The sequence below is a fragment of the Bradyrhizobium tropiciagri genome (assembly GCF_018130505.1).
GTDB classification, from domain to species: domain Bacteria; phylum Pseudomonadota; class Alphaproteobacteria; order Rhizobiales; family Xanthobacteraceae; genus Bradyrhizobium; species Bradyrhizobium tropiciagri_B.
Genome location: NZ_JAFCKH010000002.1, coordinates 172446 through 227386 on the forward strand (window position 1 = coordinate 172446; position 54941 = coordinate 227386).

The 54941-nt window shown below is 66.0% G+C and carries 55 protein-coding genes, 1 other RNA gene and 1 riboswitch (2 of these 57 cut by a window edge); of the genes, 25 read left to right on the top strand and 31 right to left on the bottom strand.

Annotated elements, in window-relative coordinates; all coding sequences use genetic code 11:
* Positions 1-157 carry the 5' portion of a hypothetical protein gene (locus tag JQ633_RS35140; protein WP_249158835.1) on the bottom strand. 332 nt of this gene lie to the left of the window's left edge, so 157 of the gene's 489 nt are visible here — the first part of the coding sequence; the start codon lies at positions 155-157; the stop codon falls past the left edge of the window.
* 604 nt (positions 158-761) lie between these two features.
* On the opposite strand from JQ633_RS35140, the gene JQ633_RS05080 reads away from it, so the two are divergent.
* Complete coding sequence (locus tag JQ633_RS05080; protein WP_211983088.1) at positions 762-1202, top strand: hypothetical protein; 441 nt, start codon at positions 762-764, stop codon at positions 1200-1202.
* 52 nt (positions 1203-1254) lie between these two features.
* Here JQ633_RS05080 and JQ633_RS05085 read toward each other — a convergent pair whose 3' ends face one another.
* On the bottom strand, positions 1255-2997 hold the full coding sequence (locus JQ633_RS05085; protein ID WP_211983090.1) for an N-acyl-D-amino-acid deacylase family protein: 1743 nt from the start codon (positions 2995-2997) through the stop codon (positions 1255-1257).
* A gap of 235 nt (positions 2998-3232) precedes the next feature.
* Positions 3233-4453 (bottom strand): MFS transporter, encoded by a 1221-nt coding sequence (locus JQ633_RS05090; RefSeq protein ID WP_211983091.1) that lies wholly within the window; start codon positions 4451-4453, stop codon positions 3233-3235.
* A 191-nt stretch (positions 4454-4644) separates the two neighbouring features.
* Between JQ633_RS05090 and JQ633_RS05095 the strand changes: the two genes are divergently transcribed.
* Entirely contained in the window at positions 4645-5901 is a 1257-nt protein-coding gene (locus JQ633_RS05095; protein WP_249158837.1) for a hypothetical protein, read from the top strand.
* 141 nt (positions 5902-6042) lie between these two features.
* On the opposite strand, the gene JQ633_RS05100 is transcribed toward JQ633_RS05095, so the two are convergent.
* Together JQ633_RS05100 and JQ633_RS05105 are read right to left on the bottom strand one after the other, a co-directional pair.
* Positions 6043-6201: a hypothetical protein gene (locus JQ633_RS05100; RefSeq protein WP_211983095.1), complete on the bottom strand. Its 159-nt coding sequence runs from the start codon at positions 6199-6201 to the stop codon at positions 6043-6045.
* Between the two features lie 108 nt (positions 6202-6309).
* Positions 6310-8580, bottom strand: coding sequence for a TonB-dependent receptor (locus JQ633_RS05105; protein WP_211983097.1), 2271 nt, complete (start codon positions 8578-8580; stop codon positions 6310-6312).
* A 114-nt stretch (positions 8581-8694) separates the two neighbouring features.
* Positions 8695-8895: riboswitch (cobalamin riboswitch) on the bottom strand.
* Positions 8896-9007: 112 nt separating this feature from the next.
* On the opposite strand from JQ633_RS05105, the gene JQ633_RS05110 reads away from it, so the two are divergent.
* From JQ633_RS05110 to JQ633_RS05120, 3 genes are read left to right on the top strand one after another with little or no spacing between them, the layout of a single operon-like run.
* A complete protein-coding gene (locus JQ633_RS05110; RefSeq protein WP_211983099.1) occupies positions 9008-10051 on the top strand; it encodes a FecCD family ABC transporter permease in 1044 nt (347 codons plus the stop codon).
* Positions 10048-10821 (top strand): ABC transporter ATP-binding protein, encoded by a 774-nt coding sequence (locus tag JQ633_RS05115; RefSeq protein WP_211983100.1) that lies wholly within the window; start codon positions 10048-10050, stop codon positions 10819-10821. Before JQ633_RS05110 ends, JQ633_RS05115 begins: the two co-directional genes overlap by 4 nt.
* A 41-nt stretch (positions 10822-10862) precedes the next feature.
* Positions 10863-11654 carry an ABC transporter substrate-binding protein gene (locus JQ633_RS05120; RefSeq protein WP_249158839.1) on the top strand — a complete coding sequence of 264 codons (792 nt, stop codon included), beginning with the start codon at positions 10863-10865 and terminating at the stop codon, positions 11652-11654.
* 218 nt (positions 11655-11872) lie between these two features.
* Here JQ633_RS05120 and JQ633_RS05125 read toward each other — a convergent pair whose 3' ends face one another.
* The 8 genes from JQ633_RS05125 to soxX form a co-directional block, all read right to left on the bottom strand.
* Positions 11873-12913, bottom strand: coding sequence for an MBL fold metallo-hydrolase (locus JQ633_RS05125; protein ID WP_211983104.1), 1041 nt, complete (start codon positions 12911-12913; stop codon positions 11873-11875).
* A gap of 139 nt (positions 12914-13052) precedes the next feature.
* Entirely contained in the window at positions 13053-13496 is a 444-nt protein-coding gene (locus tag JQ633_RS05130) for a DsrE family protein (RefSeq protein ID WP_211983106.1), read from the bottom strand.
* Between the two features lie 156 nt (positions 13497-13652).
* Complete coding sequence (soxB, locus tag JQ633_RS05135; protein ID WP_211983108.1) at positions 13653-15401, bottom strand: thiosulfohydrolase SoxB; 1749 nt, start codon at positions 15399-15401, stop codon at positions 13653-13655.
* A gap of 93 nt (positions 15402-15494) precedes the next feature.
* Positions 15495-15797, bottom strand: coding sequence for a hypothetical protein (locus tag JQ633_RS05140; RefSeq protein ID WP_211984110.1), 303 nt, complete (start codon positions 15795-15797; stop codon positions 15495-15497).
* 14 nt (positions 15798-15811) lie between these two features.
* On the bottom strand, positions 15812-16660 hold the full coding sequence (gene soxA / locus JQ633_RS05145; protein WP_211984111.1) for a sulfur oxidation c-type cytochrome SoxA: 849 nt from the start codon (positions 16658-16660) through the stop codon (positions 15812-15814).
* Complete coding sequence (gene soxZ, locus JQ633_RS05150; protein ID WP_211983110.1) at positions 16660-16971, bottom strand: thiosulfate oxidation carrier complex protein SoxZ; 312 nt, start codon at positions 16969-16971, stop codon at positions 16660-16662. Before soxZ ends, soxA begins: the two co-directional genes overlap by 1 nt.
* Positions 16972-17004: 33 nt before the next feature.
* Positions 17005-17499, bottom strand: a complete 495-nt coding sequence (soxY, locus tag JQ633_RS05155; protein WP_211983112.1) for a thiosulfate oxidation carrier protein SoxY — start codon at positions 17497-17499, stop codon at positions 17005-17007.
* Between the two features lie 36 nt (positions 17500-17535).
* Positions 17536-17826: a sulfur oxidation c-type cytochrome SoxX gene (gene soxX / locus JQ633_RS05160; protein ID WP_211984113.1), complete on the bottom strand. Its 291-nt coding sequence runs from the start codon at positions 17824-17826 to the stop codon at positions 17536-17538.
* Between the two features lie 409 nt (positions 17827-18235).
* On the opposite strand from soxX, the gene JQ633_RS05165 reads away from it, so the two are divergent.
* Positions 18236-18925, top strand: a complete 690-nt coding sequence (locus JQ633_RS05165) for a DUF938 domain-containing protein (RefSeq protein ID WP_211983114.1) — start codon at positions 18236-18238, stop codon at positions 18923-18925.
* On the opposite strand, the gene JQ633_RS05170 is transcribed toward JQ633_RS05165, so the two are convergent.
* Positions 18916-19788 carry a protein-L-isoaspartate O-methyltransferase family protein gene (locus JQ633_RS05170; protein WP_211983122.1) on the bottom strand — a complete coding sequence of 291 codons (873 nt, stop codon included), beginning with the start codon at positions 19786-19788 and terminating at the stop codon, positions 18916-18918. The genes JQ633_RS05165 and JQ633_RS05170 overlap by 10 nt on opposite strands.
* 87 nt (positions 19789-19875) lie before the next feature.
* Here JQ633_RS05170 and JQ633_RS05175 point away from each other — a divergent pair, with 87 nt between their 5' ends.
* The 3 genes from JQ633_RS05175 to JQ633_RS05185 all read left to right on the top strand — a co-directional run bounded on the left by JQ633_RS05175 (position 19876) and on the right by JQ633_RS05185 (position 23323).
* Positions 19876-20370, top strand: coding sequence for a type II toxin-antitoxin system HicB family antitoxin (locus JQ633_RS05175; RefSeq protein WP_211983124.1), 495 nt, complete (start codon positions 19876-19878; stop codon positions 20368-20370).
* 297 nt (positions 20371-20667) lie between these two features.
* The gene (locus JQ633_RS05180) at positions 20668-21912 is read left to right on the top strand and encodes an MFS transporter (protein WP_211983126.1); all 1245 of its coding nucleotides are present in this window, start codon (positions 20668-20670) and stop codon (positions 21910-21912) included.
* Positions 21913-22105: 193 nt separating this feature from the next.
* Complete coding sequence (locus tag JQ633_RS05185) at positions 22106-23323, top strand: MFS transporter (protein WP_211983128.1); 1218 nt, start codon at positions 22106-22108, stop codon at positions 23321-23323.
* Between the two features lie 102 nt (positions 23324-23425).
* Here the strand turns inward: JQ633_RS05185 and JQ633_RS05190 are convergent, their stop codons facing one another.
* Together JQ633_RS05190 and JQ633_RS05195 are read right to left on the bottom strand one after the other, a co-directional pair.
* Complete coding sequence (locus tag JQ633_RS05190; protein ID WP_211983130.1) at positions 23426-23917, bottom strand: VOC family protein; 492 nt, start codon at positions 23915-23917, stop codon at positions 23426-23428.
* A 117-nt stretch (positions 23918-24034) separates the two neighbouring features.
* Complete coding sequence (locus JQ633_RS05195; protein ID WP_211983132.1) at positions 24035-24580, bottom strand: carboxymuconolactone decarboxylase family protein; 546 nt, start codon at positions 24578-24580, stop codon at positions 24035-24037.
* Between the two features lie 164 nt (positions 24581-24744).
* Here JQ633_RS05195 and JQ633_RS05200 point away from each other — a divergent pair, with 164 nt between their 5' ends.
* Positions 24745-25929, top strand: coding sequence for an acyl-CoA dehydrogenase family protein (locus tag JQ633_RS05200; RefSeq protein WP_211983134.1), 1185 nt, complete (start codon positions 24745-24747; stop codon positions 25927-25929).
* A 92-nt stretch (positions 25930-26021) separates the two neighbouring features.
* Positions 26022-27161, top strand: coding sequence for an acyl-CoA dehydrogenase family protein (locus JQ633_RS05205; RefSeq protein WP_211983136.1), 1140 nt, complete (start codon positions 26022-26024; stop codon positions 27159-27161).
* Between the two features lie 181 nt (positions 27162-27342).
* On the opposite strand, the gene JQ633_RS05210 is transcribed toward JQ633_RS05205, so the two are convergent.
* The 9 genes from JQ633_RS05210 to JQ633_RS05250 all read right to left on the bottom strand — a co-directional run bounded on the left by JQ633_RS05210 (position 27343) and on the right by JQ633_RS05250 (position 35476).
* Complete coding sequence (locus tag JQ633_RS05210) at positions 27343-28380, bottom strand: amino acid ABC transporter substrate-binding protein (protein WP_211983138.1); 1038 nt, start codon at positions 28378-28380, stop codon at positions 27343-27345.
* 57 nt (positions 28381-28437) lie between these two features.
* Complete coding sequence (locus JQ633_RS05215) at positions 28438-29031, bottom strand: L,D-transpeptidase (protein ID WP_211983146.1); 594 nt, start codon at positions 29029-29031, stop codon at positions 28438-28440.
* 169 nt (positions 29032-29200) lie between these two features.
* Entirely contained in the window at positions 29201-29329 is a 129-nt protein-coding gene (locus tag JQ633_RS05220; protein ID WP_211983148.1) for a DUF2474 domain-containing protein, read from the bottom strand.
* Positions 29329-30333 (bottom strand): cytochrome d ubiquinol oxidase subunit II, encoded by a 1005-nt coding sequence (cydB, locus tag JQ633_RS05225; RefSeq protein ID WP_211983150.1) that lies wholly within the window; start codon positions 30331-30333, stop codon positions 29329-29331. The genes JQ633_RS05220 and cydB overlap by 1 nt, the downstream gene beginning before the upstream one ends.
* Positions 30330-31739, bottom strand: coding sequence for a cytochrome ubiquinol oxidase subunit I (locus JQ633_RS05230; RefSeq protein WP_211983152.1), 1410 nt, complete (start codon positions 31737-31739; stop codon positions 30330-30332). The genes cydB and JQ633_RS05230 overlap by 4 nt, the downstream gene beginning before the upstream one ends.
* 169 nt (positions 31740-31908) lie before the next feature.
* Complete coding sequence (locus JQ633_RS05235; RefSeq protein ID WP_211983154.1) at positions 31909-32487, bottom strand: thioredoxin family protein; 579 nt, start codon at positions 32485-32487, stop codon at positions 31909-31911.
* Between the two features lie 17 nt (positions 32488-32504).
* On the bottom strand, positions 32505-33200 hold the full coding sequence (locus tag JQ633_RS05240) for a cytochrome c biogenesis CcdA family protein (protein WP_211983156.1): 696 nt from the start codon (positions 33198-33200) through the stop codon (positions 32505-32507).
* A gap of 352 nt (positions 33201-33552) precedes the next feature.
* The gene (locus tag JQ633_RS05245; protein ID WP_211983158.1) at positions 33553-34164 is read right to left on the bottom strand and encodes a sigma-70 family RNA polymerase sigma factor; all 612 of its coding nucleotides are present in this window, start codon (positions 34162-34164) and stop codon (positions 33553-33555) included.
* A gap of 247 nt (positions 34165-34411) precedes the next feature.
* Positions 34412-35476, bottom strand: coding sequence for an acyltransferase family protein (locus tag JQ633_RS05250; RefSeq protein ID WP_211983160.1), 1065 nt, complete (start codon positions 35474-35476; stop codon positions 34412-34414).
* Positions 35477-35641: 165 nt separating this feature from the next.
* On the opposite strand from JQ633_RS05250, the gene JQ633_RS05255 reads away from it, so the two are divergent.
* The 6 genes from JQ633_RS05255 (at position 35642) to JQ633_RS05280 (ending at position 42856) form a co-directional block, all read left to right on the top strand.
* The gene (locus tag JQ633_RS05255) at positions 35642-36961 is read left to right on the top strand and encodes a UDP-glucose dehydrogenase family protein (protein WP_211983162.1); all 1320 of its coding nucleotides are present in this window, start codon (positions 35642-35644) and stop codon (positions 36959-36961) included.
* A gap of 153 nt (positions 36962-37114) precedes the next feature.
* Positions 37115-39583 (top strand): ATP-dependent helicase HrpB, encoded by a 2469-nt coding sequence (gene hrpB / locus JQ633_RS05260; RefSeq protein WP_211983164.1) that lies wholly within the window; start codon positions 37115-37117, stop codon positions 39581-39583.
* 425 nt (positions 39584-40008) lie between these two features.
* Complete coding sequence (locus JQ633_RS05265) at positions 40009-40521, top strand: TIGR02281 family clan AA aspartic protease (RefSeq protein ID WP_249158841.1); 513 nt, start codon at positions 40009-40011, stop codon at positions 40519-40521.
* A gap of 65 nt (positions 40522-40586) precedes the next feature.
* Positions 40587-40883: a nucleotidyltransferase family protein gene (locus JQ633_RS05270; protein ID WP_211983166.1), complete on the top strand. Its 297-nt coding sequence runs from the start codon at positions 40587-40589 to the stop codon at positions 40881-40883.
* Entirely contained in the window at positions 40873-41211 is a 339-nt protein-coding gene (locus tag JQ633_RS05275) for a HepT-like ribonuclease domain-containing protein (RefSeq protein WP_211983167.1), read from the top strand. The genes JQ633_RS05270 and JQ633_RS05275 overlap by 11 nt, the downstream gene beginning before the upstream one ends.
* A 145-nt stretch (positions 41212-41356) precedes the next feature.
* Complete coding sequence (locus tag JQ633_RS05280) at positions 41357-42856, top strand: phosphomannomutase/phosphoglucomutase (RefSeq protein WP_211983169.1); 1500 nt, start codon at positions 41357-41359, stop codon at positions 42854-42856.
* Between the two features lie 163 nt (positions 42857-43019).
* Here JQ633_RS05280 and JQ633_RS05285 read toward each other — a convergent pair whose 3' ends face one another.
* The 4 genes from JQ633_RS05285 to JQ633_RS05300 form a co-directional block, all read right to left on the bottom strand.
* Positions 43020-43517: an Lrp/AsnC family transcriptional regulator gene (locus JQ633_RS05285; protein ID WP_211983171.1), complete on the bottom strand. Its 498-nt coding sequence runs from the start codon at positions 43515-43517 to the stop codon at positions 43020-43022.
* A gap of 76 nt (positions 43518-43593) precedes the next feature.
* Positions 43594-44541: a sugar kinase gene (locus JQ633_RS05290; protein ID WP_211983173.1), complete on the bottom strand. Its 948-nt coding sequence runs from the start codon at positions 44539-44541 to the stop codon at positions 43594-43596.
* An 80-nt stretch (positions 44542-44621) separates the two neighbouring features.
* Positions 44622-45572, bottom strand: coding sequence for an NAD(+) diphosphatase (gene nudC / locus JQ633_RS05295; protein WP_211983174.1), 951 nt, complete (start codon positions 45570-45572; stop codon positions 44622-44624).
* A 6-nt stretch (positions 45573-45578) separates the two neighbouring features.
* The gene (locus JQ633_RS05300; protein WP_211983176.1) at positions 45579-45998 is read right to left on the bottom strand and encodes an HIT domain-containing protein; all 420 of its coding nucleotides are present in this window, start codon (positions 45996-45998) and stop codon (positions 45579-45581) included.
* 109 nt (positions 45999-46107) lie between these two features.
* Here JQ633_RS05300 and ffs point away from each other — a divergent pair.
* From ffs to JQ633_RS05325, 5 genes are all read left to right on the top strand, one after another.
* Positions 46108-46204: signal recognition particle sRNA small type (gene ffs / locus JQ633_RS05305), an RNA gene on the top strand.
* Positions 46205-46313: 109 nt separating this feature from the next.
* Complete coding sequence (locus JQ633_RS05310; RefSeq protein ID WP_211983178.1) at positions 46314-48167, top strand: DNA polymerase III subunit gamma/tau; 1854 nt, start codon at positions 46314-46316, stop codon at positions 48165-48167.
* A gap of 21 nt (positions 48168-48188) precedes the next feature.
* Positions 48189-48509 carry a YbaB/EbfC family nucleoid-associated protein gene (locus tag JQ633_RS05315; RefSeq protein WP_211983180.1) on the top strand — a complete coding sequence of 107 codons (321 nt, stop codon included), beginning with the start codon at positions 48189-48191 and terminating at the stop codon, positions 48507-48509.
* Positions 48510-49115, top strand: coding sequence for a recombination mediator RecR (gene recR, locus JQ633_RS05320; RefSeq protein ID WP_028335942.1), 606 nt, complete (start codon positions 48510-48512; stop codon positions 49113-49115).
* Between the two features lie 151 nt (positions 49116-49266).
* On the top strand, positions 49267-49692 hold the full coding sequence (locus JQ633_RS05325; protein WP_211983182.1) for a hypothetical protein: 426 nt from the start codon (positions 49267-49269) through the stop codon (positions 49690-49692).
* A gap of 194 nt (positions 49693-49886) precedes the next feature.
* Here JQ633_RS05325 and JQ633_RS05330 read toward each other — a convergent pair whose 3' ends face one another.
* Positions 49887-51266, bottom strand: a complete 1380-nt coding sequence (locus tag JQ633_RS05330; RefSeq protein ID WP_211983185.1) for an AmpG family muropeptide MFS transporter — start codon at positions 51264-51266, stop codon at positions 49887-49889.
* 243 nt (positions 51267-51509) lie between these two features.
* Positions 51510-52718, bottom strand: coding sequence for a DNA recombination protein RmuC (locus JQ633_RS05335; RefSeq protein WP_211983186.1), 1209 nt, complete (start codon positions 52716-52718; stop codon positions 51510-51512).
* 172 nt (positions 52719-52890) lie between these two features.
* Between JQ633_RS05335 and def the strand changes: the two genes are divergently transcribed.
* The 3 genes from def to truA form a co-directional block, all read left to right on the top strand.
* Positions 52891-53418 carry a peptide deformylase gene (def, locus tag JQ633_RS05340; RefSeq protein WP_211983188.1) on the top strand — a complete coding sequence of 176 codons (528 nt, stop codon included), beginning with the start codon at positions 52891-52893 and terminating at the stop codon, positions 53416-53418.
* A gap of 69 nt (positions 53419-53487) precedes the next feature.
* Positions 53488-54423, top strand: coding sequence for a methionyl-tRNA formyltransferase (fmt, locus tag JQ633_RS05345; RefSeq protein WP_211983190.1), 936 nt, complete (start codon positions 53488-53490; stop codon positions 54421-54423).
* A protein-coding gene (gene truA, locus JQ633_RS05350) for a tRNA pseudouridine(38-40) synthase TruA (RefSeq protein ID WP_211983192.1) crosses the window boundary here: on the top strand, positions 54423-54941 show its 5' portion. Its footprint extends 222 nt past the window's final position; 519 of the gene's 741 nt are visible here — the first part of the coding sequence; it begins with the start codon at positions 54423-54425; the stop codon falls past the right edge of the window. The genes fmt and truA overlap by 1 nt, the downstream gene beginning before the upstream one ends.

Sequence of the window (54941 nt, forward strand, 5' to 3'; positions counted from 1 at the left end):
CGACACTGACGGGTGTCAATGGCCGGCCGACCCGGGCTTGAGCGCCTTCGACCGAAGCAGAAACGCCGCCCTGCTCAGACCACGTGACTGAGAACAGCACCGCACAGGCCACCGTCGAGATCGCGATGGCAGAATTCCTGAGAATTCTCTGCGTCATGTCTAATCTCCAGAGTTGATCGCCCCATTGGTTCATGTCAAAAAAAATCAAAGCGACAAGCAAAGTACGCGTCAGCAAAGCCGTTGGAAGAAATCCGTCGGCCATTACAACTGATAGGGTGGAGACGTGTAGAGCATCAGGACCGCCGGGTCGTTGCCGGGCGTCCCGTTCAACCGGCACCCTATGATGGCTACCGATGTCCGCATAGCGATGCTCCGCGCGCATTATGCGCCTACGACGGGAAGCTCGCCAGCAAATTTGCGATGGCACAGAATGCATAGGCCCGGACAAGGTCGTCGACCTGATCAATCATTGGCGTTCTGTTCGAAGCGCGCGACATCGCTGCGAAGGCTTGACCCATGTCAAAGGCGACGTGCTCTCCGCGTGAGACTTTGATGCCAACCAGCGCATGTCGGGGCGGTCTCGCAGATTGATAGCTGCTTGACCCCACGCGGATTTGCGCTGCGCTTCAGCAGAAAGCAACGCAAGAAAATCGGGCCCATGCATCGCGCGATGCTTGAGCCTCGTCTTGGCGGCGGATCGGGAAATGCCTGCTCATCGCCGGCCTGGCCGGCGGTGAGCAGAATGGCTGATGGAGCGATCCATGCCACTGGCGCGATACTTCATGTATGTCGGCGGCGCGCTGCTCGCGCTCCTGTTTCTCCTTGACGCCAATCTACCGAAATTGTCAGTCGCGGAGCGTCCGAGTGCCGTTCGTCCAGCCATCCGCATCCTCTCGCTCGAGAAACTGCCTGACTTGATTGTCTACGACACCACCCTTCCGACGATCATTCCGGAACGCGTGGCCGAGTTGCCTGTGACCGTCCTCACTGAGAACAATGAAATCTCGTCCGCAACTCGCAACCGAGATGCCTTCGCCCAAATGCAGGTCGACGTCGAGCGGCGAAGGCCGCCCGGCCCCAGGATGAGAGAAGCGAGGCAGCCTCGAAAGCACGCACGCCATCGGCGATACGCGGCGACACCTTACGCATTCTTTGCGGAGCGCCGACCACGATTTGCGTGGTTCGAAAACCGTATCTGGTGAGCCGGTAGCCCGGACGAAGCGAAGCGCTATCCGGGCGCCGTTGCTACGGTGGCTAGCTCGCTGCCGCGCCGAACGTCGACTGCAGGCCCTGCGCGCCGCGCACGAGGCGGCCCGGCCGCGAGCCGGTGGCCTTGCCGCCGCGCTGCGTCACCACGCCGGAGACGATCGTCGCGTCGTAGCCGTCGACCTGCTGCAGCAGGCGACGGCCGCCGACCGGGAGATCGTAATGCACCTTCGGCGGATGCAGGTGCAGGCGGTCGTAGTCGATCACGTTGACGTCGGCCTTGAAGCCCGGCGCGATCACGCCGCGATCAGTCAGGCCGACCGACAGCGCGGTCTTGCGCGACTGCGCCGCGATCACGAACGGGATCGACAGCTTGTCGCCGCGGGTGCGGTCGCGCGTCCAGTGCGTCAGCAGGTAGGTCGGGAAGCTGGCATCGCAGATGATGCCGCAATGCGCGCCGCCATCCGAGAGGCCCGGCACGGCACTCGGCTCGCGCAGCATCTCATGCACGGCATCGAGATTGCCGTCGGCGTAATTCAGGAACGGCACATAGAGCATGCCGCGGCCCTCGTCGGTCAGCATCGCGTCATAGGCGAGCTCTTCCGGCTGCCGGCCCTGGCGGAGCGCCTGCGGGCCGAGCGCGTTCTCCGGCGGCTGCTCATAGTCCGGCGGATTACCGAGCAGGTACATCTTGTCGTAATTCGGCCGGAAGAACAGCGGATCGTCGGTCGCCGTCGCGGTTTCGCTCAGGATCGCGGCGCGCACCTCGGGCCGGCGCAACTGAGTCAGCCGCTCGGCTAGCGGCAGGTGGGCGATCGCGCGATAGCTCGGATGGGTCTGGAACGGGTTGCGCGACAATTCCAGCCCGAGCAGCAGCCCGACCGGACGCGCAGCGATCTGGGTCGTGATCGACAGGCCGCGTGCGGCCGCCTCGTTGATGGTGTCCATGGTCTGCCGCCAGCGCCGCGGCGCCTTGTCGGCCTGCGCCACCGAGAAAGAGATCGGGCATTTGGTGTTCTCGGCGACCCGCAGCATCATCGGCAGGTCTTCGTGCACGGTGCTCTGGTCGAGCACGAATTGCAGCACGCTGCGGCCGACGCCGTGCATCGCGCCGGCGATCGCGGTCAGCTCGTCTTCGCCGGCCTTGAGCGTCGGCGTGTAGTCGCCGGTCGAGGTGCGGTGATTGAGCGTGCGCGAGGTCGAGAAGCCGAGCGCGCCGGCGCGGACCGCATCGCCGGCGAGCGCCGCCATCGCCTTGTTGTCCTCGGCCGTGGCGGGATCGCGGCGCGCGCCGCGCTCGCCCATCACATAGACGCGCAGCGCGGCATGCGGCAGCTGCGCGCCGATATCCATGTCGAAGCTGCGCTTCGAGAGCCAGTTCATGTAGTCGGGGAAGCTTTCCCATTCCCAGGGAATGCCGGCGCTCAGCACCGGCTCCGGAATGTCCTCGACGCCTTCCATCAGCTGGATCAGCCTGACGTGATCGCTCGGCCGGCACGGCGCGAAGCCGACGCCGCAATTGCCCATGATCGCGGTGGTGACGCCGTTCTGCGACGACGGCGTGATGTCCTGGCTCCAGGTCACCTGGCCGTCGTAATGGGTGTGGACGTCGACGAAGCCGGGCGCCACCAGCTTGCCCTTGGCGTCGATCTCTTCCTTGCCCTTTGCCGTGACTTTGCCGACTTCGGTGATCTTGCCGCCGGTGATGGCGACGTCGGCTTCATAGAGGTCGCCGCCCTTGCCGTCGGCAATGCTGCCGCCGCGGATCACGAGGTCTGGGGTCGAAGTCATGGCATTCCATCCCGTGGCTGTTTTGTTGCCGCATCATGGGTGACCCCCGGATGCTGTCAACCGCCACGGGTGAAGCTCTGGAATGCGCCTGATTCTTGTTTCGCGTGGAGAAACGCGTTTCTCGTCTGGTGGGTTAGAGCATGATCCGGAAAAGTGCGAAGCGGTTTTCCGAAAAGATCATGCTCAAACAAGGAGCTAAAAGCGCGATGACGATTCAACCCAATCTCATCGCGCTTTAGGCCGCCGCGGGAACGCGAGCCGGCGGTTTGCGTTCCGTCACCAGCGCCAGCAGCACCGTCAGCACCATGAACACCGCGGAGGCGCCGAACACCCAGTACGGCATGTGCTGGTCCATGATCCAGCCGAACAGCAATGGGCTCACGATACCGCTGAAGTTGAAGCCGGTGGAGACGATGCCGAAGGCACGGCCCGCGGCGCCGGGCGGTGCCGCGTTGCGAACCATCATGTCGCGCGACGGCGCGATCACGCCGCCGAGGAACCCGGCGAGCCCCATCGCCAGCGTCAGCGCCACCGGCGGCAGGGTGACCAGCGCGATCATTAGGACGAGCGCAGTATTGATGGCGAAGCACGCCGCGGCGACCTGGCTGTGACGATGGGTCCAGTCGGCCAGATAGCCGCCGGCGAGCACGCCCGCGGCGCTGGAGCCGAGGAACGCGGTCAGCGCGATGTTGGCGGTCGAGAACGACGCGCCGTAGCCGCTCATCAGCGCGACCACGCCGAAATTGTTGATGCCCGAGGTCGACAGGCCGAGCAGCGTAAAGAACAGCGTCAGCGCCATCAGCGCCGGCGTGATCACGCTGGCCTTCGGCGCGTTGTCGCCCTTGGCTTTGCCTTTGTTGGCGCCGGCATCGGGAATGCCGAGCACGATCAGGAACAGCGCGACCAGCGGGCCGATCGCGCCGGCCACGATGAGCGCGCCGAGGCCGCCGATCCCGGCCACCAGCGCCGCCATGATCGCAGGCGCCACCGCGCCACCGAGGAAGCCGGCGAAGGTGTGGATCGAGAAGGCGCGGCCCATCCGCGCCTCGTCCATGTGTGCCGAGAGGATGGCGTAGTCAGCCGGGTGATAGACGCTGTTGGCGAGGCCGAGCAGCACGGCGCAGACGATCAGCGAGGTGTAGCTCAGATGCAGGCCGAGCCCGATCAGCGCGCAGCCGCCGACGGTGAGCCCGATCAGGAGGATCTTGCGCGCGCCGATATGGTCGGCGAGGTAGCCGATCGGCGCCTGGGTCAGCGCCGAGACCACCGCGAACACGGTCAGCGCGAAGCCGAGCTCGACATAGCCGACGCCGAGCTGTGCCTTGAGGAACGGGAACAGCATCGGCAGCACGAAAATGTGGAAATGGCTGACCCAATGCGCGACCGAAATCCCGAACAGCGTGCGCGGCGCACTGTCGGCCTTCATTTGTTGCGGTGCAGCCAGAACGTCGACCATATCTTGAGCAAACCTCGTTTTCCGGGCGCCGAAAATAGAGGCTGTCCGATAATTGTCCATGAACGCCGCTGCATGGCTGCCCCCGGCGGGGGTGCCGGATTGACACATGCGGCATTCAAAAGAGGCGACAAAGCCGTCCCGCGCGGCGATGATCGGCCATGATCGCAGCCAGAAAGCCGCTCCGAGTGCTGATGCCTGAGGGGTCCAGCACCTCCGGCCGCGAGGCGGTCACGATCCTGGGGCTGGCCGGCCATCACGTCGAGGTCTGCGATCCCTCGCGCTGGTGCCTTTCGCGCTATTCGCGTTTTGTCCGCAAATTCCACCATTGTCCGCCGCTGCGCACCGATCCGGCCGGCTTCCTGCACTTCATCGAGCGGTTGATGGCATCCCAGCATTTCGACGTGCTGCTGCCGACCCACGAACAGGGCTTTCTGTTCGCGCGCGCCGGGCAGCGTCTGCAGGGCGGCGCCGGCCTCGCGCTGCCGGATTTCGCCGCCTACCGCATGGTGCACAGCAAGGCCGGCTTCAGCCGGCTGCTCGACCAGCTCAACCTGCCGCAGCCGCCGACCCGGATCGTGACCTCGGCGGACGAGCTGCGTGGTGCCATGCGGTTTCCGTCGGTGGTCAAGACCTCGATCGGCACCGCCAGCCGCGGCATCTGGTTCGTGCGCGATGGGAGCGACCTCGATCTCGCGCTCAACGAGCTTGAGTCCGCCGGCGACTTTGCCGGCGAGGTGCTGGTGCAGGACCTCATCACCGGCACGGTCGAGAAGGCCCAGTCGGTGTTCTGCCGCGGCACGCTGGCCGGCTTCCATGCCTACCGCCAGGTCGCGGCCGGCGTCGGCGGCGGTGAGGCGATCAAGGAAAGCGTCGGCCGGCCGGCGATCCGCTCCGCGATCGAGACGATCGGCGCGCATCTAAACTGGCACGGCGCGCTGTCGGTCGACGTCATCATGCCGCTCGACAGCACGACGCCACTTTTGATCGACTGCAATCCGCGGCTGGTCGAGCCGATGAACGGCTATGTCGCAAGCATCGATCTCGTCGACCTCCTGTTGTGCGTGTCATTGGGTGAGACGCCGGTACCGCTCGCCGAGGGCCGTGCCGGCGTGCGGACGCATCTTGCGATGCAGGCCCTGCTCGGCAGCGCGTCGCGCGACGGCACAAGGCGCGAGCTCATCCGCGAATGCGGCCGCATCGCCGGGGGCGATGGCCTCTATCGGGACAGCACGGAGGAGCTGACGCCGGTGCAGCACGATTGGCCGGGCGCCGTGCCGTTGGCGATCACGGCCGCGCTGCTGCTGGTCTCGCCCGCGATCGCCACGTCGCTGGCGCGCGGCGGCTTCGGTGCGCATTTGCTCGATCGCGCGAGCATCGCGGCGATCGAGAGCGAGGATTTCTTGCGAGATATTTCAATGCGTCGTCCCGGCGAAGGCCGGGACCCATAACCACCAACGGTCATTGTTGCGCAACGCTGGACCCATAACCACCAATGGCTTGCGCGCCGCTGGGGCCACAGCTCGCGCCGACGACTCAAGCCTGTGGTAATGGGTCCTGGCTTTCGCCAGGACGACGGATTGATATGCCGCCTACAACGGCTCGTCGTCATTGCCGTAGCGGTCGACTTTCGGCGTCGCCATGTCGCCGTCCTCGTAATACTCGTCGTCCGGCGGCGGCGAGGGTGGTGGCGGCGTCTTCGGCTTGTCTTCGGCCTCGGCGCCGACCTTTTTCTTTCCGGCCTTGCCCATGCGTTTCCCCTGCCTGGGTGAAATCACTGGCCCAATTCTATCCCAGCCGCGGCCGCTTGTAATGTGAACGGGCGGCGCGGCGCTACCGATTACGCCGCGCCGCCTGGCTCAGAACGTCGCACCGGCCCGCACCATGTAGGTGCGGCCGGGCAAGGGATAGGCCGAGAAACGGCCCGCCGTGAACGAGCTTGCGATGGCGTAATCGTAGTACAGCGCGTTGAACAGATTGTTGGCGCTGACCGACCAGAAGAAGCGGTCGTATTGCCCGCTGAGCTTGAGATCGGCGGTCGCGTTGCCGGGAATGCGGCTCTGAGTGTTGGCCTGGTCGTTGTCCATGATGCGCGAGCTCCAGGCGCGCAGCGTGGCGTCGAGCACGAGATAGTTCTGCAGGATATTCCAGGTGACGCCGAGACTGCCTGTCGTGCGCGACACCAGCGGCACATCGTTGCCGGCGAAGGCGCCCTCGCGGAATACGGCGCGGGTGTAGGCCATGCCGCCGCGCAAGGTCACGGTGTCGCTGACCCGGAGCGAGGCGGTGGTCTCCGAGCCGTAGCGCCGGGTCGGATCGAGATTGACGTTGTAGAACAGCGAGGGAAGGAAATGGATCTCATTCTGCAGATCCATGAGATAGGCGCTGGTCTGTAGCTGGAACAGGTTGGTCTTGACGCGGAAGCCGGCCTCGACGTCTTCCGAGGTCTGGGTCTTCAGATTGAAGTTCTGCGATAGCGCCATGCCGGTGAAGGGATCGAAGGACGGGCCCGAGGCGACGCGCTCGTCGACATCGGGCGTCCGAAACGCGCGCGCCGCGCGGCCGAACACCGAAAATGCGTCGGTGAGACGGTGCTCGAGACCGAGATGCAGGGCGTATTGCGTCTCGTCGCTGTCGAGCGGCGCCGCCTGCGCGTCGAAGGCGAACGGTGCATTGGGGTCGTAGCGGTCGCGCGCCGAGACGCGGGTGTTCTGCACCCGCGCGCCGTACGAAAAGTCGGTCGTCGGCAGCACGCCGATGGTGTGCTGCCAGTAGCCGGCCGCGGTCTGCTGCTCGATGTTGTAGATGTGATAGGGGTCGACGCCCTGGAATGCGCCGCGCGCCTGGCGGAACGTCGAATCGTAATAGTCGATGCCGGTCAGGATGGTCGACGGCATGCCGAGCATGATGTTCTTGACGCTGAGGCGCGGGGTGATCGACCAGGTGTCCAGCGCGGCATCGTTGTAGGTCGAGGCGAAGCTGATGGTCGGCACGGTGCCGAAGAACGCGCTCTGGGTGTCGCGCTGCCGCCAGCCGCCGTCGACGATCAGGTCGACGCCGTTCATCAAGGTCTTGGTGAAGCCGGTGGTGACGCTGGCGGTATGCTGGTTGCCGTAATCGAACGGCGTCGCGGCGCCCCTGCGGTCGGTGGCCAGTTCGTTGAGGCCGATCGATGGATCGACCAGCCGCCCGCCGGGAAAACCGAGCTTCTGGTCGCTGCCGGTGACGGTGAGGAACGCGGTGAAATCAGGCGTGGTGTAGTTGATGTTGCCGACGCCGTTGCGCTGGTCGAGCGCATTGTTGACGCGGTAGCCGTCGGACTTGATGCCGTTGCCGTAGAACGAGGTCGACCACGGCCCGGAATTGAACGCGGCGGAGACTGCGGCCGTCTGCGTGTTGAACGAGCCGTAGCCGCCTTCGGCACGGATCTTGGCCGGCGGGCCGCCGACACCGGTCTTGGTGATGATGTTGATCACGCCGCCCACCGCATTGTCGCCGTAGAGCACGGCGCCGCTGTTGCCGCGGATGATCTCGATGCGCTCGATCGAGTCGAGCGGGATCGTGGTGAGATCGAAGCCGGCCTTGTCGACGTCGTTGAGGCGGCGGCCGTTGAGCAGGAACAGCGTATTGTCGGTGGCGAATGCGCCGAAGCCGCGCAGGTCGACCGAGCTCTTGGCGCCGTTCGGCCCGCCATAGAGCGATTGCAGCTGCACGCCCGGCACCTGCGCCAGGATCTCCGGCAGCGACTGCGTTGGCGAATGGGCGATGTCATCGGCCGTGATCACGGTCGAGGAGGTGCCGACGATGCCGGCGAATTGCCGGCCGCCGGCCCCAGTCCCGCCGGCGCCTGATCCAGCGCCTGACGATGGCGCGCCGGCGCCGGTCCCGCTGGCCGTGCTGTCGCTCTGCGTGGTGCCCGGCGCCGGACGGCGTGATGCGGGGACCTCGTTGACGGCGGGCCTAGCGCGGGTGACGTTCTGGTCGCTCGGCTTGGCCACCTCGATCGGCGGCAGCTCGCCGGCGGCGGCCACCTGCTGTGCATGCGCGCCACTGGCGAGGATCGCCGGCGCGAGCATCGTGGTCGCCAGCAGAAGCGCGCGGCGCGGCGGGGTTAGAGGGAAGCAAAACATCGGCGAGACCTCGGAATGACGGCAGTGGCACGTCACCGCGAACCCAAGTCTCACCGTCGCGCTATCAGCATCAGGTGAAGGCTAATGTCTGTACTCCCCGACCGACATCGTCGCGTGTGACCACGGTTGACGGCAGGTCTCCTGGCTCGCGGGTCGTTACCCTTCGTCGCCTTCCCAGGACCGAGATTCCCAGTGGCCTGTGACGAAGGATTCACCGCCTACAGTTGCGGGGGCAGCCGCGGCGTTGGGGAAAGTTTTCCCCGTACCGCATTCCCTTTTGATCCCGAATGAGGAACCGTCCGCGGCATCTAGCGGGCGGCGGGGACCCAAAGTCAATCCCGGCGGCCGCGGGGCGGCGGCCCGGCGGCTGCGGTTTTTGCCGTGTGTCGCTTGTCTGCCACGGCGATCGCTGTCAGAGCATTGAGCGATGAGCGTGCAGGATTTTGCTTTGGCCTCCGAGGTCGCGGCGCGGCGCCGGTGGGGCGCCACCGCGGCGCTGGCCGCGCTCGCGGTGCTGCTGGCGCTGATCTCGCTCGGCATCGGGCCGGTGCGGCTGTCGCCGCTGGCCGTGACCGAGGCGTTGTTCGGCGGCGGCAGCGACGTGGCGCAGGTGATCGTCCGCGAGATCCGCTTGCCGCGCACCATCCTGGCCTTTGCCATCGGCGGCATTCTCGGCCTCTCCGGCGCGGCGCTGCAGGGGCTGTTGCGCAACCCGCTGGCCTCGCCGTCGCTGTTCGGCGCGCCGCAATCGGCAGCGTTCGGCGCGGTGCTGGTGATCTCGCTCGGGCTTGCCGATGTGCGTTCCTACGCGCTGCCGGTGGTGGCGATCGTCGCCGCGTTCGGCTCGGTGTTCGCGCTGCTGGCGATCGCCGGCCGCAATGCCGGGCTGTTGATCCTGATCCTCGCAGGGCTCGCGATCTCGAGCTTCGCGGGCGCCGCCACCGCACTGGTGATGAACCTCTCCAGCAATCCCTTCGTCGTGCTGGAGATCGCATTCTGGCTGCTCGGCTCGCTGGAGGACCGCAGTTTTCAGCACGTCGCGCTGGCGCTCCCCTTCATCGTCGCCGGCGCTGTGATCCTGCTCAGCCAAGCCAGCGCCTTCCGCGCGCTGACGCTGGGCGAGGAGGCGGCCCAGAGCCTCGGCGTCGATATCGGGCGCTTGCGGCTGCTCGTGATCACGGGCGTCGCGCTCGGCGTCGGCGGCGCGGTCGCGGTGACCGGCACGATCGGCTTCATTGGCCTCGTGGCGCCGCATCTGATGCGCCCCGTGATCGGTCACGATCCGGCGCGGCTTTTGGTGCCGAGCGCGCTGGCGGGATCGGCGCTACTGCTTGCGGCCGATATCGCTGTTCGTATCATCCCCTCGACCTCGGACATCAAGGTCGGTGTACTCACCTCGATCATTGGCGTGCCGTTCTTCCTGTATCTGATCATGCGCGAGCGCCGCGCGCTCGGCGGGGGCGTGGCATGACGCTGCTCTCCGCCACCGGTCTCAATGCATCCCTCGGCACTCGAAAAGTGCTGCACGACATCTCGCTGTCGCTGGCAGCGGGGCATCTGGTCGCGCTGGTCGGCCCGAACGGCGCCGGCAAGACCACGCTGTTGCGCGCGCTGGCCGGGTTGATCCCCTCCAGCGGCGAGATCCGGATCGGCGGCGATGCGCTGGCACGGCTGCCGCTGCGCGAGCGCGCAAAACGCTTCGCCTATCTGCCGCAGGGCCACATGGTGCACTGGCCGCTGCCGTCGCGCGATATCGTGGCGCTCGGCCGCTATCCGCATGGCGCGACCGATCCGGCACGGCTGTCGCAGAAAGACGTGGAGGCGGTGTTACGGGCGATGCAGGCGGTGGATGTCACTGCGTTCGCCGACCGCCGCGTCACCGAGCTCTCCGGCGGCGAACGCAGCCGCGTCGCGCTGGCGCGCGTGCTCGCGGTCGAAGCGCCCGTCATCCTCGCCGACGAGCCGACCGCATCGCTCGACCCGCGCCACCAGATCGACGTGATGCAGAAGCTGCGCAACGTCGCCGACACCGGCGTGCTGGTGGTCGTGGTGACGCATGATCTTGGCCTCGCCGCGCGCTTCGCCGATGATGTGCTGGTGCTGTCGGAAGGGCGGCTGGCGGCGCAGGGCGCACCTCGTGATGCGCTGTCGGAGGCGGTGATGGCCGATGTGTTCCGCATCAGCGCCTATCGTGCGGAGTATCAGCGCGAGGCCGTCATCGTGCCATGGGCGGACGCCTGATGCGCCTACAGCTTGCAGCGCTGGCGGTTGCAGCGTGGCTCATGTCGTGCGTCACCTCATCGGCCGCCGGCCCGCGCATCGTCTCGATGAACGTCTGCAGCGACCAACTCGTTCTGTCGCTGGCCGATCCCGACCAGATCCTCGGGCTCAGCCGGTTCTCGCGCGATGCGTGGCAATCCTGGGCGGCCGACAAGGCGCGTAACTATCCGCGGCTCTCCGGCGAGGCCGAGGACGTGCTGGTGTTGCGGCCGGACATCGTCGTCGTCAGTCTGTTCGACAAGCGCGCGACGCGCGAGCTGCTGAAGGCCAACGGGCTGCATCTCGTCGAGTTCACGGTGCCGCGCACGCTCGACGAGGTGAAGGCGCAGATCCGCGCGATGGGCGAGGTGGTGCAGCATCCGGATCGCGCGGCTAGCGAGATCGCGCGGCTCGATGCCGCGATCGGCCGCGCGCGGGTCGCGGCGAGCGGCCGTCACTATCGGGTGCTGCCGCTGGAGCGGCGCGGCTTCGTCTCCGGCGAGTCCAGCCTGATCAATTCGCTGCTGCAAGAGGTCGGTCTTTCCAACGCTGCCGGCGAACTCGGCATCGGCGCCGGCGGCTTTGCCTCGCTGGAGGCGATTGTCAAACTGCGGCCGGATTTCATCCTGGTGGCGGAAGCCGGCGACCGCGCCGAGGACGACGGCCGCGCCTTCCTGCTGCACCCCGCGCTTGAGCGCTTCTATCCGCCCGACAAGCGCATCGTGCTGCCCGAGCGCCTCACGGTCTGCGGCGGCGTGATGCTCGCCGACGCGCTGGATAGGCTGACGGAGGAGTTGCAGCGCGTGACGCGGTGACTGCGTAGTCCGGATGCAGCGAAGCGAAATCCGGGGCCGTCGTGACCGCGGATGCGATGCCCCGGATTGCGCTGCGCTGCATCCGGGCTACAGGCCTGATCGCGGCTTCCAAGCGCGCCCGCCTCAAGTTTCCGTCATCCCCGCGCAAAGGCAAAGCCTTTGCGCGGGGATGACGGATCGCATCCTCTCAGGGTGACGGCCTGATACTTATTCTGCTGCTAGCCCATCACCACCGGCCCGCCGGCCTTCTTCCAGGCGTCGATGCCGCCTTCGATATGCGCGGTGTTCGCCAGCCCGGCCTTCTTGGCGGCGGCGACCGCCATCGCGGAGCGCTCGCCGAAGGCGCAGAAGAACACGACGCGGCGACCGGTGGCGGCCGCCACCTCACGCAGCATGCCGCCGGGCTGCAGCGTGGCGCAGATCCCGGGATAGGGCGCGTGCAGCGCTCCGGCGAGCGTGCCGTGCTTGGCGCGTTCGCCAGCCTCGCGCAGGTCGACCAACAGGATGTCGGGCCGGCCAAGGCTCGATATGGCGTCGCCCGCGGTGAGCGAAAGGCCTTCCTTGGCGAGCTCGTCCTGGTGCAGGCCGACATGCATGTTGGCCGGCAGCACCACGTCCATCAGCTTCGGGTTCGGCAGATTGAGGTTGTTCATCAGCTCGACGTAATCGTCGATCGATTTCACCTGCAGCCGCGGATTGTAGCGCTTCTCCTCGCCGATGGTGGAGACAGTGTCGCCCTTGTAGTCATGCGCGGGGAACACCATGGTCTCGTCCGGCAGCTTCAGCAGCCGGTTGAAGATCGAATCGTATTGCGCCCGCGCGCTGCCGTTCTGGAAATCGGTGCGGCCGGTGCCGCGGATCAACAGCGTGTCGCCGGTGAACACGCGGTCGCCCATCAGGTAGCTATAGGAATCGTCGGTGTGGCCCGGCGTGTACATCGCATCGAGGCAGAGGCCCTCGATCGTGACCTTGTCGCCGTCGGAGACGCGCATCGAGACCACGTCGGCCTTGCTCTGCTCGCCCATGATGGTGATGCACTGGGTGCGGTCGCGCAGCTCGGCGAGGCCGGTGACGTGATCGGCGTGCAGATGGGTGTCGACCGCCTTGACCAGGCGGAGGTCGAGTTCCTGCAGCAGCTTGCAGTAGCGGTCGGCCTTCTCGAGCACCGGATCGAGGATCAGCGCCTCACCGCCGGCGCGGCTCGCGAGCAGGTAGCTATAGGTGCCGGACACGCTGTCGAAGAGCTGACGAAAGATCATGGCGGCTCACCTGTTCTATGGACCGAGTCTCCAGGAGGAGATTATTCCATAGATAGGGCCGACTCAAAGCAAATCCATCCCCCGTAGGAATCCCGTCTCCGTTACCCTCAGGGTGACGGCTCTAATTCTGAAGGGCCTCTCACGGCCGGATGTAGCTCCAGCCCTGCTCCTGCAGCTCCATCAGGTGCACGACGCCTGATGGTACGATGGTGGCGTCCGGGATTACGGAGATGGCGTGGCCTTCGGCCTTCTCCATCCCCTGCCTGGTGTTGTTGCAGGCGGAGAACTGGATCTTGCTCGGGAAGGCGAGATCCCTCAGCCGCTTGATGCGATCCTGCACCGGCGAGGTGTCGCTGCGCAGCATGTGCAGGCCGGGGCCGTAGGTGACGATGTCGACCTCCACGTCCTCGTTCTTCGCGCGGTAGTACTCGAGGACGTTGGTCGCGTTGTTGAGCGCCAGATTCATCACCTGCGGGTCGTTCTGGTCGACCTGGATGGCGACGCGATGCGGCTTGTCGGCGGCAAGTGCGGCGGTTGCGAGCGTGAGCGAAAGCGCGGCAGCTGTGACGAAACGGCGAAGCATGGCAAATATCTCTCAATGTGAGCGCCGCCCTCACTCCGTCATTGCGAGGAGCGAAGCGACGCGGCAATCCATTCTTTCCCCGCGGCAAAGCATGGATTGCTTCGCTTCGCTCGCAATGACGGTGAGGCAGCTACGGCAGCCGCGATCCCCGCCGCGTCATCCCAGCCTCGTGATGCCCGGATTGTCCTCGACGCCGTTCAGCGTCACGCCCGGCGCGTCGCGGTTCGGCGGCCGGCCGGCGCGCAAATGCTTGGCCACGACATCCCAGACCGGCGCGCCGCTCTGCTGGTTGACCGAGGCCCAGCCCGCGACCTTGTAGCTCTTGCCGGCTTCGAGGTGCTTGCCGTTGCCGAGCTTCAGCTCGGAAATGCGCTTGCCGACGGATTCGCCGGGCGTGCAGGTGTAGGCGAGGCCGCCGACGCGGACCATGTCGCCGCCCTGCTGATAGTAAGGATCGGCGTTGAACAAATTGTCGCAGACGTCTTCCAGCACATCCTTGATCTGGCTGCCGGTCATGCTGGCGACGTAGGTCTCCGGATAGGTGATCGCGGTTTCCGACAGCACGTCTTCCATGGTCAGCGGCTGGCCGGCGAGCGTCGTGAGGCCCCAGCGGAAGCCGGGCGACAGCGCGATCTCCGCTTCAAGCTCGCTCTGCAGCGCGTCGCAGATCAGCTGGTCGACGGTGCCGGAGAAATTGCCGCGGCGGTAGAGCAGGCGGTCGGCGGCGGCGAGCTTGTCGTCCCAATCGTCGATGTAGGGCTGGCGCATCTTGTCGATCAGCGCCTGCATCGCCGGTTCGGGCTTCAGCAACTCGGCGAAAACCGGCAGCAGCCGGTAGCGGACATTGGCGACCTTGCCCTTGGCGAGGTCGAGATCGAGCACGCCGATGAACTTGCCGTTGGAGCCGGCATTGGTCACCAGCGTGACGCCGCCGGCATTGGTCACCGTGATCGGCAGCGGGATCGCGTCATGGGTGTGGCCGCCGAGGATGACGTCGATGCCGGTGACGCGGCCGGCGAGCTTGAGATCGACATCCATGCCGTTGTGCGACAGCAGGATCACCGCATCGACCTTGTCGTTGTTGCGGTGGTTGTCGACGAGCTTCTGCAGTTCCTCGTCGCGGATGCCGAAGGTCCAGTCCGGCGTGAAGCGCTTCGGATGCGCGATCGGCACATAGGGGAAGGCCTGGCCGATGATCGCGACGCGGTGGCCGCCGATCTCCTTGACGATCGACGGCTTGAACACCCGCCCCGAGGCCGGATCGAACGCCTTGGCGTCGTTGAACGCGGCCTCTTCGGTCAGGAACACGTTCTGCGCCAGGAACTCGCCCTTGAAGCGCGAAAGATTGTCGCGCAGCACCGCTTCGCCATAGGTGAATTCCCAATGCCCGGTCATCGCCTCGATGCCGAGCAAATTGGCGGCCTCTACCATGTCGGCGCCCTTCATGGCATTGGCGAGCCCGGTGCCTTGCCAGAGGTCGCCGCCGTCGAGCAGCAGGGTGCGGCGCTCGCCGACATCGGCGCGCAGCTTGTCGATCAGCGTCTTCAGGTGCGCGAAGCCGCCGAGCCGGCCGAAGCGGGCCGCCGCCTTCTCGAACTCGACGCAGGTGAAGGCATAGGCATCGGCGCTGTCGGGCCGGATGCCGAAGCGATCGAGGAAGGCCTTGCCGACCAGATGCGGCGGCTGGCCGGCCATCGCGCCGACGCCGATGTTGACGCTGGGCTCGCGGAAGAACACCGGCCTCAGCTGCGCATGGGTGTCCGTGATGTGCAGGATGCGGGCGTTGCCGAAGCGTTCGAGGTCGTAGACGCTGGCGGTGTCGGCGCCGCGCGCAAGCCGCGGCAGCCCGGCCGACAGCGTCGCGGCGGCCGCACCCTTCAGCAATTCCCGGCGGCGGATGATCATCACTCTCCCGGCACTTGGTTGGATGCCACGCGGGCGGTGGTGGGGCTCTATCCCCACAAGGGGGAGGGAACCCTCCGCCGGTGCCTTCCTGACTCAGCGAATTTCCAGGTCCTTCCAGCGTTCCTTTTCGCTGGTGGCCTGGAAGATCGATGCCTTGGCCAACGCTTCCGCTTCTGTGGCCCTGGTCACTGCGGTGTCGAAATCACCAGCATCTCCGGCCTTTTTTGCGGCGGCGAGCGTCGCGGCTGTGGTGGTCCACTGGTTGCGCAGGCCGCCCGCTTCCTTGTTGGCGGCTTCGGCGGCGGCATAGGCCGCCTTGTAGTCGGCCTCGGAGGCGGCGAGGGCGACGGTCGCGGTTGCCGTCAGCAGCACCGATGCGGCGAGAATTCGCGTCATCATCATGGCCGCGCTCATGGTCTTGCTCCCGGACCCGAGATCGGCAGCCCATTGCTGACATAGGACAGGTAGTATTCGAGGTTGCGGTACTCGTCGTCCTGCGGGTTGAGCGGCACGCCGCGGATCTGGCTGTTGCAGGTGGTGAAGCGGCGGCTGGTGGTGCCCATGCCGCTCCATTCCGAGCGATAGATCGGCATCGCATTCAGGATGCCGAGCGCCGGCGCCAGCACCTCGGCACGGATCCGCTCGCCGGGGCTCTGCACATGGCAGGTGGCGCAGGAGAAATTGAGCTGGCCGCGGCGGGTGTAGAAATACTCCTTGCCCTTCTGGTAGGCCTCCAGCGCGCGGGGATCGTTCGGGATATTGATGTTCATCGGCTTGCCGCGCGAGGTGTAGGCCATGTAGGCGGTGAGCGCCGCCATCTCGTCCTTTACGTAGGAATAGGGCGTCTCGCCGTTGGCCTCGCGGCAGCGGTTGAGCGCAAGCTCCAGCGTGATGACCTTGCCTTCCTTCTCGTCGAAATAAGGATAGTCCTGGCGGATGCCGATGCCCTTGTTGGGGAAGCAATCCGCATAGGTCTTGCCGTTCTTGAACGGCTTGGCGAACATTTCCTTGCCGGCCTCGAGCGAGAACTCGTAGGGCGGAAACTGCTCCTTCTCTTCCCACTGCTTGTGCAGGTCCTCGTTCATCGAATAGGGACCGTTGACGAAATCCTCCAGCTTCAGCTTGGGGAATTTATCGGTGAAGAATTTCTGGAACGCGGCCTTGTCGGCGACGGGATCGACGGTGCCGGCCGCACGCGCCGCCGGCGCGAGCGCCAGCACGGCGAACGCTGCGATCGCAGCGCGAATTGCAAGACGCATCATTGAATCTTCGCCGTGGTGCTGTCGGTCGCGCCCTTGTTGTCGACCCAGCTGACCTTGAGCTCGTCGCCCTTCTTGCCGCCCTTGAAGGCGAACTTGACATAAGGATCCTTGGAGACGCCGCCGCCCCAGTCGGCGAGGAACACCGGCTTTCCCTGATATTCGAAGGTGAGCTGTGTGATGAAGTGCGGCGGAATGATCTCGCCCTTGGCGTCCTTGACAAAGCCGGAATCCATCGGGTGCTGGATCAGCGCCTGCACCTCGGTGGTGTCGCCGTTCGAGGTGGCGCGCACGCGAATGCTCGATGCCATCGGTTTGCTTCCTTTTCGTTCGCGGATGCGCGATCAGCCGCCGCAGCCGCCGACGGTCACCTTGATTTCCTTGACCGCGCTGTAGAGCTTGCCGCCGGCCTCGACAATCACGGTCACATTGCTGGTCTTCGCCATCTTGATGCGGTTGGCGACGTTCGGCACCGTGCCGGCCGGGATCTTGTAGGAAGCCACCAGCGCGATAGGGTTCTCGGTGACCAGGAACGAGATCGAGGTGACGTCCGCCAGCGTCGTGCTGGCCGAGATCGGCACCACGGCGCCGTTCTCGGCAATCTCGGGCGCGTCCATCTTCACCTTGTCCGACGGTTCCGGGCTCTTGCCGTAGAGCGCCTTGATCGCATCGGCCTCGCTCTTCTGCTTGAACGCGTCGGCCGGATAGGCGTCGTTGGCGGCGGCGAGCGCCTGCGGCACGCCGAACGGAACGACGCCGAGGCCGATCAGCGCGGCAATGCCGGCGCCCTTCAGCACCAGGCGGCGCGCGGGCGAAAACTCGTTGCTCGTGATGCTCATCGAAAACTCCTCAACACAAAACTCGTTCAAGCGACGTCATAGCGTCTGCAGGAAATCCACCACCGCGCCGATCTCCTGCTCGCTCAGGATCCGGTTGCGGCCGAACGGAGGCATCACCGTCTGCGGGTTGCGCTTGGTTTCGTCGGACACGATCGCGATCAACTCGTCGCGGCTGTATTTCGCCTTGAGGCCGCTCAGCTCGGGGCCGATCGTGCCCGGCAGATCGCCGCCCTTGATCACATGGCAGGTCAGGCAATTGCCCTTGCCGCGGTCGAAGGCGAGCTTCTGGCCCTCGGCGGCGGATTGGGCCCGCGCAGGCGCAGCCATCGCGGTGCCTGCCAGCAGCGCCAGCAGGAGGATCGGCTTGGAGAAGGTGGCGATCAAGGACGTTTCCCGGGCTTCAATCTCGATGATCCCATCGCAATATAAGAAGTGGAAAGCACAAAGGCCATCGGCTGGCAATCTGGAGAATGGGCGTGGCGGGAGCGCGGTTAATGATGGTGACCCGGACCGCTGCACAGGACCATACCCGTCACCCTGAGGAGCGCGGAGCGCGTCTCGAAGGGTCGACGGCCCGGCTGGTGGCCGTGCATCCTTCGAGGCTCGCTGCGCTCGCGCCTCCAGCGACAAAGGCTTCGCCTTTGCGCGGGGATGACGGGGTAGATATATTGCGCTCGGTTCCGCCTTTGCGGATTGCGCATCCGCGACCTACAATCGCCTGAACAGGAGAAGTGCGGTGGCGGAATTCGTGGTGGAGTTCGGCAAGGATGGCAGCCCGCTCGAGCCGGACGGCAGGCTCGATGCCGCTGCGTTCCACCGCAACCATCAGCCGATCTGGGCGGTCCTGAAGGACTTCCTCGCCGGCCGGTCCGGCGACGTGCTGGAGGCCGGCAGCGGCACCGGTCAGCATGTCGTGCATTTCGCCGGTCAGACGCCCGAGATCATCTGGTGGCCGAGCGATCTGAGCGCCGCGCATCTGCGCAGCATCGCGGCCTGGCGCGCCCATGCCGGCCTCGCCAACATCCGGCCGCCGCAGCCGATCGACCTGTCCGATCCGGCATGGTCGCCGGCGCCGCCGGACGGCAAAGGTCCGGACAAACTGCTCGCCATCTTTTGCGCCAACGTCATCCACATCGCGCCCTGGCGCGTCGCCGAGGGCCTGTTCGCCGGCGCGGCGCGGCATCTGCGCGGCGACGGGCGGCTGTTTCTTTACGGCCCGTTCAAGCGCGACGGCAAGCACACCGCGCTGAGCAACGCGGTGTTCGACACATCGCTGCGCGAACGCGATCCGGAATGGGGCGTGCGCGACATCGCCGATCTGGAGACGCTGGCCGACGGCGTCGGCCTGCGCTTGGCCGATACGTTCGAGATGCCGGCCAACAACATGATCTTGATGTTCGTCCGCAAGGATGCAGCTCAGTCGTAGGCCAGGCACCATCCATCGCCGCGAACCCAGCAGCGCTCGTCCGGGACGTCCCGATTGCGATACAGCCGCGTCACCTTCTCCCAGGCGCCGCGGGCGAAGGCTTCCGCCAGTGCCTTTTCCGAGGCTTCGTTCCGGCCGCCGTCGCAGGGGATGATCGCGACCGGCGAAATCCAGCTCGCGTGATAATCCGGTCCGTCGCGCCGGATCAGGAACACGGCGCCTGACCGCGCTATCCGCTGCAGGTTGCCGCTCTTGAATCCGTCATCCGAGGTCAGCGGCAGGATCAGGCGGCCGCCGTCGGCGAGGCCGTCGAGCCATCGTGCGGCAGGCTGCGTGCAGCCGGCGTTGACATAGATGACGTCGGCCGGATCGAACGCGACCTGCGTGCCGTCGCCCTGGATGATCTCGACATTGGCGTAAGATGCAAGGTTGGCGCGTGAGCGTGCGGCAAGCTCCGCATCGAATTCGATGCCCGTCACGCGGCCGGCCGGTCCGGCGAGATGCGCGACCAGCGCGGTGTAGTAGCCGGTGCCGGTCCCAACATGCACCACGTGCTCGCCGGCGGCCGGTGCAGCGTGGTGCATCAGATAGGCGTGCAGCGACGGCTGTCCGTTGTTGAGCCGGCGCTCGGGGACCAGCGCGACCAGATCGTTGGTGTAGAGATAGACCGGGTCGGCATCCGGCGTCGGGACATAGTCTGGCGACAGCCAGCGCAGCATCAGCCACGGCCCCTCGCCGACGAAGTCCTCGCGCGGAACGGCGGCGAGCGCCGCGGCAAGCCGCGGGCTGCCGACATTGGCGGCGGCGAGGATCTGCTTGGCATAGGCGGCGCGGATAATGCGGAGTTCGGCTTGCGGATCCATGGTCCGGCGGCTCCCTGCAATTCCAGTGATGTGTTATTTGACACACGCTTGTGTGTGAAATAGCATACTCGCAGGACGGAGGCCAGAATGAAGAAGCGGCTTTATCCGGCGGTGCTGGAGCGCGGGTCCCGCGGCGCGTTCGGCGCCTGGTTTCCCGATTTCCCCGGCTGCGTGGCCGGCGGCAAATCGCAGGAAGAGGCGATCGAGCGCGCCGAACGTGCGCTGGCGCAGGCCGTCGACGGCTGGGTCGAGCAGGGGCGCGTGCTGCCGGAGCCGACCCCGATCGCTCAGATCGTGCCGCCCAAGGGCTCCGACGTCGCCGCCTATTTCATCGTCGGCGTCGATCCGCCCGATCCATCCGAACGGGTGAATGTCTATTTGCCGAAGAGCCTGATCGCGCGGATCGACAAGCGCGCCGCCGAGCTCGGCATGAGCCGCTCCAGCTTCTTCGGCTTCGCCAGTTCGCTGGCGCTGGAATGGCCCGGCGGCTATCCCCGTGGCGCCCCGATCGGCCCGCGCTCCAAGGTGCACAAGACCGGCGCGATACGCGCGGAGAAGGCGGGGAAGAAGGGGGCGCGGTAGAATGTCATCGCCGAACTGCGCCAAGCTCTCACCCCGTCACCCTGAGGAGCGCGCAGCGCGTCTCGAAGGGTCGACGGCCCGGCTGGTGGCCGTGCATCCTTCGAGGCTCGCAAGAGCTCGCACCTCAGGATGACGGGATTTGCAGTGATACCGGCGTCCTGAGCGGCGAGCGCGGCGCCCCTCCGTGCGTTCCCCGCATGGCCTGCGCCCGTTTGCGTCGGTTGATCCACGTACCCCGCCTCCGCATAGTGGCAGCCATTCATGGCTCCTGCCGGGGCCTGCCTGGCGGGAAGGCCGATGATCGACGTGACAGCTTCTGACGAGACCGCCGACGATGCGCGGGCGCGCAGCAATGTGTGGCGGCTCGCGGCGGCGCAGGCGTTGACCGGGGCGAATTCGGCGGTGATCTTCGCCACCGGCTCGATCGTCGGCGCGACGCTGGCGCCGTCCGTCTCGCTCGCGACCGTGCCGCTCTCGATGTATGTGCTGGGGATGGCCGCCGGCACGCTGCCGACCGGAGCGATCTCGCGCGCCTATGGCCGGCGGGTCGCCTTCATCATCGGCACGTTCTGCGGCACGCTGACCGGTGCGCTCGGCGCCTGGGCGATCCTGCATTCGTCGTTCTGGCTGTTCTGCGCCGCGACGTTCCTCGGCGGGCTCTATGGCTCGGTCGCGCAGTCCTATCGCTTCGCCGCGGCCGATGGTGCCAGCGTCGCGTTCCGGCCCAAGGCGGTGTCCTGGGTGATGGCGGGTGGCGTGTTCGCCGGCGTGCTCGGGCCGCAGCTCGTGCAGTGGACCATGGACATCTGGCCGCCCTATCTGTTCGCGTTCTCCTTCGTGATGCAGGCCCTCGTCGCGCTGGTGGCGATGGCCGTGCTGTCGGGCGTCGACGCGCCCAAGCCCGCGGCAGCGGACCTGCATGGCGGCCGTCCGCTGCTCGAGATCGCACGGCAGCCGCGCTTCATCGCCGCGGCGCTGTGCGGCGTGATCGCCTACCCGATGATGAACCTCGTGATGACCTCGGCGCCGCTCGCGATGAAGATGTGCGGGCTGACGGTGAGCGATTCCAATTTCGGCATTCAGTGGCACATCGTCGCGATGTACGGCCCGAGCTTCTTCACGGGATCGCTGATCGCGCGGTTCGGCGCGCCGCTCATCGTCGGGCTCGGACTGGCGCTCGAAGCGGTCGCCGCGATGATCGGGCTGTCGGGCATCACGGCGCCGCACTTCTGGGCGACGCTGGTCGTGCTCGGAGTCGGCTGGAACTTCGCCTTTGTCGGCGCCTCGGCGCTGGTGCTGGAGACGCACCGGCCGCAGGAGCGCAACAAGGTGCAGGCGTTCAACGATTTCCTGGTGTTCGGCATGATGGCGGTCGGCTCGTTCTCGTCCGGCCAGCTGCTCGCGCATTACGGCTGGAATGCCGTCAACATGGTGGTGTTTCCGCCGGTGCTGCTCGGCCTCGTTGCGCTGTCGCTGGCCTCGTTTGCGCAGCGCCGCGCGAAATTGCGCGAGGTGGATGAGATGCCGGGGTCGAGCATATAGAGCGTTTTCGAGCGAAGTGGATACCGGTTCGCGTCAAGAAAACGCGTCAAACAACAAAAGCCTCTTGCTGCCAGCTGCTGACATTTCGATCTGGATCGAAATGATCGGCTTGCAAGGCTCCTTACATCAAGGCTTCCTGCATCGTGAGAACCGGTTGGTCCGGCCATGATGATGTGAGAAGCAAGAGCAAGAAATGGACGCGTCCTCATACTCCCCGCACGACGAAGCCGCGCTGCGCTACGAGGGCTGGCGCATCGTCGCGGTCTGCTTCCTGCTGGCGACCTTCGGCTGGGGTCTCGGCTTCTACGGGCAGAGCGTCTATGTCGCGGAGCTGCAGCGGTTGCACGGCTGGCCGGCCTCGCTGATCTCGTCGGGCACGACGTTCTTCTATCTGTTCGGCGCGGCATTGGTCGCCTTCGTCAGCGAGGCGATCAGGGCATTCGGCGCGCGCAGCTGCCTGATAGCAGGTACGCTCGCGATGGCGGTCGCGGCCGTTGCGATCGGCGAGGTGCGCGAACCCTGGCAGCTCTATCTCGCCAACGCGCTGCTGGCGTTCGGTTGGGCCGGCACCAGCCTCGGCATCATCACCAACACGCTCGGCCTGTGGTTCGACAAGAAGCGCGGCATGGCGATCAGCCTGGCGCTGAACGGCGCCAGCTTCGGCGGCATCGTCGGCGTGCCACTGCTGGTGACCGGGATCGGCTATTTCGGTTTCTCCGGCGCGATGATCGCCGCCGCCGTGCTGCTGGTCGTGGTGATGGTGCCGGTGATCCTGCTATTCGTCGGCCGGCCGCCGGCGCATCTGCATGGGGTGACGGCGGCCGCGGCCGACGCGCCCTCGGCAACGCAGGTGCGCGCGCGGGCGTTGCGCGACGTCAGCTTCCTCTCGGTCTCAATTGCCTTCGCGCTCGTGCTGTTCGCCCAGGTCGGCTTCATCGTGCATCTGATCGCCTATCTCGACCAGGTGATCGGCCGCGAGCGCGCGACGGTGGCGATGGCGCTGCTGACTGCGATGGCGGTGGTCGGCCGCGTCTCGTTCTCCTTCGTGATCGACCGCCTCAACCAGCGGCTCGCCTCGGCGCTGTCGTTCGTCAGCCAGGCGGTCGCGCTCGCCGTCATCATCAACGTGCACAACGACATCGCGCAGATCGCGGCCTGCGCGCTGTTCGGCTTCTCGGTCGGCAATTTGATCACGCTGCCGGCGCTGATCGTGCAGCGCGAGTTCGATCCGCGGTCGTTTGGGGTGCTGGTCAGCCTGATCACGGCGATCAACCAGATCACCTATGCGTTCGGCCCCGGCGTGGTCGGGCTGCTGCGCGACCTCTCCGGCAGCTACGCGCTGCCGTTCTACGGCTGCATCGGCCTCGAGATGATCGCCGCGGTGACGATCATGATCCGCCGGCGGACGTAGCCGTAGCCTTGTAGCCCGGATGGCGCGCAGCGCAATCCGGGACAGGTCTATCCGCGGACAAAGCGACCCCGGATTACGCTGCGCTCCATCCGGGCTACAAGATTACACTGCCCGCTGCTTCAGCAACTCCTCGACATCAAGCCGCCGCGTGAACATCGCGAGCTTGCCACCGTCGCGCGGCCACTCGGCCTCGGGGCGGTCCCAATACAGCTCGACGCCGTTCTCGTCGGGATCGCGCAGGTAGAGCGCCTGGCTGACGCCGTGGTCGCTGGCGCCGTCGAGCTGGATGCCGGCCGACAGCACCCGGTGCAGCGCATCGGCCAGCGCCGGGCGGGTCGGGTAAAGGATCGCGGTGTGGAACAGGCCGGTGGTGCCCGGCGGCGGCGGATGGCCGCCCTTGCTCTCCCAGGTGTTCAGCCCGATGTGATGGTGATAGCCGCCTGCCGAGATGAACGCCGCGCCCGAGCCCATCCGCTGCTGCAGCTCGAAGCCGAGCACGCCGCAATAGAAGCCGAGCGCGCGGTCGAGATCGGCGACCTTGAGATGGACATGCCCGATCCGCGTGCCCGCGATGATGGGAGGATTTTGCGGCATGTCCGGCTCCGTTGGCGTCAATGCCTCGCCGTCAGGGCGAGGCTTCGCCAATGATATAGTCCGGATTTGCCGATGTCAGAGCGGTCGATCCTGAAACGCAAGGTTTCCGGAGATACTCTACGCCAGCTCGGACAGCTCCCCGCCGGGCAGCTCGAAGTCGAACGTGTTCAGCGTCATCGACACCATCGTGTAGTAGCCGCACAGGCCGATGATCTCGACCACGCCGCGCAGGCTCAGGACCTCGACCGCCTCGTCGTACAGCGGCTTCGGCAGGCCGCGTCCCTCGTGCAGGGCCTTGGCGACGTCGTAGATCATCTTCGCCTTGGGGTCGTCGAAGGTCGGCGTGCGGCGGACGCGGATGTCCTCGATCAGCTTCGGATCCATGCCGCCCTTCAGCGCCAGTCGCTTGTGGGCATACCATTCGTAATGCGCGGTCCAGTGCCGCGCGGTGACCAGGATCGCGATCTCCGACAGTTTTGCCGGAAACACCGTGTCGAAGCGCAGCACCTCGCCGAGCCGCGTGGCGTGTCGCGCCATCTCCGGGCTGTTGAGCCAGGCCATCATCGGCGCCGGCGGCGCGCCGCGCTTGCCGGCGATCGACTCGTCGTAGGTTTGTTTTTGGGCGGCGTTCATTTCGCTAGGCGAAAGCAGTTTGAGCCGCATGTCCGTTTCCTCTTGTTTTTCAATTGTTACCTGTCTCGCCGATACACCCGATCACGCAGCCTGACCACCGACGCCAGAGCATGGCGCGGCCGCGAGACATATTGAATTCCACGGTGTGGTGGCTAAGGTCGATTTCAATTCGTCACATTCGACCGGAAACGACCATGGCTGACCTCGAGACATTCCGCAGTGAGACCCGCGCCTGGCTGGAGCAGAACTGCCCGCCGGAGATGCGCAAGCCGATGAGCTCGGACGGCGACACCTTCTGGGGTGGCCGCAACACGAAATTCTCCTCCGAGGCGCAGCGTGTCTGGTTCGAGCGGATGCGCGACAAGGGCTGGACCGTGCCGCACTGGCCGAAGGAATATGGCGGCGGCGGCCTCGACGGTGAGGAAGCCAAGATCGTGCGCCAGGAGATGGCGGCGATCGGCGCGCGCCAGCCGCTGACCTCGTTCGGCATCTCCATGCTCGGGCCGGCGCTGCTGAAATACGGCACCGAGGAGCAGAAGAAGGAGCATCTGCCGAAGATCACCGCGGGCCTGATCCGCTGGTGCCAGGGCTATTCCGAGCCGAACGCCGGCTCCGACCTCGCCTCGCTGCAGACCCGCGCGGTCGGCGACGGCGACGACTACATCATCAACGGCCAGAAGATCTGGACGTCGTATGCCAACTACGCCGACTGGATCTTCTGCCTGGTGCGCACCGATCCGGCGGCCAAGAAGCATGACGGCATCAGCTTCATCCTGTTCGACATGACGTCGAAGGGCGTGACGACAAAGCCGATCCTGCTGATCTCCGGCTATTCACCGTTCTGCGAGACCTTCTTCGACAATGTGCGCGTGCCGAAGTCGCATGTGGTCGGTACCGTCAACCGCGGCTGGGATGTCGCAAAATACCTGCTGCAGCATGAGCGCGCGATGATCTCGGGCATGGGCGAGCGCGGCGTCGGCCGTCCGCTCGGCCAGATCGCCGCCGATTCGATCGGCGCCGATGCGCAAGGCAAGCTCGACGATGCGCAGCTGCGCAGCCAGATCGCGAGCTTCGAGGTGGACGAGGCCGCGCTTGCCGCGGCGGCGGAGCGCGCGGTCGATCTCGCCAAGGCCGGGCAGTCGCATCCGGCGTTCTCCTCGGCGATGAAATATTACGGCACCGAGCTCAACAAGCGCCGCTACGAGATCCTGATGTCGGCCGGCGGCATCGATGCGCTGGAGTGGGAAAGCGAGCGCTCCAAGAGCGGCGCCCGCCCGCGCGCCTGGCTGCGCACCAAGGCCAACTCGATCGAGGGCGGTACGTCAGAGGTGATGCTCGGCATCGTCGCCAAGCGCATCCTGGATCTGCCGGGAGCGTGATTGCCGCACCGTCATTCCGGGTTCGATGCCGCGCATCGCCCCGGAATGACGAACTCAGAGACACTTGCTTGGAACGTTAGATCGGATTCCCCATGGCTCTCGTCCTCACCGAAGAACAATCCATGCTGCGCGACAGCGCGCGCGGCCTCATCAGCGACAAGGCGCCGGTGGCGCATCTGCGCGGCCTGCGCGATGCCAAGGATGCCGACGGCTTCTCGCGCGAGCTCTGGAAGACCTTTGCCGAGATGGGCTTCGCCGGCCTGCTGGTGCCGGAGCAGTTCGGCGGCAGCGGGCTCGGCTGCGTCGAGGCCGGCATCGTGATGGAGGAGATCGGCCGCACCCTGATGCCGTCGCCGTTTTTTGCGACCTCGGTGCTCGCCGCCTCGGCATTGTCGCGCGGCGGCAGCGAGGCCCAGAAGAAGCAGCATTTACCGAAGATCGCCGACGGATCGTTGCTGGTGGCACTCGCGATCGACGAGGGCGCAAAACATCGCCCGCTGCAGACCAAACTCGTGGCGACGCGCTCGGGCAACGGTTTCAAGCTCTCCGGCGAAAAGGCGTTCGTGGTCGACGGCCACACCGCTGATCTGCTTATCGTCGCCGCGCGCAGCGCGGGCAGCGCCGGCGAGAAGGACGGGATCACGCTGTTCCTGGTCGATCCGAAGGCGAAGGGGCTCGCGGTCGAGCGCACCGCGATGGTCGATTCCCACAACGCGGCGCGCATCGTGTTCGACAATGTCGAGGTCAATGCCGACAGCGTGCTCGGCGAGGTCGATCAGGGTTTTGGCTTGCTCGAAGGCGTGCTCAATATCGGCCGCGGAACGGTGGCGTCCGAAATGGTCGGCCTCTCCGAAGAGGTGTTCGGTCGCACCGTGACTTATCTGAAGGAGCGCAAGCAGTTCGGCAAGGCGATCGGCGAATTCCAGGCGCTGCAGCACCGCGCCGCCCAGCTCTACATCGACATCGAGATCACCCGCGCCGCGGTGCTCAAGGCGCTGCAGGCGCTCGATGCTGACGTGGGCAAGGCCGGCACCGCCGTCGCAGTGGCAAAGGCGCGCGCCGGCACCACGGCGACGCTGGCGGTGCAGGAAGGCGTGCAGATGCACGGCGGCATGGGCATGACCGACCAGTTCGACATCGGCTTCTTCATGAAGCGCGCCCGCGTCTGCCAGGAACTGCTCGGCGACAGCAACTACCACGCCGACCAGCTCGCACGCGGCAAGGGGTATTGAGCGCCGGCCTAGGGGCACGTACGCCACCACAAAAACGGTGTCATCGCCCGGCTCGACCGGGCGATCCAGTATCCCAGAGGCGGCTGTGCTTGAGCCGAGAGGCCGCGGCGTACTGGATCGCCCGGTCAAGCCGGGTGATGACGGCGGAGGATGCGGCGCGGCCTTCGGTAAAGACTGCCGATCACCGGATAGGCGGTGCGTACTGCACGCCGCCGGCGTTCCAGAGCTGGTTCATGCCGCGCGGAATCTTCAGCTTGGAATCGGCACCGACGTTGCGGTCGTAGATCTCGCCGTAATTGCCGACATGGCGGATGATGCGGGCGGCCCAGTCCTTGGTCAGGCCGAGATTCTCGCCATAGGCGCCCTCGGTGCCGACCAGCCGCATCACCTCAGGCTTCTTCGACTTCAGCGCCTCGTCGATGTTCTTCGAGGTGACGCCGAGCTCCTCGGCGTTGATCATGGCGTAGAGCGTCCACTTCACGATCATCATCCAGTCGTCGTCGCGCTGGCGGACCACCGGCGCCAGCGGCTCCTTGGAGATGATGTCGGCCAGGATCATGTGATCGTTCGGCTTGCTGAGATTGAGCCGCAGCGCATAGAGCTGCGAGGCGTCCGACGTCAGCGTGTCGCACTGGCCGGAATTGTAGGCCTTCACGACGTCGTCCAGCTTGTCGAACTTCATCTCCGTGTACTTCATGTTGTTGGCACGGAAATAGTCGGCGAGGTTGAGCTGGGTCGTGGTGTTGCCCTGCACGCAGACCTTGCTGTCGTTCAGGTCCAGCGCGGAATCGATGTTGCGCGAGCGCGGGATCATGAAGCCCTGGCCGTCATAATAGGCGACCGCCGGGAAATAGAAGTCGTAATCGGTCTCGCGCGACATGCTCCAGGTGGTGTTGCGCGACAGGATGTCGACCGTGCGATTCTGCAGCTCCTTGAACCGCTCGCCGGCGTCGAGCGGAACGAACTTCGCCTTCGACGGATCGTCGAAGATCGCGGCGGCGACCGCGCGGCAGAAATCGACGTCGAAGCCGGTCCACTTGCCCTTGTCGTCCGGGATCGAGAAGCCGGGCAGGCCCTTGTTGACGCCGCACAACACCTCGCCGCGGCGCTGGGTGCGCTTCAGCGTCTTGGTGTCGTAACGCTCATAGGTGACGGCCGCGGCCGCCACCAGCACGGCGACCGCGAGCCCGATGATCAGGCCGCCTCGAAATGTGCGCATGGATTTTCTCTCGCGAATGACCGGGAAAACGGACGGATGTCGAAGGCGGGTTGACGATTAGAGCTCGGGCTTCTGGCGGATGATCACCTTGGTGCCGACCGGCACGCGGTTGTAGAGGTCGGCGACGTCGTTGTTGACCAGGCGGAAGCAGCCCGAGGAGACGGCGGTGCCGATCGTGTCGGGCCGGTTGGTGCCGTGGATGCGGTAGACCGTGGTGCCGAGATACATGGCGCGGGCGCCGAGCGGGTTGCCGGGGCCGCCGGCCATGAAGCGCGGCAGATAGGGCTGGCGTTGGATCATCTCGGGCGGCGGCACCCAGTCCGGCCACTCGGCCTTGCGGGTGATGGTGACGAGGCCCTGCCACTGGAAGCCTTCGCGGCCGACGCCGATGCCGTAGCGCAGCGCGCGGCCATTGCCCTGGACCAGGTAGAGGTGGCGTTCGGCGGTGGCGACGATGATGGTGCCCGGCGCCTCATTGGTGCGGTAGTAGACCACCTGCTTCTGCCATTCGGGATCGAGCTCGTAGGTGTCGTCAGCGACCAGGCCGGGCTCGTCGGCGTCCGGGCGGCCCTGGGCGAAGCCCTGTGATGTCGACAGCACGAGGACGCCCGCGGCGATCAACATCCAGACCAGGTGACGAAGTCTCGTCATGCAACTCTCTCCTTGTTGGCGCGCAAGCCAAACGGTTGCTCCACCCAAATTGGAACTATCAAATCCCAGCGACGGCTTGATGGCAAGTTACGGGCGAACCCAGCCCGTATATCGCTGTAATGCTTCCGTTTTTTGTCGCTCCGCGACGGCCTGCGCCTCAGCACGCGCGCTATTTCGGTGCGATCCAGATTCGCAGGGCGAACGAGATCAGCGCCACGGTGCCGACACCGCCGAGCCACAGCGCCACGAACCACAGCAGGCGCTGGCCGAGCGGCCGGGTGGGCGGATCCGGCGGCATCAGTGATAGCCGTGCCCGGGCCGCACCTTGCCGCGGAACACCCAATAGGCCCAGGCGGTGTAGCCGAGGATCAGCGGGATCAGGATCGAGACCCCGAACAGCATGAAGACCTGGCTGTTGTGCGGCGCTGCCGCCTGCCAGATCGTGATGCTCTGCGGCACGATGTAGGGATACATGCTGATGCCGAGCCCGGCATAGGACAGCGCGAACAGTGCCAGCGTCAGGAAGAACGGCTGGACGTCATTACGATTGCTGAGTGCGCGCAGCAACAGCGCGGTGACGGCGGCGACCGCGATCGGCACCGGCGCGGTCAGGATGATGTTCGGCCAGGCGAACCAGCGCTGGGTGTACTGCACGGCGAGGAACGGCGTTGCGATGCTGACGGCGCCGATCGCACAGAGCATCGCGATCAGCAGCGCCCAGCTCAATCGGTAGGCGCGGTCGCGCAATTCGCCGTCGGTCTTCAGCACCAGCCACGTCGCGCCGAGCAGCGCGTAACCGATCACCAGCGCAATGCCGGTCAGGATGCTGAACGGCGTCAGCCAGTCCCACCAGCCGCCGCCATAGTAGCGCCCGGCAACATTGATGCCCTGCAGGATCGCGCCCAGCGCAATGCCCTGCGCCAGCGTCGCCAGCAGCGAGCCGCCGGTGAACGCGAGGTCCCATTTGTTGCGCTCCTTCTGGGTGCGCCAGCGGAATTCAAAGGCGACGCCGCGGAACACGAGGCCGAGCAGCATCACGATCATCGGCGTGTAGAGCGCCGGCATCAGCACCGCATAGGCCAGCGGAAACGCCGCCATCATGCCGCCGCCGCCGAGCACCAGCCAGGTCTCGTTGCCGTCCCACACCGGCGCCACGGTGTTCATGATGACGTCGCGGTCGCTCTTCTTCGGAAACAGCGGAAACAGGATGCCGAGGCCGAGGTCGAAGCCGTCCATCACGACATAGACGAACACCGCAAAGGCGATGATGAAGGCCCAGATCGTGGTGAGGTCGATGCTCATCGCGCGCCCTCCGCGGCCGCGGCACCCGCGGCGGGCGTGATGCCCGCGGCCCGCGCCGGCAGGTCGGTCGCCGGGCCGCGTTCGCCCGGCTGCGGCGGCTGCGCCATCAGCCGCAGGATGTAGATCACGCCGGCGGTGAACACGGCGAAATAGACGATGATGAAGGCAATCAGCGAGGAGCCGACCGCGGGCGCCGCCAGTGGCGACGCTGAATCGGCAGTGCGCAATAGCCCGTAGACGGTGAACGGCTGCCGCCCGGTCTCGGTGGTGATCCAACCGGCGAGCACCGCGATGAAGCCGGCCGGTCCCATCGCCACCGCGAAGCGATGCAGCAGCTGCGACTGATGCAGCATCCCGCGCACGCGCATCAGCAGGCTGAGCAGGCCGAGCCCCATGATCAGGAAGCCGAGCCCGACCATGACGCGGAACGCCCAGAAGGTGATCGGCACCGGCGGCCAGTTCTCACGCGGCACGGTGTCGAGCCCGGCCAGCGGCGCGTCGAGCGAGTGCTTGAGGATCAGCGACGACAGCTTCGGCACCTCGATCGCGTATTTCACCGTGGCGTCTTTCTGGTCGGGCCAGCCGAACAGCACCAGCGGCGCGCCGTGCGGATGGCTCTGGAAGTGGCCTTCCATCGCCATCACCTTGACGGGCTGATGCTCCAGCGTGTTGAGGCCGTGCTGGTCCCCGGCCAGGATCTGCAGCGGCGCCACCAGAGTGGCCATCCACATCGCCATCGAGAACATCACGCGCGGGCCGGCCAGATGCTGGTCGCGCAGCAGGTGCCAGGCGCCGACCGCGCCGACCACCAGCGAGGTGGTGAGATAGGCCGCCAGCACCATGTGCACGAGGCGGTAGGGGAATGATGGGTTGAAGATCAGCTTCAGCCAGTCGGCGGCGACGAACTGGCCGTCGGCGTTGATGGCGTGGCCGGTCGGCGTCTGCATCCAGGAATTCGCCGACAGGATCCAGAACGCCGAGATCAGCGTGCCGATCGCAACCATCAGCGTCGCCACGAAATGCAGCCGGGGCCCGACGCGCTCGAGCCCGAACAGCATTACGCCGAGGAAGCCGGCCTCGAGGAAGAACGCGGTCAAGACCTCATAGGCCATCAGCGGGCCGATCACCGGACCGGTCTTGTCGGCGAAGGCGGACCAGTTGGTGCCGAACTGGTAGGACATCACGATGCCAGACACCACGCCCATGCCGAACGCGACCGCGAAGATCTTCAGCCAGTATTTGAACAGGTTGATGAAGACCTCGCGCTTGGTGATGAGCCACAGCGCTTCGAGCACCGCGAGATAGCTCGCAAGGCCGATCGAGAACGCCGGAAACACGATGTGGAAAGACATCGTGAAGGCAAACTGCGCGCGGGCCAGCGCGACTGCATCCCAGCCTTCGAACATCACGCACCATCCATCACTGCTCTGGCGCGGAGCCTAGCACGCCGGAAGTGACGGCAATACGGGACGGATTGTCTAGGAGTTCGGCTTCTGCGGGATCAGAAGCGAACTCCTAGAGTCTTGTTTTGATGCGTTTTCTTCGCGCGAACCGGTGTACGCCCGGCGGGATGGCCTAGCTATTGACGTTGAGCAGCTTGGCGACGGTGCGGTCGATCTCGTCGTACTGGCCTTCGCCGGCGTGCTGGAACACGATCTTGCCGTTCTGGTCGATGACGTATTGCGCCGGCCAGTACTGGTTGCGGTAGGCGTTCCAGGTCTGCGAATCGTTGTCCTGCGCCACCGGATAGAGGATGCCGTGGCGCTTCAGCGCCGCCTGCACGTTGGACGCCGAATGCTCGAACGGGAATTCCGGTGTGTGGACGCCGACCACGACGAGGCCGCGATCGCGGTACTTCGCATAAAGCTGCGTGACATGCGGCAGCGTGTTGACGCAGTTGACGCAGCCATAGGTCCAGAAATCCACCAGCACGACCTTGCCGCGCAGATCGGCGAGCTTGAGCGGTTGCGAGTTGAACCATTTGTTGATGCCGGTGAACTCCGGCGCGGTCTCGGTCTGCGCGGCGGTCATCGCCGTCAGCATCGGCACTGGCCGGGCCGGCGCGTCGGCCTCGGAGCAAATGCCGGGGATCACGGCGCCGCCGACGCCAAGCGCGGCAACGAGGGCGGATACGGCAATCAGGCGCAGGGGCATCGAACTCTCCTCTCGATCTACAGGCCGATCTGGCCGTTGGGATAGAATTGCGTCAGCCACGCCACGATCAGCGTGTCGTATTGCAGGTAGGACAGCGCCGCGAAGGCGATGATCACGACGCCAAAGCCCTGCTGCAGGCGCGGCGCGATCCGCGCGAGGCCGCGCACGCGGGTGGTGACGGCCTGGCCGCCATAGGCGATCGCGAGCATCGGGATCGCCGCGCCGACCGCGTAGGTGACGAGCTGCAGGCTCGCCCATGCGGTGTCCTTCGAGGTCGCGACGATGGTCAGGATCGAGCCGAGCACCGGACCCGCGCAGGGCGTCCAGACCAGGCCGAGTGTCGTGCCGAGCACGAAGCCGCCGAACAGGCTTTGCGACGGCACGGCGTTACCGAGGCCGCCGGCCGCGCCGGAGAGCCGGATCGACAGCCATTCGAACGGCGCCGGCCAGATCATCAGGAGGCCGAAGCCGGCGAGCAGGATCGCCGCGCCGGTGCGCAGCACGTTCGGATCGAAATCGAAGGCGCGCGTGATCGCGCTCAGCAGCAATGCCACGATGGAGAATGACATCACGAAACCGAGCGCGATCATCGCGGGCCGCGCCTTGCCGGTCTGGCCTATCGATGCCCCGAGGAGGATCGGCAGCATCGGCAGGGTGCAAGGAGCGGCGACGGTGGCGACACCGGCAAGCAGGGCAAGAGCAAGGCTGAGCATCGTCGTCCGTCCATCAGATCCCGGCGCGCCGGAAAGGCCGTGCCAGGGATGCCTGATGTACTTCGGCAAATGGCTTGCGCTGTTACCGCGGCTCGCTCGCGGGCGGCCTCACGTCTGTGTGACGCGGGCGTGGCTCGCCATCACGGAAACCGGACCGATGCCAGGGGGCTGATGCGCGCAGGCGCCAAATAGAGAACGACCCGGGCGGGGGGCATCCCGGCCGGGTCGTTGGAGGTCACTTGGGAGGTTGGTTCAAAAAGCGTCGTCGTCGGTAAAGGTTATAACGGGCAAATTTTTCGGGCCGATGTCGTCGTCTGTTTCAATTGTTTCGTCGCAAGGTTTTCTCGGTGTCTTACGCCGCCACGCTGTCCACGCCGGCGCCCTTCAGGAGGTCGGCGAGCTGCTTGCGGGCATAGAACATCCGGGTCTTCACCGTGCTCTGCGGGATGCCGATGATCTGTCCGGCCTCTTCGACCGACTTCTCATGGTAGTAGACGAGGTTGATGATCTCGCGGTGGGCCGGCGACAGCTTGGCGACGCAGGCGCGCAGAATCTGGCTGGTGGTGGCGCGGTCCAGCGAGGTCTCCGGGGTGTCGGCCCCGTCGGCGATCTCCAGCACGTCCTCCTGGTCGATGTCCTCATGCTTGCGCTGGCGCAGCGCGGTCAGCGCCTTGAAGCGGGCGATCGACAGCAGCCAGGTCGAGACCTGCGAGCGGCCCTCGAACTGGGTGGCGGTGCGCCACACGTCCAGGAACACCTGGCTCACCAGGTCTTCAGCCAGCGTGGTGTCGCGCACCATGCGGAGCACGAAGCGGTAGACCCGGACGCTGTGGCGGGAATAGAGCACGTGCATCGAAGTGCGGTCGCCCTTGCCGATACTCTCGAGCAGCATTTCATCCGAGGTCGCGCGGGCAGCGACAATGTGCTTCTTGGCTGCGGCGTTGATGGCGATGACGTTCGGCATGACAGGCTCCCAGTTCGCCGTTAGGCGGCAGTTCGTTGGGAGAATTGTTAGTTAGCGCCGGTTTCGGGATGTCTGCGCCAAAAGCGGAAAATGGTTTCGTGAGCGGGAGAATTGTTTCGTCAGCGGCCCGGCGACGAAACATTCGGGGTTAAAAGTCCAATAATTTCAACAGGTGGAAAATCGCGATGGCCGAATCCGGCCCTTCGGGAACGAATCCGCTCCGTGACTTTCGGCACTTTCGAGGGGCCTATTCAGCCGCCTGCAAAGCGGGCGCTGTCTTCTTCGGGGCAATCCAGAACGCGGCGGGGCGCTCGAACAGGAAATTCGCCCCGGCCGCCAGCGCCAGCCGCCAGATCACCAGCGAGCCGGCGACGCCGACCGCGGTCACGATCAGCGAGATCAGGCCGATGTCGGTGATGATGCCGGTCCGCAGCATCAGCGTCCGGGTCGCGGCCATCGGCAGGAAGAAGGCGAGGTAGATCACGATCGAATGCTCGCCGCAGAAGCGCAGGAAGTTGAGCCAGTGCGCCCGCGCCAGCAGGGTGCCGATCACGATGATCGCGCAGGCGCCCGCAAGGCCGAGCGCCAGCGACACCAGCGGCCATTCGCTGACGTCGAGCGCGACCAGCCCGCCATTGACCAGCGCCCACAGCCCCAGTCCGAGCAGGGCGAGCGCAGGCCGGGCCCGTGCCCGGTCAGACAGCGCGAAGACGTAAGTCGCCAGGACGTAGCCGGTGAAGAAATAGACGAAGCGCGAGCAGAACTCGTCGATCACCATCCAGCCGGTGGTGACGTGCGCCATCTCGAGCGCGGCGGCCAGCAGCCAGATGACGAGCGGGTGAATGTTGCGTGTCAGTTTGGTGACGATGAAGAAGATCGGCAGCAGGTAGATGAACCACAGCGTGCCGAACGGCTCGATGAAGGATTGCAGATAAAGCAGCCCGGCCTGAGCCCAGCCTGCCTCGGCGGCTACCGACGGCGCCTTGAAGCCGAGCTGGATCGTCACCCACAGCACATAGAAATAGGCGAAGTGCACCACCTTGCGGTCGAGATAGGTACGCCAGTCACGGTCGATCACGACCGACAGGAAAAGCCCGGAAATCAGGAAGAAATCCGGCATCCGGAACGGCTTCGCGAACATCACGACATAATGCATGAAGCCGGTGTCGTGGGCGGCCTTCTCGACCCCGAGCACCGAATGCATCATCACCACCATCACGATGCAGATGCCCTTGGCATAGTCGACCCAGTCGACACGCTCGCCGGTTCCGGCGGAACGATCTGTCGCGGTGGTTGTGCCGTTTATGGTCATCTTCGTCCCGTTTCACCCCAATCGGGGTATCATCCGTCCGATCCGTTGCTTTCTCCTTTATTCATACAAACAATGTGCCGGAGACCTGCGCTTTCCCTTGATCGGCAAATGCTCTAAGAGGCGCACGAATCCAGGGCTGGTTAACCATAGGAAGCGGGTGGTTTCATGCGCATTGCCATGATTGGCACGGGTTATGTGGGATTGGTGTCGGGTGCGTGTTTTGCGGATTTCGGTCACGATGTGACCTGCGTGGACAAGGATGCCGGCAAGATCGCCGCGCTGCATCGCGGTGAGATCCCGATCTTCGAGCCCGGTCTCGATGCGCTGGTCGCGGCCAATGTGAAGGCCAAGCGGCTCGAATTCACCACCGACCTCGCGGCGCCGGTGGCCGAGGCCGACGCGGTGTTCATCGCGGTCGGCACGCCGTCGCGGCGCGGCGACGGCCATGCCGACCTCACCTATGTCTACGGCGCCGCGCGCGAGATCGCCGCCGCGCTGAAGGGCTTCACCGTCGTCGTCACCAAGTCGACCGTGCCGGTCGGCACCGGCGACGAGGTCGAGCGGCTGATCCGCGAGGCCAATCCCGCCGCCGATGTCGTGGTCGCCTCCAATCCGGAATTCCTGCGCGAGGGCGCCGCGATCCGCGACTTCAAATTCCCCGACCGCATCGTGGTCGGCACGGAGGACGAGCGCGGACGCAAGCTGCTCGGCGATGTCTACCGGCCGCTGTCGCTCAACCAGGCGCCGCTGATGTACACCGCACGGCGCACGGCGGAGCTGATCAAGTATGCCGCCAACGCCTTCCTCGCCACCAAGATCACCTTCATCAACGAGATCGCCGACCTGTCCGAGAAGGTCGGCGCCGACGTGCAGGAGGTCGCGCGCGGCATCGGGCTCGACAATCGCATCGGCTCCAAGTTCCTGCATGCCGGTCCCGGCTTCGGCGGCTCCTGCTTCCCCAAGGACACCCGCGCGCTGATCCAGATCGCGCAGGACCACGACGTGCAACTGCGCATCGTCGAGGCCGTGCTCGGCGTCAACGACAACCGCAAGCGCGCCATGGCGCGCAAGGTCGCGAGCCTCTCCGGCGGCAGCCTGCGCGGCAAGACCATCGCGGTGCTCGGCCTCACCTTCAAGCCCGACACCGACGACATGCGCGAGGCGCCGTCGATCCCGCTGGTCACCGGCCTGCTCGACATGGGCGCCAAGGTGCGCGCGCACGATCCGGTCGGCATGGAGCAGGCGCGCAAGGAGCTGCCCGACATCGACTATTGCGACGATCCCTATGAGTGTGTGAAGGGCGCCGACGCCATGGTCGTGGTCACCGAGTGGGTGCAGTACCGCACGCTCGATCTCGATCGTCTGAAGGCGGAGCTGAAGCAGCCGGTCGTGATCGACCTGCGCAACATCTACCGTCCCGAGGACATGGCCGCGCACGGCTTTGCCTATGACAGCGTCGGCCGCGCGCCGATGCCGCGGGCATGATATCTGTGTCACCTCGCCCCGCTTGCGGGGAGAGGTCGGCGCGAAGCGCCGGGTGAGGGGGACTCTCCACAAGCGCGGCTGTGGAGAATCCCCCTCACCTGACCCTCTCCCCGCAAGCGGGGCGAGGGGAAATGTCGCCACACCGGATCAATATTGCCTCGAACTTTTGACTCACCGCTCCCGATCGATGCCGTGCTCGATGATCTCGATCGCACGCTCGAGGGGCACAACGCCGCGGTGCTGGTGGCGCCGCCCGGCGCCGGCAAGACCACGCGCGTGCCGCTGGCGCTGCTCGACGCGCCCTGGGCCAAGGGCAAGAAGATCATCGTGCTGGAGCCGCGCCGCATCGCCGCGCGGGCCAGCGCCGAGCGGATGGCGAAGACGCTCGGCGAGCGCACCGGTGATACCGTCGGCTATCGCGTCCGCTTCGGCTCGAAGGTGTCGCGCGCGACCCGGATCGAGGTCGTCACCGAGGGCATATTCTCGCGCCAGATCCTCGACGATCCCGAGCTCAATGGCGTCGCCGCGGTGCTGTTCGACGAATTCCACGAGCGCTCGCTCGATGCAGACCTGGGCCTTGCGCTGGCGCGCGACGCGCAGACCGGCCTGCGCGAGGATCTGCGCATCCTCGTGATGTCGGCAACGCTCGACGGCGCGCGCGTCGCAAGGCTGCTCGGCGAGGCGCCGGTGGTCGAGAGTGAGGGCCGCGCCTTCCCGGTCGAGACCCGCTATGTCGGCCGCAAGATGGATGCGCCGGTGGAGCGGCAGATGGCCGACACCATCGCGACCGCGCTGCGCGCCGACGCCGGTTCGGTGCTGGCCTTCCTGCCCGGCGCGGCCGAGATCCGCCGCACGCAGACCTTCCTCGCCGAGCGCGTGCAGGATCCCTCGTTCGAGATCGTGCCGCTGTTCGGCGCACTCGATGCGACCGTGCAGGACCGCGCCATTGCGCCGGCGCCGAAGGGAACGCGCAAGGTGGTGCTGGCGACCTCGATCGCCGAGACCTCGCTGACCATCGAGGGTGTGCGCATCGTGGTGGATAGCGGCCTCGCGCGGGTGCCGCGCTACGAGCCTGATATCGCGCTGACGCGCCTCGAGACGGTGCGGGCCTCGCGCGCCGCGGTGGACCAGCGGCGCGGCCGTGCCGGCCGCATCGAGCCCGGCGTCTGCTACCGGCTCTGGGACGAGCCGCAGACCGCCTCGCTCGCGGCCTACACCGCGCCGGAAATCCTCTCCGCCGATCTGTCCTCGCTGGTGCTCGACCTCGCGCAATGGGGCGTCAGCGATCCGTCGAGCCTGGCGTTCCTCGACCCGCCGCCGGCGCCGGCGTGGAAGGAGGCGAAATCGCTGCTGAACGAACTCGGCGCGCTCGACGGCGACGGCCGCATCACCGCCGAAGGGCAGAGCCTGCGTGCGCTGGCGCTGCCGCCGCGGCTGGCGCGCATGATCGTGGATTCCGCCCGCTTCGGCGCGGCGGAGGCGGCGGCCGAGATCGCGGCGGTCCTCACCGAGCGCGGGCTCGGCGGTGACAGCGTCGATCTCGATCACAGGCTCGACCAGTTCCGCCGCGACCGCTCGCAGCGGTCGTCGAGCGCGCGCAGCATGGCCGAGCGTTGGGCGAGGCAGGTCGAGACCTCGGCGGGCGAACAGAAGGATATTTCGACCGGCGTGATGCTGGCCTTCGCGTTCCCGGATCGCGTCGCGAAGAATCGCGGCAATGGCGGCTTTGTGCTGGCCAATGGCCGCGGTGCCGCGGTCGAGCAGACCTCCGCGTTGGCACGCGCGCCCTATATCGCGGTCGCCGAGTTGACCGGCACGGCGGCGAGCGGCCGCATCCTGCTGGCGGCGCCGATCACGCAGGACGAGATCGAGCAGCGCTTCGGCGACCAGATCGAGAATGCCGAGGAGGTGACGTTCGACCGCGGCGCGATGGCGCTGCGCGCGCGGCGCAGACGGTCGCTGCATGCGATCACGCTGTCGGAGGCGCCGATGTCGCTGTCGCCGTCGGCCGAGACCGCGCGCATCTTCGCCGCCGGCCTGATCGCCGCGGGGCTCGACCGGCTGCCCTGGTCGAAACATGCCATTCAGTGGCGCGACCGCGTCATGTTCCTGCGCAAGGCCGAGGGCGAGAGCTGGCCCGATCTGTCGGACACCGCGCTCGCCGCGCGCGCCGGGGACTGGCTGGTGCCGGCGCTCTACGACAAGGCCGCGCTGAAGGAGCTCTCCGCCGGCGATCTGTCGGATGCGCTGACGTCGCTGCTGCCGTGGGAGCTGCGTGCCCGGCTCGACCGCGAGGCGCCGACGCATTTCGAGGCGCCGACCGGCACCCAGCTTGCGATCGACTACGAGGCCGAGCAGGGCCCGACCATCGCGGTGCGGCTGCAGGAGCTGTTCGGGCTCAATACCCATCCCTCGATCGCCAAGGGCGCGGTGCCGCTGGTGCTGGAACTGCTGTCGCCGGCGCAGCGCCCGGTGCAGGTGACGCGCGACCTGCCGGGCTTCTGGCGCGGCAGCTATGCCGCCGTCCGTTCCGACCTGCGCGGCCGCTACCCCCGCCACCCCTGGCCGGAGGACCCTGCCAGCGCGATGCCGACCCGCCGGGTGAAGCCGCGCGGCACGTGAGCGCGGGACGCAGCTTCGTAGCCCGGATGGAGCGAAGCGAAATCCGGGAGCGTGCTACCCGCGGATGAAGCGGCCCCGGATTGCGCTGCGCTCCATCCGGGCTACGGACTGTGTCCCCATTCTCCACTGTCATCGCCCGGCTTGACCGGGCGATCCAGTACGCCGCGGCCCATCGGTTCAATAACCGCGGCCTCTGGAATACTGGATCACCCGGTCAAGCCGGTGATGACACCGCGTTGTGTGGCCCGACCCCGCCCGTGGAGAGGCTCAGCCTCGCGTGTCCAAATCAAAGCGCCAGCCAGAGCACCGCATTAACCCTTCGCTCATCCTTTTCGCCAAAATGGCAGGCTCGCGCTGCCGGCCTTGCTCGCGGCGGGGCGTGCGGCGTGGTGAAATTGCGTGTTCGGTTCTCCGAGTATGGTGTCATGCGTAATTTGATGATTTTCGCGGCCATCCTGATCGGGCTGGGCACGTTCATGGCCCAGACGGCCAGCAAGATGACGCCCGCCGCCGCGACCACGGCGCAGACCACGAAGGCTCCCGCCCTCACCGTCGCGCAGGCCGGCGCCCGCACGCTCAGCATCCCGCGCGATCCCCGCGGGCATTTCGCGACCGACGGCCGCATCGACGGCCAGCGCGTCGAATTCATGATCGACACCGGCGCGTCGGTGGTCGCCCTGAACGAGACCTCGGCCGCGCGCTTCGGTGTGCGTCCGACGCCGAACGACTACAACGCGCGCGTCTCAACCGCCAACGGCACCGTCAAGGCCGCGCGCACCCGCATTGCCATGATCCAGCTCGGCGACCTCACCGTGCGCGACGTCGAGGCGCTGGTGCTGCCCGACGAGGCGCTGTCGGAAAACCTGCTTGGCCTGTCCTTCCTGTCGAAGCTGAAGCGCTTCGAATACGCCAACGGCAAGCTGGTGCTGGAGCAGTAAATCTCTGCGATTCAGCGTGGATGCGGCCCCTCCCGGTCGCCGCTTCCGCATGCTATGATGGCTGCATGAACAGTACCGATGCGATCGACACGTTGCGACGTTCCGAGCAGGCCCTGCGCCGGCGCGGCGTGACGCATGCTGCCCTGTTCGGCTCGGTCGCGCGGGGCGATCACCGCGCTGATAGCGATATCGATATCATGATCGAAATCGATCCGGGCGCCCGATTGACGGTCTTCGACTATGTCGATCTCAAGCAATATATCTCAGGACTTTTTGAAGGGCCCGTGGATGTCGTCAATCGCGACGCGCTGAAGTTACACGTCCGACCTACTGCTACGGCCGATGCCATCTATGCCTTCTGATCGCGTTGAAGGTACGCTTCGCGACATCCTGCATCACGTACACTTGGCCACGACGTTCATCGAAGGCCACGATCGTCAGACATTCAAATTGGACATTCGATCGGTCTACGCGGTGACGCGTTGCCTGGAAATCATTTCGGAGGCATCGAGGCGCCTCCCGGAGGAGCTCAAGGCGCGCCATCCCGGAATCGCCTGGAAGCAGATGGCAGGGGCCGGCAATGTCTATCGGCACGACTATGAAGACGTCGCTGCACAGTTTGTCTGGGATACAGTCGAATTCGCGCTGCCGCCTCTGAGAACGGTCGTCGAGCAGAGATCCAGCGCCTGATCGGCTAGCCCGGGGCTCACCCCGATGCCACCGCCATTTCTGCCGCAATTATCGGCCACCAGCCATTAGTCTCACCTTTCGCTTGGCCGGCGCATTCGCTAAGGCTGCGGCGATGTTCCTCCGACTTCGACCATAAGGCCGATCCATGTTTCCCAAGCCGAAATCCGCGCTGGTTCCGAATACCTATGCCTTCGAATCCGAGCCGATGGTGAAACCGACCGGGTTTCGCGAATACGATGCGCGGTGGCTGTTCAACAAGGAAATCAACCTGATGGGCGTGCAGGCGCTGGGCATGGGGCTCGGCGCGCTGATCACAGAGCTCGGCGTCAAGCAGGAGATCGTCACAGGCCACGATTTCCGCGGCTATTCCGCCTCGATCAAATACGCGTTGATCTCCGGCCTGATGGCGGCCGGCTGCAAGGTGCATGATATCGGCCTTGCCGTCACTCCGATGTCATACTTCGCCCAGTTCGATCTCGACGTGCCCTGCGTTGCCATGGTCACCGCCTCGCACAACGACAATGGCTGGACCGGCGTCAAGATGGGCGCCAACCGTCCGCTCACCTTCGGCCCCGACGAGATGACGCGGCTGAAGGAGATCGTGCTCAACGCCGAGTTCAACAACAAGGCCGGCGGCTCCTATCAATTCCATGAAAATTATCCGGCGCGCTACATCGCCGACCTCACCAACCGGCCGAAGCTGAAGCGCAAGCTGAAGGTCGTCGCCGCCTGCGGCAACGGTACCGCCGGCGCGTTCGCGCCGCAGGTGCTGGAGGCGATCGGCTGCGAGGTGATCCCGCTCGACACCGAGCTCGATCACACCTTCCCGAAATACAATCCGAATCCGGAAGACATGGAGATGCTGCACGCGATCCGCGATGCGGTGCTGGCGCACAAGGCCGATGTCGGTCTCGGCTTCGATGGCGACGGCGACCGCTGCGGCGTGGTCGACAACACCGGCGAGGAGATCTTCGCCGACAAGGTCGGCGTGATACTGGCGCGCGACATGTCGGCGATCCACAAGGACGCGCAGTTCGTCGTCGACGTGAAGTCGACCGGCCTGTTCGTCACCGATCCGGTGCTGCAGAAGCAGGGCGCCAAGACCGTCTACTGGAAGACCGGCCATTCCTACATGAAGCGCCGCACCAACGAGCTCAATGCGCTCGCCGGTTTCGAGAAGTCCGGCCACTTCTTCTTCAACAAGCCGTTCGGCCGCGGCTATGACGACGGCCTGGTGTCGGCGATCGCGATCTGCGAGATGCTCGACCGCGCGCCCGGCAAGTCGATGGCCGACCTGAAGAACGCGATTCCGAAGACCTGGTCGTCGCCGACGATGTCGCCGCATTGCGCCGACGAGGCGAAGTACGGCGTGGTCGATGCTGTCGTGAAGCACTTCGAGACGCTGCAGCAGAAGGGCGAGCAGGTCGCGGGGCAGAAAATCCGCGATCTCGTCACCGTCAACGGCGTCCGCGTCACGGCCGAGGACGGCAGCTGGGGCCTGGTGCGCGCCTCCTCGAACAAGCCCGAGCTGGTGGTCGTGGTCGAGAGCCCGGTCAGCGAACAGCGCATGCACGACATGTTCGAGGCGATGGATTCGGTGCTGCGCACCCATCCTGAGGTCGGCGAGTACAATCAGAAGATCTGAGAGAGCGCCGGCCACGAGCAAGCTGTCATCGCCCGGCTTGACCGGGCGATCCAGTACGCCGGGGCCTATCGGCTCAACAATGACTGTCTCTGGAATACTGGATCGCCCGGTCAAGCCGGGCGATGACAGCGGCGAGGGCGATGACAGTGGCGTGTGTCGATGCTTACGCCGCCGGCACCGGCAGCGCGGTCACCGACTTGATCTTCTCCATCGCGAAGCGCGAGGTGACGTTCTTCAGCGGCACCGCTGAGATCAGCTTCTTGTAGAAGACGTCATAGGCCTGCATGTCGGCGACCACGACGCGCAGCATGTAGTCGACATCGCCGGCCATCCGGTAGAACTCCATCACCTCGGGCATGGCGCTGACGGCGTCGGCGAATTTGCGCAGCCAGGCTTCCGAATGGTCGGCGCTCTCGACCGAGACGAACACCGAAATCCCGAGCCCGATCTTGTTCTGGTCGACCAGCGCCACCCGGCGAAGGATCACGCCGTCGGCCTCAAGCCGCTGGATGCGCTTCCAGCACGGTGTCGACGACAGCCCGACCCGATCGCCGATCTCGGCGACGGAGAGCGAGGCGTCCTCCTGCAGCACGGTCAGGATCTTGCGGTCGATGGTGTCGAGGCGGCGGTTCTCGGCAATCTGAAGGGCGGCGTCGGACATAGAAGAATGTTCCATATGATGGGTTGGTATCCCTCATATATAGAAAAATCTTCTCAGGCAAGCGGTTCCTGCCCGCCTAGGCCGCCCCGACTTCCTGGTGCTCGGCCAAAAACGCTTCAACTTCAGCACGTTGCGGTGCGGCATAAGCGCCCCCGTAGCGGGTGCATTTCAGCGCTGCAGCCGCGGAGGCGAAGCGCAGCGCCTGCCGCAGCTCCTGCCCCTCGGTGACCGCGAGCGCGAACGCCCCGTGGAAGACGTCGCCGGCCCCGAGCGTGTCGACGGTATGGACCGGGAACGCCGCCGTCTCCTCCAACTCACCCTTTTCATTGAGCCAGATCGTGCCCTTGGGGCCCCTTGTGCCGGCCAGGAACGAGGGGGTCAGCTTGGCGAGTTTCTGCAGCGCCTGGCCGTCGTCGGTGACGTCGGCGGTCTCCTGCAGCGGCTCGCTGGAGAACACCAGGTGCGAGGAGGCGGTGAGAAGCCCCTCGCGCATCGACATCGCGCGGTCGACGTCGACCACCACGGGAATGCCGCGCCGCACCGCCTCGGCGCACAGCTCGGTGCAGAACGAGGCGCAGCGGCTCTCGGTCAGGATCGCCGCGCAGTCCTCCAGCAGCACGTCGGTCGGCGGCAGCTTCACCTTCCACAGCTCCGGATCGCGGAAGGTGACGATGGTGCGCTCGCCGGTATCGTCGATCATGATCGCCGAGATCGGCGTCACGAGATTGGGCATGTGGATGAGATGGTTGGTCTCGATGCCTTCTTCGGCCATCTTGTCGAAGATGTAGCGGCTCGAGGTTTCCTTGGCATCGCCCATCGGTCCGCAGATCGAGGCCCGGCCGCCCAGCCGCGCGATGCCGATCGCCGCGTTCAGGGCGTTGCCGCCGCAGATCTCGTCGAAATGCGTCGCGTTTTCCTTGGAGCCGCGCGCCGGGACGCTGACGCGGAAGGTCAGGTCGCGCACCGGAAGGCCGATGCAGAGGATGCGAGGCGAGGCTTTCGAGGCGCCGGCTTTGGAATTCATGCGGGGGTCCATCGTGCTGGTTCCGCTTGGGGTGAGAAGCGGTGTCCCGATCTAATCGGCAGGGCGATTTCCGGTTCCCGCTAATTGTCCAACGGATTTCCGTCGTGCACCCAGCGGCCGAGCAGATGATGGGCGATCGCGAACGGATGCGGGCCGGCGAGGCCGTCGGGATGCTGGCGCCGCAGCATCAGCGTCGCCTCGGCGCGGTCGAACCAGCGGGCATCCTCCAGCTCGGTGCGGTCGACCACGATCTCCTCATTGGTCGCGCGCGCGGTGCAGCCGATCATCAGCGACGACGGATAGGGCCAGGGCTGCGTCATGTAGTAATTGACGTCGGTGCAGCGGATGCCGGATTCCTCGAAGATCTCGCGGCGCACCGCGTCCTCGATGGTCTCGGCGGCTTCGACGAAGCCGGCGAGGCAGGAATACATGCCGGGCATGAACTGCTTCTGGCGGCCGAGCAGCACCTTGTCGCCGTGGGTGACCAGCATGATCACGACCGGATCGGTGCGCGGGAAATGCTCGGCCTTGCAGCTCGGGCACTCGCGCTTCCAGCCGCCGTCCTTCATCGCGGTGCGCGCGCCGCAATTGGCGCAAAAGCCGTGGCGCTGGTGCCAGCCCACCATCGACTTCGCCATCGCGATCGCCGAAAGCTGCTCCGGCGGCACCACGCCCTGCATCGCCATGCCGCGCAATTCGGTGACCGCGACGTCGCTGCGTCCGACCAGCTTCTCCGCCGCCTGCGGCGCGATGCCCATGCCGAACACCGGCGCGCCGTCGCGCAGGCCGAGGAAGATCGTGCCGGGATTGGCGCCGAAGCCGCGCGCCTCGTCGAGCGACAGCAGCGCGCGGGCGCCGCCGTCCTCCTGCTTCACCACCAACGAGTCGCGATAGATCACATAGGCCCGTGCCTCGCGGTGCCCCTCCATCGCGAATAGCTTTTCGTCATTGGCGCGCAGATGCGCGGCGCGGTCGAGCACATTGGTGACGAAGGCCGGCTGCCCGAGCGGAAAGGAATTGGATGCAGACATTGAATATCAACCCAACCAGATCTTGCGGCGAAGCGCGTTGATGAAATTCTGCACTTCCTCGGCGTCATGCGCCAGCGGCGGCATCACGCCCCAGACGGGACGCGGCCATGCAGCGTCGGTGGTGCGGCGGGCAATGACGTGGACGTGCAGCTGCGGGACGAGGTTGCCGAGCGCGGCGACGTTCAGCTTGTCGCACTTGGTCACTTCCTTGAGCGCCCGCGAGGCGCGGGTGATTTCGGTCATCAGCTGCGCCTGCTCGACCTCGCCGAGGTCGATGATCTCGACCGCGCCCTCGCGCCGCGGCACCAGCAGCAACCAGGGATAATGCGCATCCTTGATGACCAGCACCTTGCAGAGCGGCAGGTCGCCGATATCGATGGTGTCTTTTTCGAGCTGCGTATGCAGCGTCCATTTGGCTGACGGCATGGAGGGCAAGTAATGCCTTTCCGTGTTCCCTTACAAGTCCCACAAACCCGACCCATTAACCCGGTCAGGCCGCTTGCTTTCCGGCGCTTTTGGCCCCAAATAGGGACCGGGAGATTGGCGGTGGACGAGCCACTCGCCAACCGGGTCAGGTCCGGAAGGAAGCAGCCCTAACGAGGTCCGGATCGGGTCGCTCGTCAGTCTCCTACCTGTTTTTCCGAGCGAATCGCGCTGGAACGGCGGTCTCCGCGCCCGGCGCTCGATTTTGGCTCCTATCCGCACGCCGGCTGCCGAGAGAGATAAGTTGCGGATCGACGCATGAACGACGCTGGCGACCCTCCCCATTCGTCCGACGGCGCGGGCCAGAGCGGCTTCGACCAAGGCGGTTTTGATTTGGGCGGCGCGTCTGATCCCGCCAAGCCCTACCGGGTTCTCGCCCGCAAATACCGCCCCTCCAGCTTCGAGGATCTGATCGGCCAGGAGGCCATGGTGCGCACCGTCTCGAACGCGTTCGAGACCGGGCGGATTCCGCAGGCCTGGATCCTGACCGGCGTCCGCGGGGTCGGCAAGACCACCACCGCGCGCATCCTCGCCCGTGCGCTGAACTACGAGAAGCCCGACGGTTCGGTGACGGGCCCGACCATCCACATGCCCGACCTCGGCGTGCACTGCCAGGCGATCATGGAAAGCCGGCACATGGACGTGCTGGAGATGGACGCCGCGTCCCACACCGGCGTCGACGATGTCCGCCAGATCAATGACAGCGTGCGCTATGCGCCGGCCAGCGCGCGCTACAAGGTCTACATCATCGACGAAGTCCACATGCTGTCGACGGCGGCGTTCAACGCCTTCCTGAAGACGCTGGAGGAGCCGCCGGAGCACGCCAAGTTCGTGTTCGCCACCACCGAGATCCGCAAGGTGCCGATTACGGTGCTGTCGCGCTGCCAGCGCTTCGACCTGCGCCGCGTCGAGGCCGACGTGCTGATGAAGCATCTCGGCAACATCGCGGCTAAGGAAGGCGTCGAGGTCGAGCCCGAGGCGCTAGGCATCATCGCGCGTGCCGCCGAAGGCTCGGTGCGCGATTCGCTGTCGCTGTTCGACCAGGCGATCGCGCATGCCGCCGGCAATGTGAAGGCCGATGCCGTCAGGCAGATGCTCGGTCTCGCCGACCGCACCCGCGTGATTGATCTCTTCGATTCCCTGGCGCGCGGCGATCTTGCCGCTGCGTTCGCCGAGTTCCGCGCGCAGTATGATGTGGGCGCCGATCCGGTCGTGGTGTTGTCCGACCTCGCCGAGTTCGTCAATTTCGTCACCCGCGTCAAGGTGGTAGCGGCGACCGCCGAGAATGTCGCATTCGGCGAGACCGAACGGGTGCGCGCGCGTGAGTTCGCCGTCAAACTGTCGATGCGGGTGCTGTCGCGGATGTGGCAGATGCTGCTCAAGGGCATCGCCGAGGTGCAGACCGCGACGCGTCCCGCCGCCGCCGCCGAGATGGTGCTGGTGCGGATCGCCTATGTCGCCGATCTGCCGACGCCGGATGAAGCCATCCGGATGATCGAGCAGAATGGCGGCGGCGCTGCGCCGGCGACCTCGTCGGGCGCCTCCTCGCCGTCGCGGGGCGCACCGTCCGCGTCGATGTCGACGATGCCGTCAGCGTCGGTTCGTGCGCCGCAGGGCGCGCCGCGCGCCGATCTGGCGGCGCGGCCGCAGATGGCGGCGCCGGCAGCCAACGCCGCACCGGCGCTACGTATCACGAGCTTTCCGCAACTGATCGCGCTCGCCGGCGAGAAGCGCGACATCATGACCAAGGCCGCGCTGGAAGCCGATGTCCGGCTGGTGCGCATCGAGGACGGCCAGCTCGAGATCGCGCTGGAGCCGAAGGCGCAGCGCGCGCTCGTCACCGATCTCTCCCGCAAGCTCGAACTATGGACCGGGCGGCGCTGGACTGTGATCATCTCCAACGAGGCCGGCCAGCCGACCGTGCGCTCGCAGAACGAACTGGCGCGCAGCGAGCACCAGCGCGCCGCCGAGGCCGATCCGCGGGTGCAGGAGGTGCTGTCGCGGTTTCCCGGCACCAAGGTGATCGAGGTTCGCCGCCTGGCTGCCGAGGTCCCGGTGGCGGATGCGACCGGCGAAGACCCGATTGAAACTTCCGACAGCGACGACGATTGATCTGGTTATAGGGATTTAGCCATGGCTGATTTTCTCGGCATGATGAAACAGGCAGCGCAGCTGCAGTCCAAGATGCAGGCGATGCAGGACGAGCTCGGCAATGTCGAGGTCGAGGGCATCTCCGGCGGCGGCCTCGTCGCCGTGCGCATGACCGCGAAGATGGAAGTGAAGGGCGTCAGGATTGATCCCTCGCTGATGAAGGAAGAAGAGCGCGAAGTGCTCGAGGACCTGCTCGTCACCGCGCATGGCGACGCTCGCCGCAAGGCCGAGGCGGCGATGCAGGAAAAGATGATGGCGATCACGGGCGGGCTCGGCCTGCCGCCGGGATTTGGTCCCACTTAAATGGCTGCAAGCGTTGCAGGCCCGGAGATTGAACGCCTGATCCAGCTGCTCGCGCGGCTGCCCGGGCTCGGCCCGCGCTCGGCGCGGCGTGCGGCGCTGCATCTGATCAAGAAGCGCGAGGCCTTGATGACGCCGCTGACCGCGGCGCTGCAGGTCGCGATCGACAAGATCCAGGTCTGCAAGACCTGCGGCAACATCGATACACAAAACCCCTGCACGGTGTGCACCGATCCGCGCCGCGATCCCTCGATCATCGTCGTGGTCGCCGACGTCGCCGATCTCTGGGCGCTGGAACGCGCCAACGCGACCAATGGCCGTTATCACGTGCTCGGCGCGACGCTGTCCCCGCTCGACGGCGTCGGCCCGCAGGACCTCACCATCGATCAGTTGGTGGCGCGCGCGCATGCGCCCGAAGTCAGCGAGATCATCCTGGCGCTCAATGCCACCGTCGACGGCCAGACCACGGCGCACTACATCACCGACCTGTTATCGGAAGCCAATGTGCGGGTGACGCGGCTGGCGCATGGCGTGCCCGTCGGCGGCGAGCTTGATTATCTCGATGAAGGTACGCTATCGGCTGCGATGCGGCAGCGGACGCTGTTCTAGCGCGAACGGCGCATGAGGGGATGCTGCGGCTCCCGCCAAGCGAGCCGGCACGATCGCGAAAGGTCGCGCTGAAACAATATGATAGGGTTGGATGACGATTCGGGGACGGTCATCCAAGCTTTCTCGCGAATCAGAGACGGAATCATTGAAAATGACGACACACCGATTCGGCGTTCGCCTGGGCTTTGCGCTTCTGGCGGTAACCTTGGCTGTGCCTTGCGCATTGGCGCAGCAGGCCGAAGCGCCGCAGAAGCCCGGCAAGCCGATCCATTCCGGCGAGGTGCTGTCGGGGGAACTCAGCGCCCTGCGGGTGCGCTCCGGCAAGCAGGGTAAGCGGGTCGCCACCTACCAGATCACCAGCGAGCCGCGCCGTCTGCCGGCGCCGAACGGCCTCTGCAATCTCGAGACCGGGCCCGAGACCTTCCAGCTCGTCACCACCAGCGACGCGCAGACCACGCAGCTCAAGCGGCTCGTCGGCAAGGAAATCTCGGTGAAGATCGACGAGGTCGCCTGCGCCCAGGACGCCGGCCAGGTCAGCGAAGCCATCGTCACGAAGTGGAGCGTGGTGGCGAAGTAGGCTCGCGCCTCGATGTAGGCTCGTGCCTCAATCTCGGTGTCATCGCCCGGCTCGACCGGGCGATCCAGTACGCCGCGGCCTCTCCATCGAAACTCGTAGCCCGTAGCCCGGATGCAGCGAAGCGAAATCCGGGGCAGTCGTGCCAGCCGCGAGACTTTCCCGGATTGCGCTTCGCTGCATCCGGGCTACAGGTCCTAAACCCTTATCGGCCCCAGCTCGTCGAAATGCCCACGCTTCTGCAGCCAGGCCAGCAGCAGCAGGCTCGGCACCGCGACCAGCACGCAGATCACGAAGAACGCCGACCAGCCGACATATTGCGCCACATAGCCCGCGCCCGATGACAGATAGGTGCGCCCCACCGCGGCGAGCGCGGTGAGCAATGCGTACTGGGTTGCGGTGTGCAGCGGATTGCGGCACAGCGCCGAGAGATAGGCGACGAAGATCACGGTGCCGATCGCGCTGGTGAAATTCTCCGCGGTGATCGCGAGCGCCAGCGCCCATTGATTGACCCCGACATGCGCCAGCCAGGAGAACGACAGGTTGGCGAGCGCCTGCAGCACGCCGCCGATCCACAGGCTGGTCGCGAGCGGATAGCGCCGCGCCACGAAGCCGCCGGCAAAGCCGCCGATCAGGGTGGCGGCGAGGCCGACGCCCTTCACGATCGCGGCGTAGTCGACCTTGGAGAAGCCGATGTCGATCACGAACGGCGCGGTCATGGTGCCGGAGAACGCGTCGGTGAATTTGAACAGCACCACGAAGGCCAGCGCGACGAAGGCGTCCTTGCGGGTCAGGAATTCGGAGAAGGCACCGAGCGCCGCGTGGAACACGCGCTGGGCCGCGTTCTGCGTATGCGTCGCCGCTTCGGCATCGCGCGATTGGGCCGGCTCGGTCGCGGCAAGCGCGGTGACGATGCCGATCAGGATCATCGCCGCCATCACCACATAGCCCCACATCCACGCCGTCGGACGCGCAAGGCCCGACGCCTCGAAGCCGGACACGATGAACAGCGCGCCCGCGGTCGACACCAGCATGCCGACGCGATAGGCCGCGACATAGGACGCCATGCCGGCGGCCTGCTCGCTCTCGGGCAGGCTCTCGACGCGGAACGCATCGACCACGATGTCCTGCGTTGACGACATGGTCGCCACCAAGAGCGCGGCAAAGGCGGCGAACCACGGCGAGCGCGCCGGATCCGCCATCGCCAGCACCAGGATCGCGGCGATCAGCAGCAGCTGCGAGAACAGCAGCCAGCCGCGGCGCCGCCCGAACATCTGCGTGAACAGCGGCACATGCAGCGCATCGACCAGCGGCGCCCACAGGAACTTGAGCGTATAGGGCGTGCCGATCAGCGCCAGCAGCCCGATGGTACCGAGATCGACGCCGGATTCCTTCATCCACACCTGCAGCGTCGAACCCGACAGTGCCAGCGGCAGGCCGGACGAGAAGCCGAGCAGCAGCACGATCAGCACCCGCGGCTGCAGGTACACCGCAAGGCTGTCGCGCCAGGAGGTGCGGCGCGGCGGCTCCGGTGTCGGCTTGGTCGACGCGTCCGACGAAGCTTGAGGTGCTGTCATGAGCCCGTTGGTAGCAGATTCGGCCGCAAAAAGACTGTCATCGGCCTGGTGGCGTGCTCCCATCTGTCGCCTCTGGAATACTGGATCGCCCGGTCGAGCCGGGCGATGACACCGGTGGTGAGGTGCGAGCTGCGGTAACGTTGGCAGCAGATTCGAGCCACAAAGATGGTGTCATCGCCCGGCTTGACCGGGCGATCCAGTATCCCAGAGGCCTATCTGCCGCCACCAACCATCTCCGGGTAATCACTCCCCCGCCTGCAGCTTGCGCGGGGCGGGGAACAACTCCGGGGGTGCGCCTTTCACGAAGCGCGGCACCTCGATCGGGGCTTCGGACTTGCTGAAGTCGAGCTCTTCGATGCGGCCGGCGCGCTTTTCGATCTTGTCGGCGGAGATCAGGATCTGCCGGACGTCCTCGTTGACCTGGCCGAAGTGATTTTGCAGCTTGAGCACGCGCTCGCGCAGGCGGCCGAGGTCGTCGCCGAGATGCATCACCTCGTTGCGGATCTGGTCGGCGGCGTCGCGGATGCGGGCATCCTTGAGGATCTGCTGCATCACCTGGATCGCCAGCATCAACAGCGAGGGCGACACCAGCACGACGCGGGCGCGGTAGGCCTTCTGCACCACGTCGTCGAAACCGTCATGGATCTCGGCGTAGACTGATTCCGACGGCACGAACATCAGCGCGGTGTCCTGGGTCTCGCCCGGGATCAGGTATTTCTCCGCGATGTCGCTGACATGCTTGAGCACGTCGATGCGAAGCCGCTGGCTGGCGAATTTGCGCTCGTCGTCGCTGCGCGCGTCGTGCAGCGCGGTCATCGCCTCGAGCGGAAATTTTGCATCGATGCACAGTGGCCGCTGGTCGGGCAGGAACACGACGCAGTCCGGCCGCTTGCCCGTGCTCAGCGTGTGCTGGAACTCGTACGAGCCCATCGGCATGCCGTCCTGAACGATCGCTTCCATCCGCGCCTGGCCGAACGCGCCGCGCGACTGCTTGTTGGCGAGCACGTCGCGCAGCGTCGTGACCTGCGTCGTGAGTTCGTTGAGGTTCTTGTGCGCGTGATCGATGATGCCGAGCCGCTCGTGCAGCACGCGCAGCGAGTCCATCGTGTTGCGGGTCGATTGTTCCATCGACTGGCCGACCCGGTGCGTCACCGAATCCAGCCGCTCGTTGACGGCGCGGGCCATCTCGGCCTGTCGGCCGGCCAGCGCCTGGGCCATCGCGTCGACCCGTCCCGAGGCTTCGCTCTGGGCGCGCAGCATGTCGGCGAGCCGCTCCTCCAGTTCGTCGGCGCGGATGGTCTGGGCCATCGCCAGTTCCGCGCCGTGCCGGCTCGCCCGCGCGATCACGACGGCGATGGTCAGCAGCAGGATCAGCGCCAGCACGCCGAGGCCGATCAGCGCGTCGGAGACATGGACCGGCAGGTCGCCGATGGTGAGGAGAATCTCGTTCATGCCCGCCGTTGTAACCCGATTCGCGGCCGGCTGCGAACGAAGAGGGAACGCTTATGGTTGATCAATCCCTGATTTTCGTGGTTAACGTCGCGTGAAGAAACGCGGTTAACAGCGGCTTAACCGGTTCCGGAAGCGCATTGACCCCATCATGTCAGCGGCTTAAATCGCGCGCATGGCATTAAGAGAAATCATCATCCTGCCGGACAAGCAGTTGCGGCTGGTGTCGAAACCGATCGAGAAGGTGACGGCGGAAATCCGCAAGCTCGCCGACGATATGCTCGAGACCATGTACGACGCGCCCGGCATCGGGCTGGCGGCGATCCAGGTCGCCGAGCCGCTGCGGCTGATCACCATGGACCTCGCCAAGCGTGACGAGAACGGCGAGACCCAGGCCAAGCCGCGCGTCTTCATCAATCCGGAGATCGTCGCGCATTCGGAGGAATTGTCGGTCTACGAAGAGGGCTGCCTCTCGATCCCCGAATATTACGAGGAGGTCGAACGCCCGGCGCGGGTGCGCGTGCGCTTCCTGGATCTCGACGGCAAGGTGCATGAGGAGGATGCGGAGGGGCTCTACGCCACCTGTATCCAGCACGAGATCGACCATCTCAACGGCGTGCTGTTCGTGGACTATCTGTCGAAGCTGAAGCGTGACCGCGTCTTCAAGAAATTCGAGAAGGCCGCCAAGCGCGCGGGGGAGTAGCGTTGCCCATCGGCGTCATGGCCGGGCTTGACCCGGCATGACGGAAACACCTTCTGCCGAGCTGATTTGATGTCCCTCCGCCTGATCTTCATGGGCACGCCCGATTTCGCGGTGCCGACGCTGCTGGAGCTCGTGGCTCATGGTCACGAGGTCGTGGCGGTCTATACCCGCGCGCCGAAGCCGGGCGGGCGGCGCGGGCTGCAGTTGCAGCCGACCCCGGTCGAGCAGGAGGCGCGGCGGCTCAACATTCCAGTGCTGACCCCGAAGACACTGAAGACGCCGGAAGCGCTCGAGGAGTTTCGCGCCCACGAGGCCGACGCGGCTGTTGTCGTCGCCTACGGCATGATCCTGCCGCAGGCCATCCTCGATGCGCCGAAGCTCGGCTGCTTCAACCTGCACGCCTCGCTGCTGCCGCGCTGGCGCGGCGCGGCGCCGATCAACCGCGCCATCATGGCCGGCGATGCCGAGAGCGGCGTCATGGTGATGAAGATGGACGTCGGCCTCGACACCGGCGACGTCGCGATGGCAGAGCGGCTTGCGATCTCGGACAGCATGACGGCATCCGACCTGCACGACGCGCTGGCGCCGCTCGGCGCCGACCTGATGGTGCGCGCGATGGGTGGGCTGCAGCGCGGCGGTCTGCAACTCACGAAACAGAGCGAGGACGGCGTCACCTACGCCGCCAAGATCGACAAGGCCGAGGCGCGGATCGACTGGAGCCAGCCGGCGCACGCGGTGCTGCGGCATATCCACGGACTGTCGCCGTTCCCCGGCGCCTGGTGCGAACTCGCCGGCGAGGGCGAACCGGTGCGGCTGAAGATCCTGCGCTGCGAGCTGGCGAAAGGCGCGGGCGCAGCAGGCGATGTACTCGACGATCACCTCGCGATCGCCTGCGGCGAAGGTGCGATCCGGATCCTCGAACTGCAGCGCGCCGGCAAGGCGCCGATGAAGGCGTCGGACTTCCTGCGCGGCACGCCGCTGAAGCCGCCGGCGCGGCTGGCCTGATGCCGCGCTACAAGCTCACCATCGAGTATGACGGCACGCCGTTCTCCGGCTGGCAGATCCAGGACACCGCGCCGACCGTGCAGGGGGCGCTGGAAGCCGCGGTGAAGGCGATCTGCGGCGAGGATGTGCGCGTCCACGGCGCTGGCCGCACCGACGCCGGCGTGCACGCACGCGGTCAAGTCGCGCATTGCGATATCGCCAAATCGTTTCCGCGTGGGCGCCTGCGCGACGGGCTGAACGCGCATCTGCGGCCGAACCCGATCGCGGTGCTCGCGGCTGACATCGTGGCCGACGATTTCGAGGCGCGCTTCTCGGCGATCAAGCGGCACTATCTCTACCGCATCGTCAACACCCGCGCGAACCTCGCGCTCGACATCGGCCGGGTCTGGCGGGTGCCGCGCGCGCTCGATGCCGGTGCGATGCACGTCGCCGCGCAGCGTCTGCTCGGCAAGCACGATTTCACCACCTTCCGCGACACCGAGTGCCAGGCCAAGTCACCAGAGAAGACGCTGGACCAG

Bases quoted from the DNA above. Each gene is read 5' to 3' on its own strand.
- JQ633_RS05080 (WP_211983088.1), top strand. From the start codon at position 762: ATGCCACTGGCGCGATACTTCATGTATGTCGGCGGCGCGCTGCTCGCG.
- JQ633_RS05085 (WP_211983090.1), bottom strand. From the start codon at position 2,997: ATGACTTCGACCCCAGACCTCGTGATCCGCGGCGGCAGCATTGCCGAC.
- JQ633_RS05090 (WP_211983091.1), bottom strand. From the start codon at position 4,453: ATGGTCGACGTTCTGGCTGCACCGCAACAAATGAAGGCCGACAGTGCG.
- JQ633_RS05095 (WP_249158837.1), top strand. From the start codon at position 4,645: ATGCCTGAGGGGTCCAGCACCTCCGGCCGCGAGGCGGTCACGATCCTG.
- JQ633_RS05100 (WP_211983095.1), bottom strand. From the start codon at position 6,201: ATGGGCAAGGCCGGAAAGAAAAAGGTCGGCGCCGAGGCCGAAGACAAG.
- JQ633_RS05105 (WP_211983097.1), bottom strand. From the start codon at position 8,580: ATGTTTTGCTTCCCTCTAACCCCGCCGCGCCGCGCGCTTCTGCTGGCG.
- JQ633_RS05110 (WP_211983099.1), top strand. From the start codon at position 9,008: ATGAGCGTGCAGGATTTTGCTTTGGCCTCCGAGGTCGCGGCGCGGCGC.
- JQ633_RS05115 (WP_211983100.1), top strand. From the start codon at position 10,048: ATGACGCTGCTCTCCGCCACCGGTCTCAATGCATCCCTCGGCACTCGA.
- JQ633_RS05120 (WP_249158839.1), top strand. From the start codon at position 10,863: ATGTCGTGCGTCACCTCATCGGCCGCCGGCCCGCGCATCGTCTCGATG.
- JQ633_RS05125 (WP_211983104.1), bottom strand. From the start codon at position 12,913: ATGATCTTTCGTCAGCTCTTCGACAGCGTGTCCGGCACCTATAGCTAC.
- JQ633_RS05130 (WP_211983106.1), bottom strand. From the start codon at position 13,496: ATGCTTCGCCGTTTCGTCACAGCTGCCGCGCTTTCGCTCACGCTCGCA.
- soxB (WP_211983108.1), bottom strand. From the start codon at position 15,401: ATGATCATCCGCCGCCGGGAATTGCTGAAGGGTGCGGCCGCCGCGACG.
- JQ633_RS05140 (WP_211984110.1), bottom strand. From the start codon at position 15,797: ATGACGCGAATTCTCGCCGCATCGGTGCTGCTGACGGCAACCGCGACC.
- soxA (WP_211984111.1), bottom strand. From the start codon at position 16,660: ATGCGTCTTGCAATTCGCGCTGCGATCGCAGCGTTCGCCGTGCTGGCG.
- soxZ (WP_211983110.1), bottom strand. From the start codon at position 16,971: ATGGCATCGAGCATTCGCGTGCGCGCCACCTCGAACGGCGACACCACC.
- soxY (WP_211983112.1), bottom strand. From the start codon at position 17,499: ATGAGCATCACGAGCAACGAGTTTTCGCCCGCGCGCCGCCTGGTGCTG.
- soxX (WP_211984113.1), bottom strand. From the start codon at position 17,826: ATGGCTGCGCCTGCGCGGGCCCAATCCGCCGCCGAGGGCCAGAAGCTC.
- JQ633_RS05170 (WP_211983122.1), bottom strand. From the start codon at position 19,788: ATGGATCCGCAAGCCGAACTCCGCATTATCCGCGCCGCCTATGCCAAG.
- JQ633_RS05175 (WP_211983124.1), top strand. From the start codon at position 19,876: ATGAAGAAGCGGCTTTATCCGGCGGTGCTGGAGCGCGGGTCCCGCGGC.
- JQ633_RS05180 (WP_211983126.1), top strand. From the start codon at position 20,668: ATGATCGACGTGACAGCTTCTGACGAGACCGCCGACGATGCGCGGGCG.
- JQ633_RS05185 (WP_211983128.1), top strand. From the start codon at position 22,106: ATGGACGCGTCCTCATACTCCCCGCACGACGAAGCCGCGCTGCGCTAC.
- JQ633_RS05190 (WP_211983130.1), bottom strand. From the start codon at position 23,917: ATGCCGCAAAATCCTCCCATCATCGCGGGCACGCGGATCGGGCATGTC.
- JQ633_RS05195 (WP_211983132.1), bottom strand. From the start codon at position 24,580: ATGCGGCTCAAACTGCTTTCGCCTAGCGAAATGAACGCCGCCCAAAAA.
- JQ633_RS05200 (WP_211983134.1), top strand. From the start codon at position 24,745: ATGGCTGACCTCGAGACATTCCGCAGTGAGACCCGCGCCTGGCTGGAG.
- JQ633_RS05205 (WP_211983136.1), top strand. From the start codon at position 26,022: ATGGCTCTCGTCCTCACCGAAGAACAATCCATGCTGCGCGACAGCGCG.
- JQ633_RS05210 (WP_211983138.1), bottom strand. From the start codon at position 28,380: ATGCGCACATTTCGAGGCGGCCTGATCATCGGGCTCGCGGTCGCCGTG.
- JQ633_RS05215 (WP_211983146.1), bottom strand. From the start codon at position 29,031: ATGACGAGACTTCGTCACCTGGTCTGGATGTTGATCGCCGCGGGCGTC.
- JQ633_RS05220 (WP_211983148.1), bottom strand. From the start codon at position 29,329: ATGCCGCCGGATCCGCCCACCCGGCCGCTCGGCCAGCGCCTGCTGTGG.
- cydB (WP_211983150.1), bottom strand. From the start codon at position 30,333: ATGAGCATCGACCTCACCACGATCTGGGCCTTCATCATCGCCTTTGCG.
- JQ633_RS05230 (WP_211983152.1), bottom strand. From the start codon at position 31,739: ATGTTCGAAGGCTGGGATGCAGTCGCGCTGGCCCGCGCGCAGTTTGCC.
- JQ633_RS05235 (WP_211983154.1), bottom strand. From the start codon at position 32,487: ATGCCCCTGCGCCTGATTGCCGTATCCGCCCTCGTTGCCGCGCTTGGC.
- JQ633_RS05240 (WP_211983156.1), bottom strand. From the start codon at position 33,200: ATGCTCAGCCTTGCTCTTGCCCTGCTTGCCGGTGTCGCCACCGTCGCC.
- JQ633_RS05245 (WP_211983158.1), bottom strand. From the start codon at position 34,164: ATGCCGAACGTCATCGCCATCAACGCCGCAGCCAAGAAGCACATTGTC.
- JQ633_RS05250 (WP_211983160.1), bottom strand. From the start codon at position 35,476: ATGACCATAAACGGCACAACCACCGCGACAGATCGTTCCGCCGGAACC.
- JQ633_RS05255 (WP_211983162.1), top strand. From the start codon at position 35,642: ATGCGCATTGCCATGATTGGCACGGGTTATGTGGGATTGGTGTCGGGT.
- JQ633_RS05265 (WP_249158841.1), top strand. From the start codon at position 40,009: ATGCGTAATTTGATGATTTTCGCGGCCATCCTGATCGGGCTGGGCACG.
- JQ633_RS05270 (WP_211983166.1), top strand. From the start codon at position 40,587: ATGAACAGTACCGATGCGATCGACACGTTGCGACGTTCCGAGCAGGCC.
- JQ633_RS05275 (WP_211983167.1), top strand. From the start codon at position 40,873: ATGCCTTCTGATCGCGTTGAAGGTACGCTTCGCGACATCCTGCATCAC.
- JQ633_RS05280 (WP_211983169.1), top strand. From the start codon at position 41,357: ATGTTTCCCAAGCCGAAATCCGCGCTGGTTCCGAATACCTATGCCTTC.
- JQ633_RS05285 (WP_211983171.1), bottom strand. From the start codon at position 43,517: ATGTCCGACGCCGCCCTTCAGATTGCCGAGAACCGCCGCCTCGACACC.
- JQ633_RS05290 (WP_211983173.1), bottom strand. From the start codon at position 44,541: ATGAATTCCAAAGCCGGCGCCTCGAAAGCCTCGCCTCGCATCCTCTGC.
- nudC (WP_211983174.1), bottom strand. From the start codon at position 45,572: ATGTCTGCATCCAATTCCTTTCCGCTCGGGCAGCCGGCCTTCGTCACC.
- JQ633_RS05300 (WP_211983176.1), bottom strand. From the start codon at position 45,998: ATGCCGTCAGCCAAATGGACGCTGCATACGCAGCTCGAAAAAGACACC.
- JQ633_RS05310 (WP_211983178.1), top strand. From the start codon at position 46,314: ATGAACGACGCTGGCGACCCTCCCCATTCGTCCGACGGCGCGGGCCAG.
- JQ633_RS05315 (WP_211983180.1), top strand. From the start codon at position 48,189: ATGGCTGATTTTCTCGGCATGATGAAACAGGCAGCGCAGCTGCAGTCC.
- recR (WP_028335942.1), top strand. From the start codon at position 48,510: ATGGCTGCAAGCGTTGCAGGCCCGGAGATTGAACGCCTGATCCAGCTG.
- JQ633_RS05325 (WP_211983182.1), top strand. From the start codon at position 49,267: ATGACGACACACCGATTCGGCGTTCGCCTGGGCTTTGCGCTTCTGGCG.
- JQ633_RS05330 (WP_211983185.1), bottom strand. From the start codon at position 51,266: ATGACAGCACCTCAAGCTTCGTCGGACGCGTCGACCAAGCCGACACCG.
- JQ633_RS05335 (WP_211983186.1), bottom strand. From the start codon at position 52,718: ATGAACGAGATTCTCCTCACCATCGGCGACCTGCCGGTCCATGTCTCC.
- def (WP_211983188.1), top strand. From the start codon at position 52,891: ATGGCATTAAGAGAAATCATCATCCTGCCGGACAAGCAGTTGCGGCTG.
- fmt (WP_211983190.1), top strand. From the start codon at position 53,488: ATGTCCCTCCGCCTGATCTTCATGGGCACGCCCGATTTCGCGGTGCCG.